This window comes from Variovorax sp. P4_B11, assembly GCF_056402355.1.
This window is the reverse complement of sequence record NZ_JBFUHO010000041.1, coordinates 1-55698: the sequence shown is the minus strand read 5'-3', so window position 1 is coordinate 55698 and position 55698 is coordinate 1. Positions and strand designations below refer to the sequence as shown.

Below are 55698 nucleotides of genomic sequence, written 5' to 3'. Positions count from 1 at the left end.
AGTCGCTTCGGCGCTGCGCGCGCGCGGCGTCGCGGTGACGGTGATCGAAGCGCAGCCGCATCTGCTGGCGCGCGCCTTCCCGCCGGCGATGTCGGCCTTCGTCGAGAACGCGCACCGGCGCCGCGGCGTCGAACTGCTGACCGGCCGCGGCGTGCGTGCGCTGCACGGCGAACAGGGCCGCGTGGCCGCGGTCGAGCTCGACGGCGGCCAGCGCATCGATTGCGACCTGGTGGTGCTCGGCATCGGCGTGCTCCCCAATGCCGAGCTGGCGCAGCAGGCCGGCATCGCGGTCGACAACGGCATCGTGGTCGACATGCTGGGCCGCAGCTCGGCGCCGCGCGTGCTGGCCGCGGGCGACGTCGCCAACATGGCGCTGCCGCCGGCACCCGGCGCACCGGCGCGCATGCGGCTCGAATCGATCCAGTCGGCCAACGACGGCGCCCGCGCGCTGGCCTCGCTGATCGTCGGACACGAACGGCCCTGCACTGCCGTGCCCTGGTTCTGGAGCGACCAGTTCGACCTCAAGTTCCAGATGACCGGCCTGGCCGCGCCGGGCGACGAGGTGGTGCTGCGCGGCGACATGGCGAGCGACCGCTTCAGCGTGTTCTACCTGCGCCACGGCACCCTCGTCGCCGCGCATTCGGTGAACAAGCCGGCCGAGCACATGCAGAGCCGCAAGCTGATCGGCGCCCGCGCCTGCGCCAGCGCCGACCAGCTCGCCGACGAATCCTTCGACCTCAAGACGCTGGCCCCGAAGACGCCGGAGGCCCTGGCCGCGTGAGATCCGGGGCCGCGCCGGCCCCGACCGCATTCCCTGATCACCCCTTGCCTGCCGGTTCGCCGGTTTCACTGAACGGAGCTTCCACGATGATGATGAACAAGAGAAATGTGCTTGCCACCCTGACCCTGGCCTGCCTCGGCGCCTTCGGTGCCATGGCCGGCGCGCACGCCGCCGGCGAGCCGCTGCGCATCGGCCTGATCGCGACCTACTCCGGCCCGTACGCCGACTACGGCCGCCAGTTCGATGCCGGCGTCGCGCTGTATCTCAAGGAGCACGGCGGCAAGATCGCCGGCCGCCCGGTCGAAGTCATCAAGAAGGACACCGCGGGCCCGGCGCCCGACGCCGCCAAGCGCATCGCGCAGGAGCTGGTGGTGCGCGACAAGGTGAGCATCCTCACCGGCCTCGACTTCAGCCCCAACGCCTACGCCGTCGCGGCCATCGCGACGCAGGCCAAGATCCCGACCCTCGTGATGAATGCGGCGTCCTCCGCCATCACGACCAGCTCGCCCTACGTGGCGCGGCTGTCGTTCACCGTGCAGCAGGTCACCGACCCGATGGCGCGCTGGATGGTCAAGCAGGGCATGAAGGAGGCCTACACCGTGGTCGCCGACTACGCCTCGGGCGTCGACGCCGAGACCGCGTTCAAGAAGGCCTTCGCGGCCGAAGGCGGCAAGGTGGTCGGCGAAGTCCGCACGCCGATGAACAACCCCGACTTCTCGGCCTACGTGCAGCGCATCAAGGACGCCAAGCCGCAGGCGGTGTTCTTCTTCTTTCCCTCGGGCGTGATGCCGCCGGCCTTCCTCAAGGTCTGGAAGGAGCGCGGCATGGAAGAAGCCGGCATCAAGCTCTACGCCACCGGCGAAGCGACCGACGACAGCTACCTCGACGCCACCGGAGAGGTGGCGCTGGGCCTGGTCACGAGCCATCATTATTCGTACGCGCATCCGTCGCCGAAGAACCAGAAGTTCGTCAAGGACTTCGCGGCCGAGTTCGGCACCAAGATGCGCCCGAGCTACTTCGCGGTCACCGCCTACGACACGATGGCGGCGATCGACCTGGCGCTGGCCAAGACCCGCGGCGAGGTCTCGGGCGACAAAGTCATGGAAGCACTCAAGGGCCTCGGCTTCGAGAGCCCGCGCGGCCCGATCGCGATCGACCCCGCCACGCGCGACATCGTGCAGACGGTCTACATCCGCAAGACCGAACGCAACAAGGGCGGCGAGCTCGTGAACGTCGAATTCGACAAGTTCGAGCGCGTCAAGGACCCGGCCAAGGAAAGCCAGTAGACCGCGGGGGCGGCGCGCCAGCGGCAACGGGACATCCATGGGAATCGTGATCTTCGACGGAGTGGCCTACGGCATGCTCCTGTTCCTCATCGGGGTGGGCCTGTCCATCACGATGGGCCTCATGAACTTCGTCAACCTCGCGCACGGCACGTTCGCGATGGTCGGCGGCTACGCCGCGAGCGTTCTGATGAACCACTTCGGCGTCGGCTTCTTCCCGTCGCTGGCGGCGGCTTTCGTCGCCGCGGCAGGGGTCGGCGCGGTGCTCGAGTTCTGCTTCTACCGGCGGCTCTATCGTGCGCATCCGCTCGACCAGGTGCTGCTGTCGATCGGCATCGTGTTCGTCTCGGTCGCCGTCTTCACCTACTTCTTCGGACCGACGATGCAGGCCTTCCAGCTGCCGCCGGTGCTGGACGGCCGCATCTCGCTGCTGGGCCTGGAGGTGGGCCGCTACCGCCTGTTCCTGATCCTCTGCGGCGTGACGGTGCTCGCCGGCCTGCTGGGGGTGCTCGGCAAGACGCGCTACGGCGCAATGGTGCGGGCCGCGGTGGACAACCAGCGCGTCGCCGGCGGCACCGGCATCCACGTTCAGCGGCTGTTCTTCTTGACCTTCTCGCTGGGCTGCGGCCTGGCCGGCCTGGGCGGCGCCTTGAGCCTCGGCATGCTCGGCCTCGAGCCCTCCTTCCCGCTCAAGTACCTCGTGTACTTCCTGATCGTCGTCTGCGTCGGCGGCGCCGGCACCATCACCGGCCCCTTCGTGGCCGCGCTGCTGGTCGGCATCGTCGACGTCGCGGGCAAGTACTTCCTGCCGCAAGCCGGCGCGTTTCTCATCTATGTCGTCATGATCATCATGTTGCTGATGCGCCCCAACGGCATCATCCCGCGCAAGGGGCTCGCATGAGACCCCGCACGGCCGTTCCGAAGGGAGCGCGCACCGCAGTGCGGAGCAAGGAGCTTGCCCAATGAAAGCCATCGTCGTTTCGCCGGCTCGCCTGCGCGCGGTCGAAGTCGCCTTCTGGCTTGCGCTGGGCGCCAGCTTCTTCCTGCTGCCGGACAAGCTCACGCTGATGAGCCAGATCATGATCTTCGGGCTGTTCGCGGTCTCGCTGGACATGGCGCTCGGCTATGCGGGCATCCTCACGGTGGGCCATGCGGCCTTCTTCGGCGCCGGCGCCTATGCCGCCGGGCTGCTGGCAAAGCATGGCTGGAGCGAACCCTTCAGCGGCCTCTTGTTCGCGCTCGTGGTGTGCGCCGCGCTGGGCTATCTGCTGAGCTACCTGATCGTGCGCGGGGCCGACCTCACGCGGCTGATGATCACCATCGGCGTCTGCGTGCTGCTGGCCGAAGGGGTCAACCGGCTGTCGCCCATCACCGGCGGCACCGACGGCCTGCAGGGCGTCGCGATCTCGCCGGTGCTCGGGCTGTTCGAGTTCGACCTGTTCGGCAAGACCGCCTTCGCCTATGCCTACGGCGTGGTGCTGCTGGTGTTCCTCGGCGTCCGGCGGGTGCTGCGTTCGCCCTTCGGCCTCACGCTGCGCGGCATCCACGACAACCGCAAGCGCATGCTCGCGATCGGCTCGCCGGTCGAGGCACGCCTGCGCCTGGCCTACGCGCTGTCGGCCGGCGTGGCCGGCATCGCCGGCGCGCTGCTGGCCCAGACCACGCAGTTCGTCGGCATCGAGTCGATCGGCTTCAACCGCTCGGCCGAAGTACTGATCATCCTGGTGCTCGGCGGCACCGGCCGGCTCTACGGCGGGATGATCGGCGCGATCGTCTACATGCTGGTGCACGAGGGGTTCGCCGATCTCAATCCCGAGTACTGGATGTTCTGGCTCGGCATCTTCCTGATCGCCGCCGTCATGCTGGGCCGTGGCGGGATCATGGGCGCGCTGTCGCGCCTGGTGAAGACCGGGAGGACGACTTCATGAGCCGCATCGCCGCACTTCGCACCCGCGGGCTCGGGATCTCCTTCGGCGCCTTCCGCGCGGTCGACGACGTCAACCTCACGCTCGAACCCGGCGCGCGGCAGGCCCTGATCGGCCCGAACGGCGCCGGCAAGACCACGCTGATCAACCTGCTGACGGGCGTCTTCAAGCCGACCCACGGAACGATCCACATGGGCGAGCGCGAGCTCACCTCGCTCAGCGCCGACAGGCGGGCCCGGCTGGGCCTGGCGCGCACCTTCCAGATCAACACGCTGTTTCCCAGCCTGACGCCGCTGCTGTCCGTGGTGCTCGCGATCAGCGAGCGCGAAGGCCTGGGTGCCGTCTGGTGGCGTCCGCTCAGGCGCAACAAGGCCGTGTTCGACGAGGCCCATGCGCTGCTCGGGCGCCTCAAGCTCGACGCGCTGGCCGAGCTGCCGGTGGCCGAGCTGGCCTACGGCAAGCAGCGGCTGCTCGAAATCGCGCTGGCGATGGCAGCCAAACCCCGCATCCTGCTGCTCGACGAGCCCGCCGCCGGCGTGCCCGAGGACGAGAGCGGCGAACTCTTCGAAGTCATCGCGGCGCTGCCGCAGGACATCAGCGTGCTGTTCATCGAACACGACATGAATCTCGTGTTTCGTTTTTCGCGCCGCATCTCGGTGCTGGTCGCCGGCCAGATCCTGACCGAGGGCACTCCCGCCGAGATCGGCCGCGACCCACGGGTGCGCGAGGTCTATCTCGGCCATTCGGGAGCAGCCCATGGTTAGGACGAAACACCCCCGAAGCGCCTGCGGCGCCTCCCCCTCAAGGGGGCGATACCAGCGGCCCGGCAAAGCCGGTTCCGCGGTATCCCTGGCATTTGGCTGCGCCTGTCTCATGCGTCGCGGGTCCCGCGAGCGCGTGGAGGAACACTGAGATGCTCTCCTTCGACCAAGTAGTCGCCGGCTACGGCAACGCCGTGGTGCTCGACCGCCTGAGCTTCGCGCTCGCGCAAGGCCAGAGCCTCGCGATCCTGGGACGCAACGGCGTCGGCAAGACCACGCTGCTCGAAACGCTGATGGGCAACACCCGCGTGATGCGCGGCGCGCTGCGCTGGTGCGGCCAGGACATCACGCGCTGGCCCGCTCACCGCCGGGTGCACGCCGGCCTCGGCTGGGTGCCGCAGGAGCGCGAGGTGTTCCCGTCGCTGACCGTCGAGGAGAACCTGACCGTGATCGCGCGGCGGGGCAAGTGGAACCTGCAGCGGGTCTACGCGTTCTTTCCGCGGCTGCGCGAGCGGCGCGGCAACTACGGCAACCAGTTGTCGGGCGGCGAGCAGCAGATGCTGGCCATCGGCCGCGCGCTGATGACCAACCCGAAGCTGCTGCTGCTCGACGAGCCGATGGAGGGCCTGGCGCCGATCATCGTCGAGGAGCTGGCCCGCTCGATCCGCCACCTGTGCGAGAGCGAGGGCCTGGCGTCGATCGTGGTCGAGCAGCATCCGGTGCTGGCCCTCGAGATGACGCACCAGGCGATCGTGCTCGAGCGCGGCACTGTGGTGCATGTCGGCCCGAGCGCGGCGCTGGCCGGCGATGCGGCCCTGCTCGAAGGCCTGCTCGGCGTGGGCATTGCCGTCGCGAAATAAGCCTGCCGGCAACACATACGCCGCAATGGCATCCCTCATCAACCTGCATAGGGCATAGATGCGCCAATGGATAGGTAGAGCGATAGCCGCACTGGTTCACTGAATGCTCCGCAAAAAGCCGACCCAGGGCCGACCAGGCGGAGGCCCGAAGTCATACCCCTGCACGCTCTCCCACTCCAAGACGCAGCAGAGCGGCGAGGAGCGTCCGAGCCGCGAATGCCTGCGCGCGATCACACGCCCTCGCCGAAGTCCAGCAGCACCTTGCAGCTGTAACGTGGATTGCGCTCAGCCAAGTCGAAGGCCCCGGCCACGTCACGGAAGTCAACCTTGTGGCTGATGATGCGGCCGGGGTCGACCAGCCCGCGCTGGATCCAGTCGATCACCGTCGGAAACATCGCGCAGTTCAGGCGCGAGGCGTACAGCGTCAGCTCCTTCTTGGTCAGCTCCTGCTGTGGAATCGCGGAGGGCGTCGCGGAAAAACCCAGCACCCCGATCCGGCCGGCAGGCGCCGCGATGCGCACTGCCTCCTCGATGATCGAGGGATGACACACGGCGTCATAGATCAAGGTCGGCCCGCCTTCGAGGCCCCGCTTGATCAGGGCTTCCGGAAGGTTTTCGCGCGACGTGTTGATGATCTCGTCCTCCGCCGCGCCGCAGTCGCGCGCCAGCGCCAGCCGCTCGTCGAAGTGATCGGTGATGAAGGCGCGAATGCCGTAGACGCGCTTGAGCACCTGCATCAGGTTGAGCCCGACCGGCCCGGCGCCGTAGATCAGCGCGACATCGCTCTGGAACACACCCGTGCGGTGCGTCACGTTCGCCGCCACCGCAAAGGGCTCGATCACCGATGCGCTGGCGTCGGCCAGGCCCTTGGGCACCACGTAGGCATTCCTTTCGGGCGCGCAGGCGTACTGGCTGAAGCCACCGTCGCGATGCACGCCGATCACCTGCAGGCGGCTGCACACGTTCTGCCGCCCGATCAGGCAGGCGTGGCACTGGCCGCAACTGATGACCGGGTCCACCACCACCGTCTCGCCGATGCGCGAAGCGCTGACGCCGGCGCCGACCGAATCGATGCGGCCGACGAACTCGTGGCCGATGACGCGCGGATATGAGACGAACGGGTTGTGCCCGTGAAAGATATGCAGATCGGAGCCGCAGATGCCCGCGTAGCGCACGCGCACGCGCACCTCGCCGGCTTGTGGGTCGGGCATGGGCCGTTCGCGCACGGCCATGCTGTTGGGTTGATCGACAACGACGCTCAACATGATGAAAGCTTCCTGTTGGTTTGAAATGCCTTGGGTGGCCTGAGTCACCAGTTCCACATCGAGCCGTCGGCAAGGCGCGCCACCGGCAAATAGGCGCGCTCGTACGGGTACTTCGCCGCCAGGTCCTCGTCGATGTCGACGCCCAGTCCGGGCACTTCGTCCATCACCAGATAGCCGTCTTCGAAGCGGTAGTTGTGCGGAAAGACTTCGTTTGTGAGCGGCGTGTGCGGCATCAGCTCCTGGATGCCGAAGTTGGGCACCCACAGCCCGAAGTTCACGGCTGCCGCCATGCACACCGGCGACAAGTCGGTCGCGCCGTGAAAGCCGGTGCGCACCTGGTACATCGCCGCGAAGTCGGCGATACGCCGCACGTGGGTGATGCCGCCGGCATGCGTGATGGTCGAGCGGATGTAGTCGATCAGCTGTTCGCTGATCAGATCCTTGCAGTCCCAGATCGAGTTGAAGACCTCGCCCACGGCCAGCGGTGTGGTGGTGTGCTGGCGGATCAGGCGAAAGGCTTCCTGGTTCTCGGCCGGCGTGGCGTCCTCGATCCAGAACAGGCTGTAGGGCTCGAGCTCCTTGCCGAGCCGGCCGGCCTCGATCGGCGTGAGGCGATGGTGTGCATCGTGCAGCAGGTGCGTTTCGAAACCGACAGCCTCGCGCACCTTGCGAAACAGCTCGGGCGTGTGGCGCAGGTACAGCGAGGTGTCCCACGGCTCTTCCGGCGGCAGGCCTTTTTCGGCCGGCTCGTAAAAGCCCTTGGTCTTGCCGACGCCATAGGTCTTGGCCAGACCCGGCACGCCCGACTGCACGCGTATCGCCTTGAAGCCCTCTTCGGCGTGCTTCTGCACGGCCTCGATCGCCTCGGCGTGGTCGCGGCCGTTGGCATGGCCGTACACCATCAGGCCGTCTCGGCTCTTGCCGCCGAGCAGTTGGTACACCGGCATGCCGGCGAGCTTGCCCTTGATGTCCCACAGCGCCATGTCGATGGCGGCGATGGCCGTCATCGTGACCGGCCCGCGCCGCCAGTAGGCACCGCGGTAGAGGTATTGCCAGATGTCCTCGATGTTGCGCGGGTCGCGGCCGATGAGGCACGGAAACACGTGTTCGTCGAGGTAGGACTTGACGGCCAGTTCGCGGCCGTTGAGCGTGGCGTCGCCCAGCCCGTGGACGCCTTCGTCCGTGACGATCTTCACCGTCACGAAGTTGCGGCCAGGGCAAGTGACGATCGTCTGGATGCGTTCGATCTTCAATTCAGTCTCCAGGAAGGAAGAATGGTGAGGCGCGCGCGCCTACAGGAACCCGACCGAGAACCAGGGCACGAACACCAGCAGCAGGAGCGCGATGAACAGCGCCGCCATGTGCGGCCAGACGCGCGGCATTGCGACGTCGGGCGATACCCGACCAATCGCACAGGCCGCATAGAAGCCAACGCCGAAGGGCGGCGCGAACAGCCCGAGGCCCATGGCGAAGATGACGACCATCGCGTAGTGCACCTCGTTGACGCCGACGAGCTTGGCGATCGGAAACAGCAGTGGCCCGAACAGCACGATCGCGGGGATCCCTTCGAGCAGACTGCCCAGCACCACGAACGCCAAAGCGGACACCAGCAGGAAGCCCATCTTGCCGCCTGGCACCGCCGTCATGATCTTGACCAGGTCCTGCGCAAAGCCCGACTGCGTCAGCGCCCACGCCATGGCGGTGGCGCAACCGACGATCAGCAGGATCGCACCCGACAGGGATGCCGTGTCGAGCAGCATCGGGTAGATGCGGCGCCAATCGAACTGACGGTAGATGAAGATGCCCGCCAGCAAGGTGTAGAAGATGCCGATGGTCGACACCTCGGTCGCGGTCGCCACGCCCTCGACCACCGCGGTGCGGATGATCACCGGCAGCGCAAGCGCAGGCAGCGCCACCAGCAGCAGCTTGCCGATCTGCTGGCGCGTCGCCTTGGTCACGCCGGTCATGTCTTCGCGGCGCGTCTGCCACCAGACAACCAGCGCCATCAGCACCAGGCCGACCACGGCCGGCATCAGGCCGCCGACGAACAGCGAGGTGATCGACACGCCCGTCACGGAGCCGACGGTGATCAGCACGATGCTCGGCGGGATGGTTTCCGACATGGCGCCCGAGGCCGAGAGCAGGCCGATCAGGTCGCCGTCCTTGCTGCCGCGCTTTTTCATCTCGGGAAACAGCGCCGGCGCAACCGCAGCCATGTCGGCCGCCTTGGCGCCGGAGATGCCCGACACGATGTACATCGCGCCCAGCAGCACGTATTGCAGGCCGCCGCGCACGTGGCCGATCAGGCTCACGAGGAAGTTGATCATCGCGCGGGCCAGGCCGGTCATCTCGATCAGCGAGCCCAGGAAGACGAAGAGCGGCACGGCCAGAAGGATCAGGTGAGACATGCCTTCCTGCATGCGGTTGGGCATGATCGACATCGGCGTGGTGGTCGAGAATGCCAGGTAGGACATGGTCGCCAGGCCAAAGGCGAACGCGATCGGCACGCCGATCACGATGCAGCCGACGAGCATGACCAGAAAGAAGACCACCAGGTTGATGTTTCCGAGGCTGACCAGCGCCGGCGACAGCAGCCACAGCGCCGCGCCGCCCAGCGCCACGGCGCCACCGGTGACCGCAATCTGCTTCCAGCTCGCCTGCTCGACCAGCCGCGCCACGGCAGTCACCAGCATCAGCACGGCGCCGGCGAACACGGCGCCTGCACGCCATCCCTCGCTGATGCCAAGCACCGGCGTCGAGACCTCGATCTCTTCGTGCCAATGCTCCCATGCCGGACCGGTCAACATGACCAGGAACGCGACCACCAGGGACATTCCCAGCGCGTCGAGCCAGGCGCGCCTTCCAGGCGGCAGGTCCTTGACGAAGGTCGTCAGGTGCATGTGGGCGGCACGCCGCAGTGCGATGCACGATCCGAGCATCGCCAGCCACAGGAACAGGATGCTGGCGAGTTCGTCGGTCCAGGTGATCGGCGCATGCAACGCATAGCGGGCGAAGGCGCCGCCTCCGAGGATGAGAACTTCGGCCACCACGATGGCGGCAGCGGGAATTTCGGTCACCCATGCCAGCAACCGGTCGAACCAGCGCGAGGTGGCAGGCGGGGCGAGATCGAGCGGGTCGACGGTGGACTGCATGGCGCGTTCCTGATCGGTCGTGGCGGCTGGCAGGCGTCAGACGAGCTTGCCTGCGTATTTCTCGAGCTTGGCCCAGGCCTCGTCGCCGTACTTGCCCTTCCACTCGGTATAGAAGCCCGCGCTCTTGAGCATCTCGCGAAACGGCGCCTGATCGGGCTTGTTGAAGGTCACGCCCAGCTTGGTCAGTTGATCCTGCGCGTCGGCGTTGAGCCTGGCGATGTCCTCGCGCTGCTTGAGTGCGGCGGCGTTGAGATGCTTCGCCAGCGACTCCTGGACTTCCTTTGGCAGGGCCTGCAGCTTCTTCGCGTTGCCGAAGATGAAGTGGCCATCCCAGGTATGCGCCGTCAGCGAGCAGTACTTCTGCACTTCGTAGAGCTTGGCACTCTGGATCAGCGCGAGCGGGTTCTCCTGCCCGTCGACCACCTTGGTCTGCAACGACGAGTAGAGCTCGCCGAACGGAATCGCGGTGGGAGATGCGCCCAGCGCCTTGAACATCGAGATCCAGAGCGGAATGCCCGGCACACGGATCTTGAAACCCTTCAGGTCGGCCGGCGTGACGATGGCCTTGCTGGCCGAGGTGATATTGCGATAGCCGTTGTCGAGGCATTTGTCATAGGCATACAGGTTGACCTTGGACAGTGCGGCTCGCACGTAGGCGCCCAGATCGCCGTCCATCGCGGCCCACACCGCGTCATAGTCCTTGAACGCGAATGCCACGCCGTTGATGCCGGCGGTCGGCACCAGCGTTTGCAGATTGGTGCCGGCGGTGGACATGATGTCGATGGCACCGGCGCGCGTCTGCGAAATCATGTCCGGCTCGCTGCCGAGTTGGCTGGTCGGGTAGACCTGCAGGTCGACCTTGCCACCGGTGTCCTTGCGGATCGCTTCGGCCGCTTCCTTGATGCGCAAGGTGCCAGGGTGATCGGCCGGAAAGGCGGTGCCGTACTTGAGCTTGATCTCGCTTTGCGCAAAAGCGAAGCGGGTTGGCAGTGTGGCGGCCACGCCGGTGGCGGCGATGGCAGTGGCGAACTGGCGGCGAGTGGGCGCGAAAGTCATGGCAATGTCTCCGTGAGGTCTTGTGATGGTGAGTGGTGCGGATGCGCGATTCAGCTGGATAGCAACGCAGTCATGCCGCCACGGCGCAGGGTGGACAGGTGCTGGGCCAGACGGCCGGCGAACACCGGCGGCCAGGGCTGCGTGCCGAACACGGCGCTGTGCGCCAATGCGGCGCTCGCCGCGTCGGTGTCGTTGGCGGCCTGCCTCACGCGCGCAGCGAGCGCCGCGGCGCCCGGGTCGCTGATGACCAACGCTTCGCCGCTGTCGCTGCGCTCGGTGGCCAGGTAATACAGCCAGGCCGCCAGCGCGCGCTCGAGCTGCGGGCGTTCCACAGCCGCCGCGAGGCTCTCGCGCAAGGCGGGCAGCCAGCGCACCGGCACCTTCTGGGTGCCGTCCATGGCGATCTGCTGCGTGCGGTGGGCCAGCGTCGGGTTTTCGAAGCGCTTGAGCAATTGGTGGCAGTAGGCAAGCACGTCGTAACCCGGTGGGGCCGCCACCGTCGCGCGCAGATCCTCCAGCATCAGGCGGCGCGCGAAGCCGCCGACCAGCGGATTCGCCATGGCGTCGGACACGGTCTCCAGTCCGCACAGCTGGCCGGCGTAGGCGAGCGCCGAGTGCGTGCCATTGAGCAGGCGCAGCTTCATCGCCTGATACGGACGCACGTCGCCGGTCAGCAAGGCGCCTGCGTCCTCCCAGGCGGGTCGGATGCCGGCGAAGCGGTCTTCGATCACCCACTGGGTGAACGGCTCGCAGACGACGGCAGCCTCGTCACGCAGGCCGAGCCGCACGGCAGCCCATTCGAGCGAGGCGGGCGTTGCTGCCGGCACGATGCGGTCGACCATGCTGTTGGGGCAGCCGATCTCGGCTTCGATGCGGCGCGCCAGCTTGGCATCGAACAAGTCCGCGTACTGCACCAGCAGCTTGCGCAAGGTGTTGCCGTTGCTGGCCATGTTGTCGCAGCACACCAGCGTCAAGGGTGCGCCGGCGGGGCGGCGGCGGATGCCGGCGGCCAGCACGCCGAGCGTGGTTTGCGGCGTCTGCGGATTCGCGAGGTCGTGGCGGACGGCTGCGTCGTCGGTGTCGAGGTCGGTGCTCGCCGGGTTCTGACTGTAGCCCTTTTCAGTGACGGTGCTGGTCACGATGGCCGTCGCCGGATCGGCGATGACCGCGATGACCTGCTCGAGTTGCCTCGGCGCGCACAGGGCGCCGCGCAGCGCACCCACGACCCGCGTGTGCGCATCGTCGCCGTGGCGCTCGGTGACCGAATACAGGTGGTCTTGCGCCGCCAGCGCTTCGGAAACGCGCGGGTCGCGCAGGCTCACGCCGACGACGCCCCAGCGAAGGTCGCCCTGGGCGACGACGGCCTCGGTGTAGAGCGCCTGGTGGGCGCGGTGAAACGCGCCCAGTCCGACATGCACGATGCCGCGCGCCAGGCGCGTGCGGTCGTAGGTCGGCCGCGCGACGCCGTCAGCGAGGTATCGCAGGCTGCGCTGCGAAAGCCGCGAGTTCTGATCTGCTGCCGAAGGCATCTGCGTTGTCTCCGATGATTCACCACAGTACCATGGTGGCATGGCACGATCTGGCGAGTCTAAGGAGCGAAATGAGCTCAAAATAGCGGGGAAACCCTGATCTCTAGACCTTTGTTGCGTGCACTACCATGGTGTAGAGTGACCCATCCAAGCAGCAAGCGCCTTCCACATGTCCGCCCGAGCCCCCGCCAGCGACCACAAGACCGATCCGCAGCGCACCGAAGGTGCGTTGGTCACCGCGTTGACCGGCTTCAAGCTCGACCCCGCGCGCTCCTATACAGCGCAGGTGCACAACCAACTGAGGGAGGCCATCGTGCGCGGCGCTCTGCCCCCGCGCACGGCGCTTTCGGAAGCGACGATCTCCAAATTGATCGAAGTGAGCCGCACGCCGGTACGCGAAGCGCTGGCGCAGCTGGCTGATGAGCAGTTGGTGCTGATCTACCGCCAGGTCGGCACGATCGTGGCGCCGGTGCGCCTGTCGCTGCTCGAGGAAGGCCGCTTCGTGCGCAGCACGCTCGAATGCGCAAGCCATGTGCAGCTCGCGCAGACCATCACGCCGGCGCAACTGACCGAATTCGGCCAGATCGTCGAACGCCAGCGCAACGCTGTCATGAGCGGCGAGATCGACCGGTTTTCCGAGCTGGATGAGTTGATGCATCGGCGCCTGTTCGAATTCGCAGGTCGCGAACACATATGGACCATGCTGGAACCCATCAAGCGCCAGTTCGACCGCGTGCGCTGGCTGCTGCTGGGCCACGTGGCCGGACACGCCGAGCGCGCGCTGAAGGAACATGAACAGATGCTGGCGCAGATGGCATCGCGCGACGTGGCCGGCCTGGGCGCGAGCGTCGCCTCCCACATCAATCACATCACTGCACACCTCGCGGCGCTGCGCGAGCAGGCGCCCGCAAGTTATTTTGCCGACTGAACGACGAAAGTCGGCTCAAGCGCGCAGGATTGCTGCTGCTTGACGAGCCGATGGAAGGCCTGGCACCGATCATCGCCGAGGAACTGGCCCGATCGGAATCCCCGCACCGCCGAGCATCTCCACGGCGAACATGCCGGCCGCATCGACCGCGTCGATGGCCACGCAGCCCAGGCGCCGGCGCAACTGCGGCGCCAGGCCGATGGTCGAGAAGCCCGTGCACGAAAAGGCGACCACGCGGGCGCCCTCGCCCATCAGCCGCTCGACGCAGGCGATCGTGCTTTCCAGGCCCCGGGGCGTGAGCAGGTCCGTCGTCTGCCGCACGCCTTCGGGCTGTCCGTAGGGCACGCGCTCGCCCAGCATCGCGCGAAATGGCGCGGGCGCTTGCGCGCCGATACCGATCACCGCGACCGGCAGCGCCAAGTGCGCGGCGATGCGGGCCGCGGCACTGCCAGCGCTGATCACCGGCACCGGCACGGCGGCGCGCAAGACCGCCAGCCCCGGATCGGCCGCGCAGCTGAGGAACAAGGCGCTACAGCCTGCGTCGACGAACTCACGGCCCAATTGCACGATCTTCGGCACGGCCAGCGCCTCGCTCGCGTCGTCGAAGATCCCGTTGGGCTGGCCGGGAATGCAACGCGTGAAGGTCTCCAGGCCGTAGCGGGCTTCGAGGATGCGTCCGTGTTCGAGCAGCACCGCTTCGTCGGCCGTGGTGAGTACTCGGATGATGCCAAGGGTCGCGGACATTCGATTCCTCAGAGGCCGATCTGCGCCGGGGCGTCGATCGAACGGACGGGTTGGCCGGCCTCGAACAGCCTGGCGGGCCAGGGGCCCGCCAGTTGCACCTCCGCGCCGCGCACGCGCAGCCAGTTGCTTTCGGGCAGGCCGATCACCTTGGCAGCCGGGTTGGCCGCCAGGTACTCGGCCAGCCGCTGGTCGCGGGTCTCGCCCTGGTGGCCGGCGGGCAGCGCGTTGGTGTAGTGCGGGTTCAGCTGGAACGGCACCAGCCCGAGCGCGTCGAAGCCACCCGGGTCGACGATCGGCATGTCGTTGGTCGTGCAGATCGTCGGGCACGCCAGGTTGGCGCCGGCGCTCCAGCCGACGTAGGGCGCGCCGGCACGGACCTGGGCGGTGATGAGCGGCAGCAGGCCTGCATCGCGGCAGCACTTGAGCAGGTTGAAGGTGTTGCCACCGCCGACGACGATGATCTCGGCCTGTTCCACCAGCGCGCGCGGATTGCCGGCCCTGTGCGCGGAGGCCACCTCGATGCCCAGCGGCGCGAACACGTCGGCGACGCGCTGCGTGTAGTCGTCCCAGGTGATGGTGACGCCGGCATAGGGAATGAACACGGCGCGCCTGCGGCCGCCGGCGACCTCGGCGATGGCCTCGCCGGCATGGGTGAGGTAGCCGCCGTCAGGGCTGCGGGAATTGCTCAGCAACAGAAGGTTCATGGGGTGATTCTCGACAGCTCAGGACAGCAGCTCCGCCGTCAGGCGTGCGATCAGCGCATTGGACAGAATCACCGGCAGGCCCGAGGCACTCGCCGCCAGCTCGCGATGCGCTTCGACGAAGCCCATGCAGTCCATCACCAGCAGCTCTGCGCCCTGCGCCTGCAGGTCGCGCGCGGCCTGCGCCAGCGATTCGGTCTCGGCCGCATACGGCGACGCCACGGCGCAGATCGGTTCGCGTTTCAGCGCCCGCCACTTGTGGGCTTCCGAGGCGACCTGCGACTGCAGCGGCACCACGATGCCGACCTGCCGGTCGCCGGTCATCGCCGCCACGCTGGGCGAAACGATCAGGTCGGGCTCGATGAGCCAGGCACCGTCGCACACCAGGCCGTCGAAGGCGCCGGTGCACAGCAGCAGGATGAAGCCGCAGCCCTGCGCGCGCAGCGCGGCGATCTTGCGGTTCATCAGCCCCAGCACCTTGGGCTTGCTGACCACCACCGAAGTGCCGTCGAGCAGCCGCGTGATCAGGGTGGCCTGGGCGGGCTCGGGCGCGTAAAGGCGCTCGATGTCGGCGCGCGAGAGGCCGTCCAGCAAGCCGGCGTGGATGCATTGCGCATAGGGGGACAAGTGCTGCGCCAGGATCGGCGTGATGTCGGGCCGTGGCGCCTGGCCGATGGTCAGTGTGCCGAGGGTGGTGACGCGGGTCATGGCGATCGTCCGGATCAGGCCGGCTGGCGGCGTTGCAGATGGGCGAGCGATCCGTACAGCTTCTGCAGCAGCGCGTATTCGTCCGCGTCGAAGAAGCGGCAGGTGCCGCGCGTGAACTCCTTCGCCACTTCGACCGCGAACTTGACGGCCAGCGCGATGTCGGTCTCGTGGCTCGCGCCGGTGCCGCAGCCCGGCACCACGCTTTCGGTGGTGATGGCGACGCCCACCGTCGGCGCCGCAGTGGCGATCGACGGCTGCAGGATGCTGTTCAGGTGATACACGCCGTTGCCGTAGGGCGTGATGTCCTGGGTGGTGATCGGGAAAGTCACCGCCGGCCGGCCCGAGCTCATTTCCATGATGCGCAGCAGATCCTCGGACAGGCGCAGGATGTAGCCCTCCTTCACCGTGGGCGAGATCGCGCAGCCCTTGTGGTTGACGATGCGGTTGCCCTTGGTGGTGTCGATGGACAACACGGCGTCCATCTCGGCGCTGACTTCCTGCGCGTTCATGTCCTCGGTGTCGACCGGCGAATCCATGAAATCCACCGGCTCGTGCGGCCGCGTAGGCGCGTCGGGGCAGATGTGGGTCGCCACGACCACGTCGCCGGGCAGCATGTCGCCCTGGGTCTGCATGTGGGCCAGCTTCAGCGCCGCCGCGACCGCAGCCACCGCGCCATCGGCGTCCGACACCAGACCGATGCGCGTGGGCCGCGCGCCGACGCCGCCGAGGCGGCCGACGATGCCGAGCGTGGGTGCGGGGCCGCCGGCCAGCTTGCCGGCGCTGCCGGGGATCACGATGCGCACGAAATCGGTCGAACCTTTCTGGCCGCTGATCCGGGTGACCGTGACTCTCACGTTGTCGTAGGCGGCGAGCAGCTTCACGACGGTCCGGCCGCTGGCATGCGCCGTGTCGAGGGCTTCGAAGACCTGCAATGTCTGAGCGAGGCTCATGGGTGTGTTTCCTTTTTTGGGGGGGTTATTTCTTGCCGAACCTGGCGGTGAGGGTGGCGTTGAAGAAGCTGAACAGCGCATCGCCCGCGATCACGCCGCCGGCGAACACTTCCATGTAGCCGCGGACCTTTGCGCCGCCGAATTTCTCGAGCAGCACACGCAGTGCGATGCCCACCGCCACGGCCCAGCCGGCCATCGGGTTGGCGATCAGCAGGCCGGTGGACAGCAGCACGCCGAGCTGGCGCTTCGGTCCGCCGATCAGCTGGATCAGCGCGCCGGGGATGGCCCAAAGGAACAGCGACTGCGCGATGCCCGGCACCGCGCCGGCGTTGATGGTGGCCACATACACCTTGGCCACCGGCGGCACCAGGCCCTGGGCGAAGTAGATGCCGTGCGCGATGTAGACCACCGGAATGGCGATCACGAAGGCCAGCATCGCGGCGATCAGCTGCTGCTTGCGGCCTTCGAGTTCGAACGCCGGGTCGGCGCCGTGGCCGCGCAGGATGAAGCCGGCCTTGAGGTCGTAGCCCATGTCGGCGAAGGCCGGGCCGGTGGCCACCGAGAAGCCGCACAGCACCGCCAGCGCCGTGACCGGAAAGCCCACCAGCAGGCCCAGCAGCAAGGTGATCAGCGCCACGGCGAAGGCAGGGAACCAGCCCGAGTGCATGGCGGCGATGCCGACGATCAGCTCGTGCACGAAGGCCGCGAACGCGGCATAGAGGATGAAGGCGATCAGCATGCCGGTCGACATGTCGGCGTACAGGCCTCCGAGCAGCGAGACGCCGGCCGCGAGCAGGATGTACGCGAGGCCGCCCAGGCGCAGGGTCTGGCCGACGCTGCGGCTGGCGAGGTTTTCTTCCGTCGCCTCGGCTTCGGCCTTGGCCGTCTTCTTCATCAGCACCATGCCGACCTGGAACAGCGCCACCAGGCCGGCACCGATCATCATGCCGTGCGGGATGTAGGCCTTGTTGATGTCGTAGCCGAACAGCGGCTGCGCATAGCCGCGCAGCAGCAGGCCCACGCCGAACATGCTCAGCGCCCAGATGTTGCCGATGAAGGCCGTGCCGAAAGCGGACATCGGTATCTTGAACCACGAGCCCACCGCGCCGACCAGCATCCCCGCGCCGAGCAGCGCCGCCTGCCTGCCGCCCTTGTCGCCGGCCTTGATGGCCTCGGCCGCAGCCACGCCCGGAGGCCAGGCGCCCGAGGCCGGGAAGATCTTGGTGTTGAACATGCGATACAGCAGGTAGCCGTCGAGCAGCATGGCCGCCGAAACGCCGAGGAACATCGGCAGCACCAGGTCGGGCCGGCCCATGAGGAAGGGAATGGCGATCGGCAGCAGCAGGCTGTTGGCCGCGCCGAAGGTGGCCGCGGAGATCGCGCTCTGCGCGAGGTTCTGGAAATGCACCGATCGGTATCCGCTCATCATCTGCAGCGGAATGCGCGCCAGGATCATCGCCACCAGCGCGCCGATGATGGAGGTGTTGGGCGTCACACCGAGCGTCACCAGCAACTGGATGCCGATGACCGCGCCGAAGACGCTGAGCAGCGCCAGCAGCACCAGGTTGGCGCCGGACAGCGCATGCGGATGGGACTGCGGCGTGAAGCGTGCCGCCGGGCTGGCGGCGCTGAACGGAACGCTGGATGGGGACGGCGTGGACATGGGAACCTCTTACCGGTGGTTGGAATGCCGAGCCCATGACGGGTCCCCGACGAGGCGACCGATGGCGGCGGCCTCGGTCATGAGATCCAGCGCCAGCGCCTGGATGCTGGCGGCATCGGCGTCGGCGCTGGGAAACGAAAGGCAGAACGCGAGCCGTTCGCGGGTGGTGGAGTCGCTCACCGCGCAGCTCACCGAACCGACGCCCGGAATGGATTCGTTGAGCGCATCGGCGTAGTGCCGGATGCGCACCTCGGCCAGGCGGGCGATCAGCGCGTCCACGTCGGCCGGCGCATTGTGGGAGACCGCGGGCAATGCACCCTGGAAACGTTGGCGCACCGCATCGTCCGTTTCCAACGCCAGCAGCGCGCGCCCGGTGGAGGTGGCCCAGGCTGGCGCTCGGTGGCCGGGGTAGGTCATGAGTTGCAGCGGATGGGTGCCCGACTGCACGAACAGCACCAGCACCTCGGTGCCGTCGAGCACCGAGAGGTAGCCCGTGTGGCCGCTGCGCAGGCACAGGCCCTGCAGCGCCTTCTGCAGCAGCGGGAACAGCTGGGTGGTCGAGCGCACCAGGCGCGACAGCTCCAGGATCATCAGCGCCGGGCCGAAAGCGCGGGTCAGCGGATCGCGCTCCAGGAAACCTTCGTCGGCCATCTGCCGCAGCAGGCGCGACGCCGAACTCTTGGGCATCGCCAGGTGATCGACGAGGTCGGTCACGGTGACCTGGCGCTTCAGCTTGTTGATCAGCCGGAGGATGACGCCGGCGCTTTCGAGTGATGCCATGAACGAGTTCCAAAAAATGGAACCTTGTGCCATAATATGACTCAATAGTGCATGATCTGTGCCATGGCGCGCAAGTTCTAGATTTTTTGCCTGCCGTAGGGCGGCACGTAGCCGCATGAAGGCGCCGGCAGGCCTTGCGCCGTCACCAGGCTCTCGCTCCAAATGGTGCCAATGCACCGGAACGGCGCATCAAGAACGGGTGCAGCCGCCGTCCCGGCGGCAGCACGTGCTGGCGGCTCCGGCGGCAAGCGCCTTTGCAGCCAAAAAAAAGCCTCCCGAAGGAGGCATGAACCGTTCGGCTGCGTGGAGCCGAGGGAGTCGAGTTCTTTCAGCGCGAGCCGCTCAGCAGCGTCGGCGTGCAGTAGCCGTTGCGATAGATGCTTTCAATGCTCCCCGCGACCCGGTCGGTGGTGCGCGCGGTCACGAACTTCGCCTGCGGCGTGCGATAGACGACGATCGTGCACGACAGGTGCTTGCTCAGCGTTCGGGCAACGCCAGTGGCCTGGCTGACGGTCGGGTACGTGTTCATGCGCTTCTTGTCCTTGGTGATCCGATGCATGAATAGTAGTACCAAGGTACTTAGAAAGTACATTTTGTAACCTCTAAGTACTACCATCTAGCGTGACAAAGTTCACAAGTCGCGATAAAGCCTTGCCAAGGCCGGYCGGATCCCGGCGCGGGGACCCGGCCGTCCCCGGTGACCGGCTCGCCGTCGAACCAGCCTGTCGTGCGCGACGGTGTGCTGAAGCTTCAAGCCACTTGATCTGCATGGTGTCGCCTGGCCGTTCATGCGTAGTCCAGCGGCAACGCGGTCGTGTACTTGATCTGCTCCATCGCGAAGCTCGAACTCACATCCGACAGCTCGATCTCGCGGATCATCCGCTTGTAGACCGCGTCGTAGGCCTTGATGTCCGGCACCACCACCCGCAGCAGGTAGTCGGTGTCGCCGCTCATGCGATAGAACTCGACGATTTGCGGAATGGCCGCCACCACGCTGCTGAAGCGCTTGAACCACTTCTCGTTGTGATTGCTGGTGCGGATGGCCACGAACACGGTCACGCCCACGTTGAGCTTGTCGGGGTCGAGCAGCGCCACCCGCTGGCGGATGTAACCCTCGCGCTCGAGCCGCTGGATGCGGCGCCAGCAGGGCGTGGCCGACAGACTCACCTGTTCGCTGACCTCCTGCAGGGAGGCACTCGCGTTGACCTGCAGCAGTTCGAGGATCGCCTTGTCGATTCTGTCCATCGGGGTATCCAAATCCAATATTGAATGGTGATTGAGTAATATTTTGCTTGCATATGGATCGAAGAGGCAAATTTCAGCAAAAGAAACCACTGCTTCCTTTCTAGACTGGAGCATCGCCTTCGCTTCCCTCCTGAAAGACCGGTCCGTTGACTTCCTTTGATTCCGAAACCCATCTGGTACGCGCCGGCCGCGATCCGTCCAGCCACGGCGGCATGGTGAACACGCCGGTGTTCCGCGGCTCGACCATCCTGTCGAATTCCCTCACCGAATGGGAATCGCGCAAGCTGCCGGGCAACCCCTACGCGTCCTATGGGCGCTTCGGCACGCCGACCACCCGCGCACTCGAAACCGCGCTCGCCGAACTCGAAGGCGGGTATCGCTCGATCGTCTTTCCCTCCGGCCTGGCCGCCTGCACGCACAGCCTGCTGGCACTGCTCAAGCCCGGCGACCACGCGCTGATCAGCGACAGCGTCTACGGCCCGACGCGCAGCTTCGCGACCCACGTGCTCACGAACTTCGGCATCGCGGTGGAGTTCTTCGACCCGCTCGCGGGCGCCGAGATCCGCCACCAGATCCGGCCGAACACGCGCGTGGTGTTCGTCGAATCGCCGGGCTCGGCCACCTTCGAGGTGCAGGACATCCCCGCCATCGCGCACGAAGCCCACAAGGTCGATGCCTTCGTGGTCCTGGACAACACCTGGGCCAGCCCGCTCTTTTTCAAGCCCTTCGCGCACGGCGTGGACATCTCGGTCCAGGCCGCGACCAAGTACATCGTCGGGCACTCCGACGCGCTGCTCGGCGCCGCGACCGCCAACGAGCGCGCCTGGGCGCTGCTTCAGCGCAGCGCGCACGACTTCGGCCAGACCGCCGGCCCGGACGATCTCTACCTCGCGCTGCGTGGCCTGCGCAGCCTGTCGGTGCGCCTGCACCGCCACTGGGAAAACGGCGTGCTGCTGGCCGAAAGCATGGCCCGCCACCCGATGGTGGCGAAGGTGCTGCACCCGGCCCTGCCGGGCGACGCCGGCCATGCGCTGTGGCGCCGCGACTTCAAGGGCGCGAGCGGACTCTTCGGGGTGGCGCTGCAGCCCGTCGGCCGCGCAGCGCTGGGTGTCTTCTTCGACAGCCTGGAACTGTTCGGCATCGGGCTGTCGTGGGGCGGCTACGAAAGCCTTGCGCTGCCGGTCGACGCACCCACGCGCGCCGTTCGCCCCTGGACGCTCGAAGGACCGCTGCTGCGCATCCATGCAGGGCTGGAATCCTGCAACGACCTGGTGCGCGACATGCAGTCGGCGCTCGACCGGATGCAGCACCACCTCTGACGCCCCGGCAGCCGAGGCGAACGGGTCCGGAGAATTATCTGTCGCAGCAGCTGTAGGAACTCTTTGAACTTTTCAGTCAATCGCCCTAAGCTTCAGTCAAATTTCAGTAGCCGGCCGTCCGGCCGCCGGTCGTCACGCACACGCTTTGCCAATCGACGGTCGTCACGAAGACGGTGCGCAGGTCGTCGGTTCATCCGCCGTACCAGCCTGCATCCACGTAGTATTCGCGCCCTGAGCATCGGGCTGCATCGTCCGACGCGAGAAAGAGCGCCATCGCTGCAACATGCACAGGGTCGATTCGCTGCTGCAGACACTGCGCCGCCACGACCTTCGCCTCACTTTCGGGCGATTGCCACAGCTTCATCTGACGGGGTGTGCGCACGGCGCCTGGAACAATGCAGTTGACGCGGACGTTGAATCCGCCCAGATCGCGTGCCAATCCCTTGGTCAGTCCCTCGATGCCCGCCTTGGCGGTCATGTAGATCGACAAATTGGCCAGCGCGAGGTGCCAGGAGATGGAGCCGAGATTCAGGATCACTCCTCCACCCGCTGCACGCATTCCGCTCGAGACGGCTTGTGCGCAGAAGAACTGGTGCCGCAAGTTGACGGCGATCCGTTGGTCCCAGTAGTCCATCGTGACGGCGCCAATCTCGTGCCGGTCGTCATTTGCCGCATTGTTGATGAGGACGTTGACCGGCCCAGCCGATGCCTCGATCGCCGCGAATGTCGCCTCGACGTCCTGGATTTCGGTCAGATCGCACCGGTGAAAGACAGGCGGGTGCGTGGCGTCGCCGAGTTTCGATTGCAGCGCACGGCCGTCCGAGTCGGCAATGTCTAGGAAGAACACCTTGGCGCCTTGCCGAGCGAAGGCCTCGACCATGACCGCGCCGATGCCGGAGGCGCCGCCGGTGATGACGACTCGCTTGCCGGCGAGACTCGGATAGATGGCAGACATGGATGGGTCCTTTTATTGATCTTGTCGCGCCTCAGGAGACGGCAATGCCGCGGGAGGACAGGTTCCGGTAGAGCGCCCGGACCCCGAAGGTCCAGGGCGCGATGGCGTCGGAGCGTTGCACATGATTGATCAACGCGCCCAGCGACGGCGTGGAGATCGTCACGCGGTCCCCGAGGCGGTGGGTGAAACCTTTGCCTTCGACCCCCCGGTCCTGGATGGGGGAGAACATCGTGCCGAGGAACAGGAGAAAGCCGTCCGGATACTGATGGTGCCGACCGCATGTCTGCTGCACCAGATCTGCGGGGTCGCGACTGATCTCGGCCATGCGGCTGGATCCTTCCAGCCTGAAGTCGTCCTCCTGCCCTTCAATGATCAGGCTCACGGTGGCCGTGCGGATCGTGTCCAGCGTGAAGTTCTCGTCGAACAGACGCAGGAACGGTCCGATGGCGCAGGAGCCGTTGTTGTCCTTGGCCTTGCCCAGCAACAGGGCACTGCGGCCTTCAATGTCCCGAAGATTGACATCGTTGCCCAGCGTCGCGCCAACGATCTGCGAGCGGCTGTTGACCGCCAGCACAATCTCGGGCTCGGGGTTGTTCCACGACGAGCTCGGGTGCAATCCGACGTCCGCGCCGAATCCGGCCGCCGACATGGGTTGCGCCTTCGAGAACACTTCGGCGTCCGGGCCGATGCCAACCTCCATGTACTGCGACCAGTTGCCCTGGCGCATGAGTTCACGCTTGAGCGCCTCGGCTTCGGGCGAGCCGGGTCGCATGGCCGACAGGTCCGACCCGATGGTGCGCTGCATGTCGGCCCGAATCTGCGCGGCTCTGGCGGCATCGCCACCGGCCTGCTCCTCGATGACGCGCTCCAGCAGGCTCACGGCAAAGGTGACGCCACATGCCTTGATGGCCTGCAGGTCGCACGGGGCCAGGACTCTCTCGGCGCCCGCTTCCTTCGCGGCACCCATCGACTTGTCCAACCAACCGGCGGCATCGCCCAGGGGATCACCCGGACAGGTGCGAACGAAATCAAGAAGGTCTTCGCGCTCGAGCAGATCCGACAGCGTGGGCGCCGAAGCGGTGATGTCAAGGGCCTGCCCCGCGCGAACGACGACGACACAGGGACCATTGATCTTGGCTGCACGCCAGACGCGTCCGACCAGCAAGGCGCTGGAAGCGTCAACGGGAAGAAGCGAGGAAGTGAAAGTCGATTGCATTCGAAGATCCGTGGTGTCAGCGCGCCGCCCAGAGCATGCCGCGCTCGAGGATCGTGCGCATCTGCGGCACCTCGAACTCCTTGGCGACATGGCCGAGCGCGCTATAGAACACCCGCCCCTGCCCGTGCCGGCGCTTCCACACCACCGGCATCACCACGCCTTCGATCCATGGCGCATGCTCGCCGGTGAAGGTCGTCGTGGCCAGCACCTCGTTCGACGGGTCGACGTGCATGTAGTACTGCTCCGAGTGGTAGTCGAAGTCGCCAATGCCCTTCGTCACCGGATCGTCCGGCTTGACGATGTTCACGCGGAAGTCGATGACGTTGCCGGGATGGGCCACCCATTGGCCTCCCGTCATGAACTGGTAGTCGACCGCCTCGCGAAAGGCATCGCCCATGCCGCCATGAAAGCCGGCGAGGCCGACGCCTTCGCGGACGGCTCGGGTCAGGTTGGCGAGTTCGTCCTTTTCGATCTTGGCCATCGTGATGATCGGAACGATCAGGCTCAGGTCCGCGATGGCCGGGTCCGCAAACGCCGTCGTCGAGGTCTCGACACGGACCTTGAAGCCGTGCCCTGTCAACATGTCCGAGACGATCTTCGCGCCCTGGTCCGGCTCGTGCCCACTCCAGCCGCCCCACACAATCATGGCTTCACGCATTTGAGCTACCTTTTCAATTCACTGATGAGTTCAGCCGAGGCCGCCGGCCGAGAACGCAGTCGGCAATATGTCCGGCCGCTCGGGCCGGGTCTCGATGCTCACATGGCGACCGAGTCGCGATGAGGTCTCGAACGCCTCCATCACTTCAAGAACATGAAGAGCCAGTTCGCCCGACGCACGATGCGGACGATTGGCGCGGATGGCATGCGCCATGTCGGCGACTCCGATGCTTCGGTAGTTCCCGTCTCCGTAAGCGTGTCCGATGGGCTGGTCGGCCCACTCCTGCCCGGCCTGGGCGAGCTGGATCGTGCCGCCGAAGTAATTCGGATCCGGCACGATCATGCTGGCCTCGGTGCCGTAGAGCTCGATGGGCACATGCCGGTGCTTCGGCACGTCGAAGCTGGTCGCGATCGAAACGATGGCACCTGAAGCGAATTCCATCGTGCCCGCGACATGGGTGGCTACTTCGACGTCGATCTTGATGCCCTTGAGCGGTTCGCTGGTGATGAGGCGCTCGCTGCGCACACGCGAGGTCGAACCTGAAACGCGCGCGACGGGTCCGATCAGGTTGACCAGCGCCGTGATGTAGTACGGCCCCATGTCGAGCATCGGCCCGCCGCCCTCGGCGTAGTAGAAGGCAGGGTTCGGATGCCAACGCTCGTGACCCGGACACATGAAAGTCGCCGTGCCCGCCACCGGCTTGCCGATGGCGCCTTCGTCGACGAGCTTGCGGCAGGTCTGGTGCGCGCCACCGAGGAAGGTGTCGGGCGCACAGCCGACGCGAAGGCCGCGTCTGTCGGCGGCTTCGAGCAGCGTTCGTGCGTGGGCTGTCGTAAGGCCCAATGGCTTCTCGGAATGGACGTGCTTTCCGGCGGCGATCGCCATGAGGCCGACTTCGACGTGTGCCGCCGGGATCGTCAGGTTGACGATGATCTCGACCGCAGGGTCGCGCAAAAGCGCATCGACCGAAACAGCCTTGAGACCGAACTGCGAGGCACGCGCTTGTGCCGCCTCCGGCTTCAGGTCGGCGACGCCCCGGATATCGAGCATGGGGAACTTCGTTGCGGCCTTCAGGTAGGCCTCGCTGATGTTTCCGCAGCCGATGAAGCCGATACCAACCTTGTCCATCAGCGATCCTGCACCGCGAAGGCGGAATACTTCTTCACGATGCCGGCGAGCTCGTTGTTCACCTTGCACCGCTTCAGAGAAAACGAAGAGAGGACCCGATCGATCTGCGATTCGGACAAGTCCTTGAACAGGCGGGCGTAGGTCTGCTGCATCAGGGCGCTGGTGTAGAAGCAGAGCACCGCCGAGCTGAAGCACTTGCGGTTGTAGTTCCTGGTGATGTTGTCGTCGCCGATGACGTCGTAGATCTGCTGCGCCAGTTTTCCGGTTTCCTGCTTGACCGGCGTCTGGGGCATCCACACCATCCAGTCGTCGGCGCCCAATTGCTCCTTCTTCCGGATGAAGTCGCCGACCCGCTGCCGGTACTCCGACTCGGGGTCGAGGGTCACCAGCCCCATCACGCCGACGTCCTTGTAAGTCCAGGTGGTCCAGTGCGCGCCATGGCGCTCGAAAATGCCGATCTGGTCGTCCATGGCACGCAGGCGGTCGGGCACCGATTCCAGGCCGCCGTTGTAGACCGATCCGAACTCGCCGACCCACAAGGGAGTGCCGTGCTTCTTCGTGAACACGGTGCCTTCGTGGTTCGTGAACTCCGTCTCTTGCCTCGCCAGGTCCCAGTGCTCGGGGCCATAGCTTCGGGACTGTCCCGCATCGATCGTTCCGGGATACTGGCCCGGGCCGAAGCCCGCGATGGTGTAGTTGTGGCTGCTGTAGACGAGGTTGTCCGCGAAGGGGGCCTCCAGGCCATCGAAGAGGTAGGAGTAGCGATCGCCCTCGAGAAAGATGATGTGCCTGGAATCGATCTCCCGCACCGCGTCGACGGCCCTCCGATAGACGGCGTTCATCAAGTCCCAGTCCGGACGGTAGTTCTTGTGGATGTTCCAGGGCAGGTCGCCGAACTGGTTGTTCACGCAGGGCTCGTTCATCAGGTTGAATCCCGCGACGACGGCCTCGTCCTTGTAGCGCCTGGCAATCTCCTTCCACAGGGCGATGAACCGGTCCTGGTAGTGCGCGTGGTTCCAGAACAGGCTGTGCCTGTTGGCATTGTCCGAATGCCAATGCACGTTCTGCCAGCCCTGGACGGCGTGCAGGTCGAGGATGGCGTAGAGGCCGTGCTTCTCGCACCACCGGAGCACCTGCGTCAGCCGCTGGAAGCCGGCTTCCTTGTAGACGAAGGGCTTGTTGTCGTCCTCGAAGTGCCTGTAGTTCAGCGGGAGCCTGACCACGGTGGTGCCAAGGCTCTTGAGGTACTCGATGTCTGACTCATTGAAGAAGTGGTCGTGGAATCGCTCGAAGAAGAATTCGGCCTTCGACTTCCCCAGGACCTCCGCCATCTCGAAGCGCAGCGTGTGCTCCGCGCCGGCGAACCCGTTGATGAAGTCCTCCATGTTCATCCAGCCGCCGACACAGGTGCCCCGGAGGCGCACGCTCTTGCCTCGGGCATCGACGATCTGGTTGGCCTTTACGCTCAGAAAATCCATTTGTCCTGCTCCTGTTGCATCAGTTGATTCGTTGTTCGGTCGCCGCATCGAACAGATGCGCGTGTTCTTTCCGTGCGGCAATGCGGATGATTTCGCCGGGCCCGGCGGTGATGCGCTCGCGGAACACAGCGCAGATCGCCTGTCCACCGATCTGCGCCATCACCTGGGTTTCGGATCCGGTCGGCTCGACCACCTCCACCGTGATCGGGAAGCCCGCGTCGTCGAGCACGAAGTGCTCGGGCCGGATGCCATAGACCGCCGGCAGTCCCGGCGTCGCTGTCGGCGCGTTCGAGAAGGGCAAGGTCAGGCCACCGGATCCATCGACCACGAAGCCCTCTCGCTCCACCTTCCCCTTGAGGAGGTTCATCGCGGGACTGCCGATGAAGCCGGCAACGAACAGGTTGCTCGGACGGTCGTACAGGTCGAGAGGGGCGCCCACCTGCTCGACGACGCCGTCATGCAGCACCACGATCTTGTCGGCCATCGTCATGGCCTCGACCTGGTCGTGCGTCACGTAGACGATGGTGGTTCCCAGGCGCTGATGCAGCGCCTTGATCTCGGTGCGCATCTGCACCCGAAGCTTGGCGTCGAGGTTGGACAGCGGCTCGTCGAACAGGAACACCTTGGGGTCGCGAACGATCGCCCGGCCCATCGCGACGCGCTGACGCTGGCCACCGGAGAGTTCCTTCGGCAGGCGACCCAGAAGCGGCTCGAGACTGAGGATCTTCGCCGCACGCGCGACTTTCGGGTCGATCTCGCTCTTCTTGGCGCCACCCATCTTGAGCGAGAAAGCCATGTTCTGCTCGACCGTCATGTGCGGATAGAGCGCGTAGCTCTGGAACACCATCGCGATGTCGCGCTCCTTGGGCGCGAGGTCGTTGACGACCCGCTCGCCGATGCGGATCTCGCCGCCCGAAATATCCTCCAGCCCGGCGATCATCCGCAGCAGCGTCGACTTGCCGCAGCCGGAGGGGCCGACGAGGATCACGAACTCGCCGTCGTCGATCTCGACATCGACGCCGCGAATGACGGGCACCGGGCCATAGTCCTTCTGGACTTTCCTGATACTCACCGAAGACATGGATCGATCCTTCTCAGCCTTTTACAGAGCCGGAGGTCAGGCCGGCGACGATGTGCTTCTGGGCGGCAAAGAACATGACCACGGCCGGAAGGATCGTGAGCGTGATGAATGCCAGCACCAGGTTCCAGTCGGTCGAGAACTCGCCCTGGTACGCCATGATTCCCAGAGGCCAGGTGTAGAGCGTCTCGCGGTTGAAGACCACCAAGGGCAGCAGGTAGGAATTCCAGCTGTGCACGAAGACGATCACCGACACCGTCGCCAGGATGGGTCTCGACAGAGGCAGCACGATGTGCCAGAAGAACCTGAAGTAGCCGCAGCCGTCGATCAATGCCGCCTCGAACAACTCCGCCGGAAGTTGCTTGAAGTAATTGCGGAACAGCAGGATGCTCGACGCCAGGCCGAAGGCCACTTGGGGCAGCACGACGCCCCAGTAGTTGTCGAGCAGGCCCAGGTCCCGGATCTGGATGAACAACGGCAGGATCGCGGTCGCCGCGGGGAACATCAATCCGAGAAGAAGGTAGTTGATGAGGAAGGTCGAGCCGAAGAACTGAACGTGCACGAACACGAATGCGGCCATCGCCGAGACCATCACCGTCAGCACGACCGTCAGCAACGCGATCACCGCGGAATTCCCCATCAATTGCCAGTAGCGGCTCCCGCCCAGGATGTCCCAGTAGTTTCGCCACTCCCATTGCGCCGGAATCCCGAAGGGATTGACGCGCAGGTCTCCGAGGGTCTTGAATCCGCCCAGGATGGTAGCGACCAGTGGGATCAGCACCAGGCCGGCAACGAAGAATAGCGCTGCGTAGCGAACGACCGGCGACATGGACGCCGACTTCGGCGCGGATGTATCGTGACTAGTCATGGCGCATCAGAACCCGCTTGTAGCCAAAGGCGAAGACCACGCAGATCAGGAACAGGACAACGCCGACTGCACTGCCGAATCCGATCTCCATGCGGGTGACACCGTAGTTGTAGAGGAAGGTCACCATGGTCTGCGTGCTGTCGGACGGACCGCCCTTGGTCAGCGGCATGATGAGATCGAACAGCTGGATCGACCCCAGGATCGCGAAGAACACCGACAGCCTGATCGTCGAGCCGAGCAACGGAACCGTGATCCGGCTGAAGATCTGCCAGCGGGACGCGCCGTCGATGCGAGCGGCCTCGTACAGGCTGCGATCGATCTGCTGCAATCCGGCGATGTACAGGATCATGTGGAAGCCGAAGTACTTCCAGATCACGACCACCAGGATGGCGTACATGGCGATCTCGGGTTCGGACAGCACATAAGGCGCCGTCGCTCCGAACGATTCCCAGATCTTGGCCAGCAAGCCGTAGTCGCCGTCGTAGACAAAGCGCCAGATCAGGCCGGCCGCGATCTCCGCCAGGATGTACGGCAGAAAGAAGATCAACCTGAACGTGGTCGTGCCGATCACCCGGTCGGCAAGCAATACCGCCATTGCCAGCGCCAATGGCAACTGCACGGCCAGCGACCCCACGATGATCAGCAGGTTGTTGCCGAGGGCCGTGTGGAACGCAGGATTGCGGAAGAGGTCCACGAAATTTCGCAAGCCGACGAAATTCGTGGGCACGCCATAGCCGTTCCAGTTGAAGAAGCTGTACCAACCGGCGGCCCCCATCGGCAAGGCGACGAACAGGGTGAACAACAAGATCGCCGGCGGAAGAAAGAACAGCACCACGGCCGTTGTTCCGCCGATTCGCTTGGATGGCTTGCGACGCCAGGCCCGCGACCTGCCCGTTAGGGCGGGCGCCACGGCACCTGCACTGTGATCGATCGTCGTCACGATGGCTCCTTCCCTGTCTACGCGCATCGAATGCCGGCGCCTGAGTCGGGGTCGCGTGGGTCGTTCAGTTGGTGCTGTTGGCGCGCTGCCAGGCGGCTTGTACCGCAGCCGCTGCATCCGCCGGCTTCATCTTCCCCGTGGCGAGTTCGACCGACACGTCGTTGACCACCGCACCAACCGACGGGCCAAGCATCTGGTCGTAATAGATCTGGTGGTAGGGGGACTTCGAAACGTTGCCTGCCAATTGGCGAAGAATGGGGTTGGCGATGGCATCCTGCGTTCCAATCACCACGGGGATGTAGGAGCCGCGTTCAGCGGGCACCCGTTGATTCTTTGCCTCCGAGAAGAAGCGCAGGAATTCGACGGCCTCCTTCGGAGAGCCCTTGGTGACGAGCCAGCCATTCATTCCGCCCAAGGTGTCGCTCGGGTCGCCCTTGCCCCCCGCGACGACCGGGAACGGAAACCATCCCAGCTTGTCCTCGGGAATGCCGAGCTTGTTCGCGGAGTTCGCCTTCATCGAGCCGAGCATCGCGTTCAGCTGGAGCACCATGGCGCCCTTGCCGTCGCCGAACTGGCCCGACGACTGGGGAAACGTGGCGCCGAGGTAGCCCGGCTGGAAGGGCTTCAGGTCGGTCAGCTGCTGGAACAAGGTGCCCGCCTGGACGAAGGTGTCGCTCGCAAAGCCCTTACCCTCGCCTTGCATGGCAGCGTCGAAGGCAGCCTTGCCTCCGAGTCGCAATGCCAGATGCGACCAGTAGAAGTGCAGCGGCCACTTGTCCCCGCCGCCGACGATGATCGGCGTGCTTCCCGAGTCCTTGATCTTCTTCACGGCGCCGAGCAGGTCGTCCCAGGTCTTGATCGACCCGGCGTCCACGCCGGCCTTGGCAAAGAGGTCCTTGTTGTAGAAGAACCCGACCTGGCCCAGCTGCAGCGGCACCCCGTAGACCTTGCCGTTGACGGTAAAGGCCTGCAGCGCAGCCGGCATGAAGCTCTCGCGCCACTTCGCGTCCATCGGCGCCGAGAGGTCCTCGACCACCCCGGCCTTGATCTGGTCGCGCATGGTTCCGCCACCCCAGCTGTACAGGATGTTGGGCCGGTCGGGTGATTGCAGCAGCGTGGTCAGCTTCTTCTTGTACGACTCGTTCTCGAGGTACTGGATCTCGACCTTGACACCGGGGTGCGTCGATTCGAAGCGGCGTGCGACGTCGTTGTAGAAGGCGCCGGTCTCGGGGTTCTGGTCCACGTGGAGCAGACGAACGGTCATGTCGGCGGCCAGGACACCGGCAGAGGACAGGCACATCCCCGCGGCGAGCACCGCAGAAGAAACCAACTTGATGCTTCTCATCGTGTCTCCTATTTGTTTGATGGCCAAACAAATGTGCCATCCGCCGCTGATGACGTCACTAGGGAATACGCCGATGGTGCAGATTTTCGAAGTCGACGCCACGCTTTCGGCTTGGCTCGCCGCGCCATCGGCTCCAAGGATCGCCATGACACATCTGGAAAATCGAAATGTGAGACCATTAGTTCGACCAGCAGCCATAAAACGAACGAGCGCGCCGAAGGAGCCAATGCACACGCCAACGCCAGTCACGGGAGATCAGGCTCTCGTCAAGAACATCAATCGCATTGCCATGCTTCGCCTGCTGCGCGAACACGCCGGCATCTCGCGCGCCGGCCTGTCCGAGCGCAGCGGCTTGACGCGATCGACGGTCAGCCTGCTCATCAAGGAACTCATCGATGAAGGGTGGCTGGTCGAGGCGGATGCATTCGTGACCGGTACCGTCGGACGGCGGCCCACGCCTTTGAGGCTCGATGGCAAGAACATGGTCTTGCTCGGCGTCGACCTTGGACCCGACGTCGTCCGGGTCGTGGCGACCTCGATCCATGGGGAAATACTCGAGTCGAGCCAGGCAGCGTTGCGATCCAAGGATCCGGATCAAGCCTGCCACCAACTCGTCGAGATGGCCACCGCGCTCTCCGCGAAGATGACACGCGCAGGCGCGCGCCTCCTGGGCATCGGCGTCGGACTGCACGGGCCGGTAGACAAGCGTTCCGGCATGCTGGAATTTGCGCCGAACATCGGCTGGCGCCATGTCGAGATTGGCCGTCGCTTTGGCGCGGAACTCACACGGGCAGGCCTGGCGGACGTGCCGGTCTACTATCACAACGAAGCCGACCTGGCCGCGGTCGGTGAGATCGAGTTTTGCGAGAGACCGGTCGACGATCCCCTGGTCTACGTCAGTTGTGGCGTTGGCGTCGGCGCAGGCATCATCCTCAACCACGCGCTGTTCACGGGCGCCAGCGGTTCAGCAGGCGAAATCGGCCATACGACCCTTGTGATCGACGGGCTGCCCTGCTCGTGCGGTCGCCTCGGTTGCGCAGAGGCGTACATCGGGCTCAAGGCGATCGCAGCCGCAGCGGGTTGCTTTCAGGACGGCGCGATCGACCGGCGCGCGCTGAGAGCGCGCATGAGCGCTCGCGATCCAGCGGCCCGGAGCGCTTTCGCGCGAGCGGGCGCCATGCTGGGCGTGCTGCTGCAGAACGCCTGGACCACCTTCAACCCGCAGGTGATCGTACTGGGCGGGGAGACGGTGACCCTCGGCGGTGACACCCTTCTCGATGCGGCAACCGAGGTACTTGCCCGGTACGCAGAGAGGGCCGGCCTGACGGCGCCCATGGTGAGAACAGCGCGCTACTCCGACCTGGCCACCGCCGTTGGCGGGGCCGCTTATGTCCTGCACGCGATGCTCAATCCCCACCAGCCTGCCCTCCACTCGCAATACGTTCCGACCCCGTCGTCTGCCCAGGGCGCGTAGGGGTCTCGGTCAGGGTTAAACCCTAATTGGTTCGATCGGCGAATTAATTGAAGATTTGCCGATCTCATGAACCCTGCCCGCCCTCATCCACCCTTGCGCATCGGCATCCTGGGTTGCGCCAACATCGCCAGGCAGTTCTCGCGTGACGTGGCGCCGAGCCAGCAGGCGCGCGTCGTCGCCGTGGCGAGTCGCAACGCGGATACCGCAGCGGCCTTCGCATTGGCCCAAGGCATTGACCGACACCACGACAGCTACGAGGCCTTGCTGTCCGACCCCGAGATCGACACGGTGTACGTGCCGCTGCCAAACAGCCTGCATGCCGAATGGGCCATCAAGGCCGCAGAGGCCGGCAAGCACGCGTTGTGCGAGAAGCCCCTGGCGCTGAATCGCGACGAAGCACGGGCCATGTTCGATGCCGCAAAGCGGCACGGCGTCATGCTGCTTGAGGCGTATCCCTACTACTTTCAGCCGCAGACCGGCGCACTGCTCGACTTGCTGCGCGCGGGCGCGATCGGCACGGTGCGCTCGATCCAGGCGAGCTTCGGATTCAGTCTGGCGAATCCGCAAGGCAACATCCGGATGAATGCGGAACTCGGCGGCGGTGCATTGCTCGACGCCGGCTGCTATCCGCTGAGCCTGATCCGACTGGTCATGGGTTGCGCGCCGCAGCGCGTGCAAGCCGATGCCGAATGGGCCGGGACTGGCGTCGACATGGGCCTGACGGCCACCCTGTACTACGCCGATGGCGGTCGCGCCCAGCTTTCCTGTGCGATGGATACGGCGAGTCACCGACTGGCCCACATCGTCGGCACGCAAGGCGTCATCACCACCGAATTCCTGAACCATACGGGCTCGCCGTCCGGTGCTCCGCCTTTTGGCTATCTTTCCAGCCCACTGCGCATCCGTCGCGGGACGGCTCAGACGATTCCGTTCGAAGACATCGGGGCTGGCGTCGGGAGCGGCTTTCGCTTCGCCGCGGAGGCATTCGCAAAGGTCATCGCGGAGCGCGACTTCGACGCCGTCGCCCGAGCGGCCGAGGCCAGCCTGGACAACGCGGCGACGCTGGAAGCCCTCGCAAGAAGTGCAAGGGAAAGGCAGATCGTTGAACTGAGGCCTTAAGGCACCAGGTACGCAACCTGGGATGTACTTGTCATGCGCCAGTCGCGCGGCACCGTGCGCGCTGCGCCGGTGACCTCGACGCTGCCGCGCAGGCGGATGTCGGCGCTCGACGCGCCGACCGCGCAGTCGAACCACCCCGGCTCGACGACCCGTTCGCCGTCCGGCCCGGTGAAACTCAGCATGTCCACGGGCACCCGCCATGTCACGCGTGCCGCTGCACCCGGCACGAGGTCGATGCGCGCAAACGCCTTGAGCTCCAGCAGCGGCCGTACCACGCTCGCATGGCGATCGCGCACGTAGAGTTGCGGCACCTCGATGCCGCGGCGTGCGCCGGTGTTGATGACTTCGAAAGCGAGGACGACTTCTCCCGTGCTTTCCACGCTGGCGGTGAGCTCGAGCCCGCGGTACTCGAAGCTGGTCAATGCGCGCCCGTGCCCGAAGGGATAGCGGCTGCCGAAGTGAAAGGCGATCGGCGTTCCGGCGCTTTTCAACTTGTGGTTGTAGAAGTACGGCATCGCGCCCGCGCTCTTCGGCACCGAGACCGTGAGCCGTCCCGAGGGGGGAACGCGGCCCGCCAGCACGTCGGCCAGTGCCGTGCCGCCCTGCTGGCCGCCGGCGAAGGCCATCACGTAGGCGGCGAGTTTCGCCTCCATTCCGCCGAGGTCGTACGGACGTCCGCTCATCAGCACCGCAATCGTCGGCGTGCCGGTGGCCACCACCGCTTCGAGCAGCTGTTGCTGGACTCCCGGCAGCGCCAAGGTGTCCGTATCGCAGCCCTCGCCCACGGTCCCGGTCTGGAACATGCCCGCCAGGTCGCCGACGCACACGATGGCCACCTCGGCGCCGCGGGCCGCCTCGGCCGCCGCGGCGATATCGTCCGTGCGCTGCGACACGGGTGACTGCTGCAGCTCCCGCCCACTACCCAGGTCGCCCGGGAACATCGGCGCGCCTGCGCGGCGCTGCTCGATGATGCTGCAGCCGCGCTCATGGACGACGCGATCGGCGCCATAGAGGGCTTCGAGCGCGGCGCGCGGGGTCACGATATGGGCTGTACTTTCCTGCCCGTCATGCATCACGACATGGGCCGGGTAGCTGTACGCGGACAGCAGGGCGAGCGGATCATCGGCGGTGGGGCCAATGAGCGCGATGCGCGGCGCACGTGCGGGGTCCACGGGCAGGATGCCGGCGCGATCCTCGAGCACGACGATGGCCTGCCGCGCGGCTTCGAGCGCGACTTCGACAGCGGCAGGCGCGCGCAGAGCGGGGGCCTCGACCGGGTCGTCGAAGCTGCGCTCGAACAGGCCGAGTCGAAACTTGTGTTCGAGCACACGCGACACCACGGTGTCCAGCTGCGCGGCGCTGAAGATGCCGCGCCCGATCGCGGTCGTCACCTGCTGCGCGCAGTCGTCGCCGGGCAATTCCATGTCGAGACCCGCCCCGAAGGCCATGGCAGCAGCCTCCGCGGCGTCCCGGGCCACCGCGTGGTGCTGGTACAGGAGGCTCACGCCACCATAGTCGGCGACCACCAGGCCGTCGAATCCCCAGCGGTCGCGCAGCACCTCGGTGAGCAGATGCCGCGAGGCGTGGCACGGCTCGCCATCGATGTCGTGATAAGCGGGCATCACCGAGCCGGCGCCGGCAAGCCTCACGGCCATCTCGAACGGGAGCAGGAAGACGTCGTTCAACGTGCGCCAGCCGACGTTGACCGGCGCGTGGTTGCGCGCGCCCTCGCTGAAGGAATGGCCGACATAGTGCTTCAGCGTCGCCAGCACGCCGCGGTCGGGCCCTTGCAGGCCGCGCACGTAGGCGGCTCCCATGAGGCCCACCAGGTACGGGTCTTCGCCGAAGGTTTCCTCCGTGCGCCCCCAGCGCACGTCCCGCGACACGTCCAGCACCGGGGCCAACCCCTGCTGGCAGCCGACCGCCCGACATTCGGCACCCGTGGCTGCGGCGACCGCTTCGACGAGTTCCGGATTCCAGGTCGCGGACAGCGCTAGCGCCGAAGGGAACAGCGTGCCGTCGCGGGTCATCAGGCCGACCAGGCACTCTTCGTGCGAGATGGCGGGGATGCCGAGCCGCGTTTCGTTCCTAAGGTGCCGCTGCAGCGCATTGAGCGCCCGCAGGCCGGTGATCGGGTCGACACTGCGCGTTCCGAGCGGCCGGGTGATCTGGCCGACGCCGAGTGCGAGGCGGTGCTTTAGCGTCGCTTCATCGCTGGAGCCGAGAAACGCGGGGCCGGGCCGCACGCGGTGCTCTCCGTGCTCGTCGAGGAACAGCCAGTAGCCGTGCAGCTGCGCGACCTTTTCGGCCACGGTCATGCGCGCGATGAGGTCGGCCACACGAGTCGCCACGGACAAGGCGGCGTTCTTGTAGGGCGCGTCTGCGGAAATGGTGGACGGGGTCACGTCAGACCGAGCCGGATCGGCTGATCGTCGGGAGCCTCAATCGTTTCCAGGGCCGCGCTCAACTTGCGTGCGTACTCGACTTCCAGCTCGGTACCGGCGAGGTCGTTCAGCTCGCCCGGGTCATCGTTGACGTTCCACAAGATCTTCATCGGCGTATTTTGACCCGGATCGTTAACGTTGGCTCCCCTGAGGGAGCACTGAAATGTTCAGCCGTTTCCGACAGCATTGCGACCCGGTAAGGCAAAGCTTGTTCGCGCACGGACAGGCACCCCGACCTGCTCAGAATATCTTTCCTCGGTATCCGCATATGGCGAAAACTTATATTTATAGATCTCCGTCCATCCGCCCATAAATTACTACTTGGCATAGACATTGCCTCGACAAGTCATCTCCTTCCGCCAAGGATCGCATGTCCTCTTCATTGATTTCCCGCCGCGCCGGCGCGGCCCTTCTTTCGGCTGCCCTGTCGCTCGCCATCCACGCCGCGCCTGCCGCAGCGGAAGAATGGCCCGCCAAGCCGATCACCATGATCATGGGCTTCCCCGCGGGCTCCGGTGTCGACGTGGTGGCGCGCGCCATCCAGGAGCCGCTGGCCAGGCAACTGGGCCAGCCGATCATCATCGACTACAAGTCGGGCGCCGCCGGCAACATCGCCAGCGAGTACGTGGCGCGCGCCAAGGCCGACGGCTACACGCTGGCCTTCGGCACGGCGGCCACCCACGGCAGCAACGCGGCGCTCTACAAGAAGCTGCCCTTCGACGTCGAGAGCGACTTCGTCGCCGTGGCGCCGGTGCTGGATGTGTCGAACGTGCTCACGATCAATCCGGACGTGATCAACGTGACGACCCTGAAGGAGTTCGTCGCGCTCGTGAAGGCCAACCCCGGCAAGTACAACTACGCCTCCACGGGCAACGGCGCCGGCACGCACATGGCCTTCGCGGAATTCAACTCGCGCCTCGGGCTGCAGATGACGCACGTGCCGTACAAGGGCGGCCCGGAGGCGATCAGCTCGGTGGTCAAGGGCGAGACCTGCTGCATCATGAACCAGGTCCAGACGGTGCTGCCGCAGTACAAGGCCGGCAAGGTCCGCCTGCTCGGCGTGACGACGGCGACGCCGGTCGCCGCCGTCAAGGAAGTGCCGACCATCGCTTCGAGCGGCCTGCCCGGCACCCAGGGATTCGACAGCTCGATCTGGTTCGCCGTGTTCGCGCCCAAGGGCACCGACCCGAAGATCGTCGACAAGCTCAGCGCGGCCGTGAAGTCCGTGCTCGAGCAGCCCGAACTGCGAGAGAAGTTCGAGGCACAGGGCAACACGGTCCGGATCGAAACGCCGGCACAGTTCAAGAAGACGGTGCACGAGAACCGGGTGAAATGGGCCGAGGTCGCGAAGGCCGCCAACATCAGCCTGGACTGAACGCAAGTACGCCCATGTCCCCGGAAACCCGCCACAACCCCGAGGCCGTCCCAGGCGGATTGGCCGCACTCGAGCAGCGCCTGGCCAAGGACCTCGAATGCCTTGGATGGCCGGCACGCGACTGGATGCCGCAGCAAGGCGCCGAGCACGGCGTGCCGGTCCTCGACGTCGCCATCGTCGGCGCCGGCCAGGCCGGCCTTGCAGCGGCCGCCGCGCTGGCCCAGCACGGCATCCACGCGCTCGTGTTCGACCGCGCGCCGCTCGACTTCGAAGGCCCCTGGGCCACCACCGCGCGCATGGAGACCTTGCGCTCGCCGAAGGAGCTGACCGGCCCGGCGCTGGGCCTGCCGGCGCTGACCTTCCGCGCCTGGTTCGAGGCGCAGTTCGGCGCCGATGAATGGGCCCGGCTCGACGGCTGCGTGTACTGCACCTCGGTCCATGCGCAGCGCTTCGAGCAGTTGGCCAAGCGCAGCGACCTGATCGAACAGGTCTTCGAAGACCCCGCCACGGCCGGCACCAGCGAGCGCGAGAAGGCCATCGTCAAGTTCTCGGCCGAACTCACGCTGCGGCCCGATGCGCTGGGCGCCGAGGTGGTGGCCGGCGGCGAGCAGCAAATGCTCTGCATCGCCCGGGCGCTCATGAGCCGGCCGAAGCTGCTGCCGATGGACGAGCCGTCAATGGGCGCCGCCTACCTCGGGGGTCATGCGAACGCCTAGGTTTGCGCCACGTCAAGACGCCGTGCTTGCGCATTCCGATACTGACGGCATCCATCCCAAGGAGCATTTCATGTATCAGCGAATTCTTGTTCCCGTCGACGGCAGTGCGACCTCGCAGCGCGGGCTGGACGAGGCCATCGCCCTCGCGAAGATCACCCAGGGCCGGCTGCGGCTGTTCCACGTCATCGATGAACTCTCCTTCGCGCTGGCCATGGATGCCTACGCGGGCTTCGCCGGCGACTGGCTCGACGAGCTTCGCAAGGCCGGCCGCCGCCTGCTCGACGAGGGCCAGGCCGCCGCGAAGGCCGCCGGCGTCGAAGCCGACACGGTGTTGTGCGACAAGTTCTCCGGCACCGTCCACGAGCAGGTCACGGCCGAAGCCGCCAGCTGGCCCGCCGACCTGATCGTGCTGGGCACGCACGGCCGCCGCGGCGTCGGCCGCCTGGTGATGGGCAGCAGCGCCGAGAACGTGCTGCGCTATGCGACGGTTCCGGTGTTGCTGGTGCGCGCTGTCGAGGCCCCGACGACGGCGAAGCCCGAGCCGGCGCAGGCGGAGAACGTGAGCCTGCCCTCGGCCGCCCTGTCCTTCGAGTAGCCCCGTGGCCCGCCCGCGTCGCGGGTCTCATCGGCTGCGGGCGAGCCATCGGGCCCGCAGCGCCGCAGCGTCCAGCGTCGCTTCGGTGTCGACATCCAGCGTGATGGCGCGTTCGTCGCCGTCCAGGGGCTCGTGGCTGGCGAGCTGACGCTCCAGCACCGCCAGATCCGCCTCCGAGGCGTCGCTGCGGCCGGCGCCGCGAGCCGCCACGCGGCGCCGTAGTTGGGCGTCGGCGGCCTGGCAATGGAGAATCGAGAAAGGCACGCGCAGTTCGGCGGCCAGCGCCCGGAAGGCCATCCGCTCGTCGCGTCGCAGAAAGGCGGCATCGACGATCACCGGATAGCCCGACTGCAGCGCCGTGCGCGCGCACGCAGCCAGCCGGTCGAAGGTGCGCCGCGTCGCCTCCGGGGTGTAGATGTCCACCGACTGCTCGGCCGATCGCTGCAGGGGCGCCAGTCCGAACAGCCGCTTGCGTTCGACGTCGGATCGAATGCGGACCGCGCCTGCGAGCGCAAGCAGTTCCCGGGCAACGGTGGACTTTCCCGATCCGGACAGTCCGTGCGTGATCAGCAGGCGAGGCGCCGGCGCGGCATTCGGCGCGGCGAGCGCCTCGGCACAGCCGAGATAGTCGGGCCCGGAGGGTTGCAAGCCGTCGCCCAGCGCCTGCGCCCGCAGCACGCCGACCCGGGCCCGGACCAGGGCCCGATACACCTCGTAGGCACGCAGCACCGCCAGGCCGGCATAGTCGCCGCCCTGCTGCAGATAGGCGTCGAGGAAGCGATACGCCAGGTCGGCGCGCCCGTGGGCCTTCAGGTCCATGGTCAAGAAGGCGACGTCGTTCATGACATCGATCCAGCGCAGCGCGGGGTCGAACTCGATGCAGTCGAAGGCGATCAACTGGTCTTCGACGAGCACCACGTTGGCCAGGTGAAGATCGCCATGGCATTCGCGTACCGCCCGCTGGCGCTGGCGTTCGAGCCATGCGGTGCGCAGCGACTCGGAACGCTCGGCGATCCAGGCCAGCAGCGACTGGAGCCGCTCGGCGCCGCATTCAGCGGGCAGTCCCGCCAGCGCTTCGCGCATCGGGCGCACCACCTGTTCCGGCGCGCCGAACTCGGAGAACAGCGGGGCGACCTCGGCTTGCGCGTGGAATGCGGCGAGCCGGTCGGCAAAACGCGACAGCTGCGGCGCCTGCAGCTTCCCGGTGAGCAACAGGTTGCGCAGCAGGCAGTCTTCCGGAAAGCGCCGCATGCGCACGGCGTACTCGATCGGTTCGCCGCCGCCGTCGAGGCGCGGCGCATCGGGACTGCCGCGCACCGCGACGACGTCGAGGTAGAGCGCGGGAGCGAGGCGCCGGTTGAGCCGGAGCTCCTCGTCGCAGAAATGCTTGCGCGCCGCCAGCGTGCTGAAATCGACGAAGGACAACTGCACGGGCTTCTTCAGCTTGTAGGCCAGGCGCTCGGTCAGCAGCACCCAGGAGATGTGGGTCTCGACCAGCGAGACCGGCTGGCCGGTCTCGGCCTGCAGTTGTTCGCGCAGCGCCGTCACGAGGGAGCGGCCTGCCGTGAGCGCATCGGGAGTTTCAGGCTTCATGTCGGCGACGAGCGTACGGGGCTGGGGTCGGGCATCGATCGGAGTCGTCCCTTTTTACCGGCCGCAGAGACGAATTCCTTGCGCTGGCGCAAACCCGTCCCTGCCGGCGCGGAAGATGCTTCAAGGGCTCGTTCACTCGGGAGAGTTTCCATGAAAGCCAGGATTGTGCTCGCCCTGCTGGCGGTGGCCCTGAACACGGCGGCACTCTCCGCCGACGACACCGCACCCGGCCAGTTGAGCCCGGCATCGACGCCGAGCCAGAAGGCGAAGGACGCCGCCGGCAAGGCGGCGCGCGAAGCCCAGATCGCAGGGCAGAAGGCGGCCGACGCAGCCAAGGCGGCCCTCGATCAAAGCAGCGCGAGCGCCGGCAAGATCTCCAAGGCCCTGGCCGAAGCGATCCGGCAAGCGGCCCGGAAGGCGGCCGATGCGGCGCGCCGCTTCGAGGAAAAATCCTCGGCCTCGGCCGACATGGCGCTCGACTTCGGCAAGGATGCGGCACACGCGACCCGGGAACAAAGCAGGAAGGCGGCCGCAGCGAGCAAGGAGGCGCTCGAGAAGGCCGAGGAGGCCGTCCGGCGGGCGGCGGCGGCGAGCCAGGAAGAAGCGGAGCAGGCCGCGCGGGCCACCCGCGAGGCGCTGCAACGGGCCGAGGATGCGACGCGCAGCGCCGCGCTGGCCGCCAAGGACGCCGCCTCGCGAGCGCTCGAGGCCGCCAGGTCGTCCAGGCCTTAGGGCGAACGAGATCCCTAGACCCGGCGCACGCACTTGTCGTAGAGGTGCGGCGCGCGGCCGCCCGGGTCGTAGCGGGCCTTCAAGGCCTCGTAGGCGGCCATTCCGTAGGCCGCGTCGAACGCCTCCCGCGTGAAGAAGCAATCCGAATAGAGCGACTTGATGCCCCCCAGCCGCTGCACCTCGTGCTCGACCCGCCGATTGAAGTGGCCGGCCTCGTGCGGCACCTCGGCCAGGATCACGTCCCAGAAGCCGAAGTTCACGTAGAGCGTGCCGCGCTTGAGCGGGTACAGCGTGAAGTCGAGCTGCGGCTCGGGCGCGCGGACCGGGCAGATCCAGATCGGCAGGATGCCGATGTCGCGCAGCAGGAAATCCAGGAACTCGCCGGCGCGCGCGATCGGCAGGTCGACGTCCTGGATCACCGACTCGGGATACCGGCCTCGCAGCCGCGAGAGCTTCGTGCTCAGGCCCCAGCGGGCGTTCCATCGCATCAGCGCCGCGTAGGTGCGCGAGTTCAGGCGGGAACGGCCGTACAGGCGGCGCAGCAAGGGATTCTGGGCACCGAAGTTCCGCGAACACCAGAACCAGTCGGTGTCCCAGCGCCACAGGTAGTCGATCGTGCGCAGGTCGTCGACCGGCGTCTCGCGCAGCGAGCGATAGTAGATCCGCTCGAAGCTGTAGTCGCTCGGCGACTCGGCCTGGCCGACGAAACGCGCCACGTTGAGCACCAGGGAATCGCTGCCGAACGCCACGCCGTCGATGAAATCGGCGGCGCCGCCGCAGAGCTGCGCCAGCTCCGCGAAAAAGGCGTCGGGCCGCGTGAACTGCAGGTGCCGGACCTGCACCCAGGGCTTCACCGGCAGCGTCCTCAGCACCAGCCGCAGCGCGTAGCCGAGCGAGCCATAGGAATTCGGGAAGCCGAGAAACAGGTCGCGATGCGCGTTCTGCTGCGTGCAGGTGACGATCCGCCCGTCCGGCAGCAGCACGTCGAACTCGACCAGCGTGTGGTGCACCAGGCCGTGCCGGAACGAGGTGGCCTCGATGCCGACGCCGGCCACCGCGCCGCCGACCGTGATGGTCTTGAGCTGCGGCACCACGGCCGGCATCACGCCGTGCGGCAGCGTCTCCCGGACCAGCGCCTCATAGCTGGCCAGGCCCTCGACCTCGACCGTGGAAGCCGCCGTGTCGACGCCGAGGACGTGGTCGAACTCGCCGAGGTCCAGGCGCCGCTTGGCGATCGGCCGGCGGTCGCGGAACAGGTTCGAGGTGCTCTTGGCCAAGCCGAGCGGCGCGTCCTGCTGCGCCGCCGCGCTCGCCTCGAAGGCGGCGAGCAGCCGGCGCCGGCGGGCGGCATGCGCGTCGGCATCAGTCGGCATACAGGTGGGCGCGGGTCATCGGGTAGCTGTCGCGCGTGATGTGGCCCTTGCTGAAGACGATCTGGAACAGGTGCGTGTAGCCGGCCGGCGAGCGGAACATCTCGGCGCAGCCGGTCAGGTAGGTGCGCCAGATGCGCCGGAAGCGCTCGTCGAAACGGGTCGGGTCGAGCGCCCGGATGGCCTGCCAGCGCGACTCGAAGCGGGCCGCCCATGCCTCCAGCGTCGGCGCATAGTGGCGCCGCAGGTTCTCGACATCGACCACCTCCAGGCCGCTGCGCTCCATGCAGACGATGACGTCGGCAAGGCTCGGGATCCATCCCCCCGGGAACACATGCTTGCGGATGAAGAGCTCGGTCTCGTAGCGGCCCACGTGGCCGATGAAATGGAGCACGCCGAGCCCGCCGGGTTTCAGGAAGTCCGCATGCGCCTGGATCACTTCGCCGAGCTGGTCGCGCCCCGCATGCTCGAGGACCCCGATCGAGACCACCTTGTCGTAGGGGGCGTCGACATCGCGGAAATCGGCCTCGCGCACGCGCAGGCGCCCGGCCATCCCGCGGCGCTCGATCTCGCCGCGCAGCCACTCGGCCTGTTCGGTCGTGATGTTCACGCCGGTGCCCGACGCGCCGCGGGTTTCCGCAGCGCGGAACATGAAGCCGCCGAAGCCGCAGCCGATGTCGACGAAGCGTTCGCCCGGCGCCAGCCTGATCTTGCGGCAGACGTGGTCGATCTTGTTGCGCTGCGCCTGCTCCAGGCTGTGCGTGTCGGCGTCCCAGTAGCCGCAGGTGTACATCATCAGCGGCTCGTCGAGCCATTGGCGATAGAAGTCGGTGCCCAGGCCGTAGTGGAAGCGGGCATTCGCCTTGGCCGTGGCCGGATCCCGGTTCGAGTGCCTCAGCTCGTGCAATCCGTTCTCGATGTTGTTGAGCGCGCCGGGCTGCTGGTCGAAGCCGGAGGCCATGCCGGTGGCGAGCGCCGCGGCGAAGTCGCCGTCGACGTCGACCTCCTGGTCGAAGTACGCCTCCATCAGGCCGATATGGCCGCGCGTGGCGATGCCGAACAGGGCCGCATCGGTGTGGATGCACAGCGTGAACGCGGGGGCGTCCGCACCCACGGCCACCCGCGTGCCGTCCGGCAGCTGTACCGCGAAGGAAGCGCCGGAGCGTGTGCTGATGCCTTCGAGCATGCCGCGCAGCGGAAGTGAAAGCACCATCGATGGCTCCTTCGCCGTGTTCGGGCGGCACAACGGTCCCTGAGCGAATTGCGCTCCATCGTAGTCAATGGACCCGGGCCATGGTTGACATGGATCAAGCATCGCGAACTAGGATGAAACACCCCCCGAAGCGCCTGCGGCGCCTCCCCCCTCAAGGGGGGCGACACCGGCGGCCCGGCAAAGCCGGTTCCGCGGTATCCCTGGTATCGGACCGCGCCGGTTTCATGCGTCGTGGGTCGCGCCAGGCGCGGCGGAGCCACTGCGATGGAGGAATGGGCGCGCCGGGGCTGCGGCGGAGCTGCATTGATTCAGCGCAAGACAGCGTTGGCAGGATGCCTCTAAATTGAAGCTTGGCCCACGATGCGGAGATGGCAATGAGCAAGGTTCTGGTGGTCTTCTACTCCTACACGGGCACCTGCAAGCGCGCGGCGCAACTGCTGAGCAGCCAGCAGGGCTGGCCGATGGCCGAGATCGTGGAGGTCCGGCCGCGCAGCGGCGTGACCGGCACCTTGCGCTGCGTCCTCGAGTCTCTGTTCCGGCTGCAGCCGGCCATCCGCTATGACGGACCGATGCCGAGGGATTTCGACGCAGTGGTCCTGATATCGCCCATCTGGGCGCTGCGGCTGGCGGGCCCAATGCGCAGCTTCGTGGCACGGCGGCGCGACCACCTGCCTGATGTCGCCATGGTCTCCCTCATGGGCGGCAGCGGGGCGCCCGAAGCCGCTGCCGAGGTCACCCGCCTGATCGGGCGCCCTCCGATCCTGAGCACCGCGCTCACCATGCGCGAGGTCGACGACGGCAGCTGCGCGGCGCGGCTGCAGGCCTTCGGGACGGCGGTCGCCAGCGCGGAGGACTCGAAAGCCGTGGTTCGCCCGGTCACGCTGTCGCCGCAGGCGGTTTGACGTGAGGATGCCGCGGCCGCAGGGGCGGCAGCTGCACGCCGCCTTCGTCACCATTCGAGCGCTGGCCGCTCTCGGGGTGGTCGGGCTGGTCGGCGCCTGCGCGTCCGTGCCCGACCAGCCTGCCGCCCCGGGCCCTGTCGCCGAGCGCGCCGCGCCGGCCATGCCGGCCATGCTGGCGCCGCCGGCCGCGCCCGCCTTCTCCTCGCTGGTCGCCAGCCGCAGTGCCAGCGTGGTCGACATCAGTACCTTGCGGATCGGCCGCGACGAACGGGCCGAGGGCCTGGAACTGGAGTTCGCGCCCGAGAACGATTTTGCGGACAGGCTGGCCTGGCCGCTGCCGGCCGACGTCCGGATCAGCCAGATCCGCGACCTGGCGTCCGGCGTGGTCCTCGGCAGCAATGGCTTGATCCTCACCAGCGCCCACGTGCTCGCCGGCATCGACGAAGCGCAGGTCCGCCTGGGCGACGGCCGCCGCTTCCCCGGGCGGGTGGTCGGCATCGACGGGCGCACCGACGTCGGCTTGCTGAAGATCGATGCCACCGGCCTCGCCATCGCGCCCATCGGCGACTCCTCGCAGCTGGCGCCGGGCGACTGGGTCGCGGCGATCGGGGCCCCGTTCGGATTCCATGGCAGCGTCACCGCGGGCGTGGTGAGCGCGGTCGACCGCTATATCGGAGGCGCCGGGGAAGTCCCCTTCATCCAGACCGACGTGGCGATCAATCCCGGCAGTTCGGGCAGTCCCCTGTTCAACAGCCGCGGCGAGGTGGTCGCGATCAACTCGATGATCTACAGCGGCACCGGCGGCTACATGGGCCTGTCCTTTGCCGTGCCGATCAACCTGGCGATGAAGGTGGCGGCCCAGCTGAAGGAATCGGGGCGGGTACGCCGCGCCCACCTCGGCGCCGAATTCCAGGAAATGACGCCCCCGCTGGCCCAGTCCTTCGCCCTCAAGGAGTCCGCCGGCGCCCTGGTGGTGCGGGTGGACCCCGAGGGCCCTGCGCATGCAGCGGGACTGCTTCGGGGCGACATCGTCACCGCGTTCAACGGCGTTCCGATCTCGCACTTCACGGAACTGCTGCGGCAGGTCTCCAACAGCCCGGCCGGCCGCCGAAGCCCGGTCGAGCTGTGGCGGCACGGAACCCAGCGGACGCTCTGGGTGACGCTGTCGGAAGACGCCGGGCCACGGGCCGTCCCGCGGGCCAATCCGAGCTCCGAATGGGGCGACGGCCTCGGCTTGAAGCTCGGCGAGCTCTCGCCGACGCAGAAGCTCCAGTTCGGCAGCGACGGTGGCCTGGTGGTCCGCGACGCCGCCGGCCCGGCGCGCACCGAGGGCGTTCGCACGGGCGACATCGTCGTCGCCGTGAACGACAGCCGGCTCGACCGCGTCGAGGACTTCAGGCGCAAGCTCGCCGGGATCCCGCCGGGGCGGATGGTGGCGCTGCTGGTGATGCGCGATCGGCGCCTGGCCTATGTGCCCGTCGTCAATGCGCCATGAGGACGGGAAGCTTCATGCCCGCGAGGATCTCGCGCGTGACGCCGCCCAGAACCAATTCCAGCATGCGGGTGTGCCCGTAGCCGCCCATCACCAGCAGGTCGCTGTCCATCCGGGCGGCACTGTCCAGCAAGGCCTGCGCGAAGTCCGTGCTGACGACCTGCCGTTCGGCCTTCGCATGGAGGCCGTGGCGTTGCAGCCATTCGAGCGTCTGCGGAATCAGCAGCCGGCCTTCGTCCAGGGTCTCGCCGGCCCGCTGCAGGGAAACCAGCGACACGGATGACGCCGGGGCGATCAGCGGCAGCGCGTCGCGCAAGGCCATCGCCGCTTCCCGCGAGCCGTCCCAAGCGACCAGCACCTTGTCGCCAGGCTGCCGTACCGACCCGGCGCGAGGCACCACCAGGACGGGCCGGCCGACGTGCAGCATGACCTGCTCGGCCAGCTTGCGGGCGGTCATGTCGTCGGTCTCATCGTCGTCCTGCCCCACGATGACCAGGTCGCTGGCACGGCCATGCCGGATGACGGCGTCGACCGAGGGTTCGTCCACCACGCGAACCTCGCTGGAGAGCGGCCCGGGTCCGCGCAACTGGTCCTTGAACACGTGGGCGACGGCCTCCGCGCGAACGCGCAGGTAGTCGGCGGACGCGGCGGCGAAGCTGGCGTCGCCCCTCGACATTGCATCGGCGGGAATGCGGCCGTCGTACAGGCCGGTGGGAATGAGCGCGACCAGGTGGCTGCCATGGACCCTCGCCAGCGAAGCGGCGAGTCCGACGCGCGACGCGCACGCGGCCGAATGGTCCAGGTGCACCAGGATGGTTCCGAGGTTCATGGTGGGTCTTTCGCCTTCGATGGAGACGGGCTGATGTTCACGCGACGGCCATGCGCCTCCCTTGACGCCGATCAAGGCCGCGCCCGGACGCTGGGCCAGACTCCATGACCGAGCCAGGAGATCCTGCTGCAACAGGCGGGCCCGCTCCGATCCATCACCGAAAGGAATGCCATGAAATCCGATGCCATGCTGCGAAGCGACATCGTCGCCGAGCTGAACTTCGACCCTGCGATCACCGCCACCGACGTCGGGGTCATCGTCCGGGATGGCGTGGTGACGCTGACCGGACACCCCTCGAGCCACGCCGAGAAGCACGCCATCGAACGCGCAGCGCAGCGCGTCAAGGGCGTGAAGGCCCTGGCCGTCGAGATGGCGGTCAAGCTGCCGGCCGGCAGCGAACGCACCGACGCCGACATCGCCAGGGCGGCCGAGAACGCGCTCGAGTGGAACGTGCTGGTGCCCGACGACGCCATCCATCCGATGGTCGAGAACGGCTGGATCACGCTCAACGGGCATGTCGAATGGGAATACCAGCGCCGGGCCGCCGAGGTCGCCGTGCGCAACCTGCTGGGCGTCAAGGGCGTCACCGACCTGGTCGAGGTGAAAGCCCGCTTCAGCCCGGCCGACGTCGAGCGCAAGATCCGGGAGGCCTTGCAACGGCAGGCCGACCGGGATGCGCTGCATATCGAGGTGCTGGTCGAAGGCGCCCAGGTCACGCTGCGCGGACATGTCCGCTCCTGGGCCGAGCGCCGGGCCGCGCAGGGTGCCGCCTGGTCGGCGCCCGGCGTCGGGAGTGTCGTCAACAACCTGCTGGTCGAGGAATGACGCCATGAAACATCTCACTGCGGCCGACCGCGAAGCCCTGGCGCTTCAACTCGGCGTCCTGAAGCGCCAGGTTCTCGATGAACTGCACGACGCCGCACCGCACCCGAGTAGCGATGCGCGCGCCGGCGAGCACGACGTCCACAGCCATGCCGACGATGCCGAGATCGAACAGCTCGACGACGTGCGCTTCGCCCAGATCGAGGTCGACCGCACCCGGCTGAGGGAGATCGAACAGGCGCAGCAGCGGATGGCCGAAGGCCGGTACGGGATCTGCATCGACTGCGGCGAGGAGATCCCGCGCGAACGGCTGCTGGCCCAGGCCATGGCCATTCGCTGCGCCGCCTGCCAGGACATCGTCGAGAGTCGACGGCAGCGCTGAAGAGTCCCGCACCGACATGCCGCCATTCGCAGGAGCCGTCCCATGATGTCGCCTCTCAAATCCCTCCTCGTCCACCTGGACGGCACGGCACGCGCGGAGACACGGCTGCGGCTCGCGCTGCAGCTGGCGGCCGACTGCGATGCGCGGGTGAGCGCGTTGTTCGCCGTCGCACCACTCTACCCGCCGGTGCTGCCCATGCCGGGCGGCGCTGCCCTGCCGCTGGCGGGCAAGATCGATCTCGACCACCGGATCAAGGCCATGGGCGCCTTCGAGCGGGCACGCGGCAGCAGCAAGCAGGCCTGCGAGTGGCTGGAGCTCGCCGGCGAGCCGGTGACCGCGACCTTCGCGCGCCGGGCGCTGAGCGCCGATCTGCTGTTCCTCGGCCAGCGCGACCCCGGCGATGCGCAGGGCTTCGACGTCCCGGCGGATTTCGTCGAGTCGGTGCTCATCGACGGCGGACGCCCGGCCATCGTGATCCCCTATGCCGGCGCGGCGACCGTCGCGCCCAAGACCGTCCTGGTCGCCTGGAAGGCGACTCGCGAGGCCGCCCATGCGGTCACGGCGGCGGTGCATTTCCTGCGCGGCGCCAAGCAGGTGCACCTGGTCGACCACGACGACGACGAAACCCAGGCAGCGCCGGTGCAGGTCCGGGAATACCTCCGGCGGCACGGTATCGCGCAGGTGCACGAGCAGGCCCGGCTGTCCGAACGCCATGCCGGCGAGGACCTGCTCTCCATGGCGGCCGATTGCGGCGCCGAAATGATCGTGATGGGCTGCTACGGACACAGCCGGGCCCGCGAACTGGTGCTCGGCGGCGCCACGCGGACCCTCCTGCAGTCGATGACGGTGCCCGTTCTGATGGCGCACTGACCGGCTGCGATCGGGGGTCGCCGCCCTTCTCATCCGGGCCGGATGGGCGGACACTTGCGCCCGATGACGTCCGACCCGCCACCCATGCCCACCTCCTCCCCTCCCGTGGCCGCGCTGCCGGCCGGCATTGACGAGCGCGGCGTGTTCCGCTCGCTGTTCCTGGCCTATCCCGACTCGCTGCTGGTGGTCGACGCCAGCGGCACGATCGTGATGTGCAATCCGCCGGCGGCCCGGCTGCTGGGCTACACGGTCGAAGAGCTGATCGGCAGTCCCGTCGATGCGCTGGTCCCCGATGCGATCCGGCCCCGTCATGCGCAGTTTCGCGAAAGCTACGGGCGCGCCCCCCGGGCCCGCCCGATGGGAACGCACACGGAACTGGTGGCGCGCCGCAAGGACGGCAGCGAGGTGATGGTCGAGATCGCCCTCAGCCCCCTGCAGGCGCACGGGCTGCCGCTCGTCATCGCCGCGATCCGCGACATCGGCGCCTACCCGCGGGTGCAGCAGGCCCTGCAGCGGGGGCGCTACAACGCCCAACTGGCGGAGTTCGGCCGCCTGGTGGTCGATGCCCGCGATCCGCACACCCTGCTGGGCCACGTCCCGGTCATTGCGGCGGAGGCCCTGGAGGTGGACGTCGCGATGGTCTTCCTGCTCGACAAGGACCGCCAGGGGCTGCGCGTGGCGAGCGGCGTCGGCACGGTGCCGGGCGAGGAGATCGGCACGGTCCTGCCCTATCGCCCGGACGCCACGCCCGGTCTGGTGCTGTCCCAGGAGCGGCCGCTGCGGGTCGACGATTATGGCCGGGAAGACCGTTTCGTCGTTCCCCCGGCCTACCTGGAGGCCGGCCTGACCAGTGGCCTGGCAGTGCCGATATCGGACCGGGGCAACACCATCGGGGCCTTGTCGGTGCGTTCCAGGGCCCGGCGAGACTTCGGCGAGGACGAGACGCGCTTCCTGCTGGCACTCGCGAGCCTGCTGGGCGCCAGCCTCCAGCGGGTCGAGTCGGAGGATGCGCTCAAGCACGCGCAGCGGCTGGAAAGCGTCGGCCAGCTGACCGGCGGCATCGCCCACGACTTCAACAACCTGCTGACGATCATCCAGGGCAACCTGCAAGTGCTGCAGGAATACCCGCCGATCGCCGGCGACAGCCATGCACAGCAACTCGTCGGTGCCGCCATGCGGGCCACGCAGCGCGGCGCCGACCTCACGGGCAAGCTGCTGGCATTCTCGCGCCGCCAGGTGCTGGTGCCCAGCCCGGTGAACATCGAACTCACCCTCAAGGCGCTGGCCGACATGCTGCGCCGGACGCTCGACCAGCACATCCACATCGAGGTCGACGCGCACGCGCCTTGCCCGCCGGTTCGGGTCGACCCGGTCCAGCTGGAGTCGGCCTTGCTCAATATCGCCATCAACGCCCGGGATGCGATGCCGGCCGGCGGCGTGCTGCGCTTCGGGTGCCGGGTCTGTTCCGCCTTGCCGCCCGGCTTGCACGTCGACGCCGAACCGGACGGTCCGCGGCGGCCACGGTACGTGGCGATCTCGATTTCCGACACCGGAACGGGCATGTCGCCCGACGTGAAGGAGCGGGCGCTCGAACCCTTCTTCACGACCAAGGAAGCCGGGCGCGGAACGGGACTCGGTTTGAGCACCGTCTATGGATTCGTGAGCCAGTCGCGCGGCGCCCTGACGATCGACAGTGAACCCGGCTCGGGCACCACCGTGACGCTGTACATCCCGCAGTCCCTCGCGGGCGAGCAGGGTGACAGCAGCGAGGAAGGCGCCGCCAAGCCCATTCCGCCGGGACTCAAGGTCCTGCTGGTGGAAGACGACATCGACCTGCGCAGCGTCGTCGCAACCTTCCTGCACGCGATGGGCCTCCAGGTGTCGATGGCGGCCAACGCCGAACAGGCGCTGCTGATGCTGGACACCGAGCCGCCCTTCGACCTGCTGCTGACCGACATCGCGCTGGGCCCGGGCCTGCGCGGCACCGAACTCGCAGCCCGGACCCAGCAGCGCTTCCCATCGATGCCGGTCCTCCTGATGTCGGGCTTCTCGCCCGAGCTGCTGGGTGCCGACCGCGATTCGCCGTTGCGCTGGGAGTTGCTGCGCAAGCCCTGCACGCGGCAGGACCTGGCGAACGCCATTGCCAAGGTCCTGGCGGCTTCCTCCCGCACGGAATGACGCCGGGCAAGGCCGCCGTCGAGCGCGCTTGATCGGGGTCAAGGCGGGCGCCAGGGCCTGCGATAGGCTGGGTTGTTCACGTGCAACCTACCGCCCATGCAGCCCCGCCCGCCCGCCCACGCTGCCAGTTCGAAGCCCATCGATGCGTCCTGGCCCACCGATGCCGCCACGCTCGTCGAGCGAGCCCGGCAGCTCGCGCATGCCCGTGACGGCGATCCGCTGCGATCGGCGTTGCGCGGCAAGATCCTGGCCCTGCTGTGCGAGCGCGTCGACGACGACGCTGCGCAACTGTTCCGACGTGCGGTGACAGAACTGGGCGGCCGCATCGCCCATGTCCGGCCCAAGCTCGACGACCGAAGCAGCGCCCAGGACATCCGGCACACGGCCCATGTGCTGGGCCGGCTCTACGATGCGATCGAGTGCCATGGGATGGACCCCCGCCTGGTGGCGCAGATCCGGTCCGGTTCGGGGGTCCCGGTCTATGGCGGGATCGCCTTGAGCAGCCATCCAAGCGCCAGGCTGGCTGCGCGGCTGGACCGCCAATCGCCACTCGCGGACCGGCGCTGCCGGATCGTCCAGGCCATCCTGCTCGGCGGCGGCGCCTGACACCGACCGTTGCCGATTGATGGACCGGACCGGCGCGACTACGATGCGCGGGTGAGCACCTCCATCCATCTCGCAGTCCTGGACGACGAACCGGACATCACCCAGCTGCTGGCCAACTACCTCGCCGGCCATGGCTTTCGGGTCAGCCAGCTGCATTCCGGCAAGGCGCTGATCGAACTCATGGCGCGCGATGCGCCGGCGCTGGTGCTGCTCGACCTGGGACTGCCCGGGGAAGACGGCTTCGCGATCGCGCGCCAGCTGCGGGAACACTGGTCTTGCGGGCTGGTCATCGTGACCGGACGCGGCGATGCCGTCGACAAGGTGGTCGGACTCGAGGTGGGTGCCGACGACTACGTCACCAAGCCCTTCGACCTGCGCGAACTGGTGGCCCGCATCAAGGCGGTGCTTCGCCGCCTGGCCTCGCCCGCGCCGGCCGCGCCCCAGGCCGCGACGGCCGTTGCGGCGGGGCCCGCGACGCGGCTGCGCTTCGACCGTTGGGAGCTCGACACCGCCGCGCGACGCCTGATCGATTCGCGCAACAACGAAGTGGCCCTGACGAGCGGCGAATTCGAACTGCTGTCCACGCTGGCCAATCACCCGGGTCGGGTCCTGTCGCGCGACTTCCTGCTCGAACACACGCGGGGCCGCGAAGGCGGTCCCTTCGACCGCACGATCGATGTCCAAGTCGGGCGCCTGCGGCGCAAGATCGAACTCGACCCCGAGAATCCCCAGATCATCAAGTCGGTCCGGGGCGCGGGCTACATCCTCGTGCCCAGGGTCGAGGCGGCCTGAACCGCCGCGCCCCCTGGCCCCGCTCAATGAAAGGCGGCGGCCGCCGGTGCCACGCTGCCCTGGATGAAGGCCGTGAGCGCTTCCACCTGCGGGATGTGGATGTCGCGCCGGCCCTTCTCGGTGAAGCGGATCACGTCGCCGCGCGCCAGCCGCGACAACGCCCGGCTCACCGTTTCCAGCGTCATGCCGAGGTAGTTGCCGATTTCCGCCCGCGTCATGCGCAGCGTGATCTGGTCGGTGCGAAGGCCGCGCTGGGCGAGCGCATCGGCCCAGTAGCGCAGGAAGCCGGCGACGCGGGCGTCGGCGGGCAGCGTGCACAGCGCCAGCATGGAGTCGTGATCGCGCGTCAGTTCGCGGCTCATGGCCTCGTGCAGCAGGGTCAGCAGTGCCGGCGCGCGGACGGCCGCCTGGATCAGGGCGTCGTAGCGGATGGCCCAGATCTCTCCGGTGTCCATCGCGACGGCATCGCAGTTGTACTGTCCCGCCGCAATGCCGTCCAGGCCGAGCCAGTCACCCTTGAAGTACAGCCCGACCACCTGTTCGCGCCCTTCGCCGGACAGGTTGACCAGCTTGAAGTAGCCCGAATTGACGATGTAGAGGCTGCCGAACTCCTGGCCCATCTGGTACACCGAGTCGCCCGCATGGACCACTCGCCGATGAATCGGGAAGCTGTCCTCGAGCAATTGCAGCATGTCGGCGATGCGCCGAATGGCAGACCCCGTGCAGCTGGATACGCTGGCTTCAATCATTTCCTGGCTCCTTGCAAATCGATGGACACAGCTTAGGAATCGCGTGCAACAGGCGCATCAATGCGATGACGGCCTCGGTAACAGTGCGTCAACCTTCGGTGTCGGTTCGGTATCAGTTGCCGATTTGCGCGACCGCTCGATGGATTTGATGGGGGTCAAGGTCTTTTTTGCCGCAGGCCCTACCTTCACGGGTGTGAGCACCGCCCCTTCGATCCCCTTTCACCGGCCCTGGTGGAACGAGCCGCTGGATGCGGCTCGCGTTCTCGCCGTCTTCGCCACCGCCAGGCGCCTGCGGGCGGATGGTCGCAACGGCGCCCTCAGCAAGTCGCTGCGCGGCAAGAACCTGGCATTGCTGCTCGGCGCGCCTGCGGGGCGGCAGGCGTCGACCCTCCATCGCGCGGCGCTGGACCTCGGGGCCCGGGTGGCCGAGATCCGGTTCGTCGAACCCGAAGCCGGGACGCCGCACGACATCGGGACGCTGGCGCGCCTGCTGGGACGCATGTACGACGCCATCGACTGCGGCGCGCTCGCGCCCGCCACGGTCGACCGGATCGAACAGGAAGCGGGCGTCCCGGTCTATGCCGGGCTGGGCCTCGACGAGCACCCGGCCAGGATGCTGGCGGACCTGATGACGCTGTGCGACTACCGATCGCCGCCGCCACCGGAGCCGACGATCCTGTTCCGTGGCGAGCCGCAGGCAGGCCGCGACCGCGCTTTCCTGTCGGCGGCCCAGGACCTGGGCTTCGCGGTCCGGGTGGCCGGCCATCCGGACGCGGCATCGGAAGCGGGGGCCCTCGCCGTCGATGCCACGCATCCTCCTCACTGGTCCCTGCATGGGCCGGGCGGCCCCATCGACGAGGCCCGTCGTGCGGAGAACCATCGCTGCCTGCTGCAGGCCGTGCTGCTGGACACCATGGGCGGTGCCTGATGTCGGCCGGGCGGCCGTGGCTACGGCGCCTGCAAGCGCTGCAGCACGGCTGCGCTGGGATAGCCGTCGGCGGGCAGACCGACGCTGCGCTGGTATTGGCGGATCCCTTCGCGGGTGGCCGGCCCCATCATGCCGTCGGGCGTCCCGCTGGCGAAGCCGCGCTGGTTCAGCGCGGTCTGGAGTTCCAGCAGCTGGCTGCGGCTGAGCGCCGCCAGGTCCCGGGGCCAGGGCGCCTGCACGCCGGGCCCGTCCGCCAGGCGTTGCGCCAGAAGCCCGACCGCGAGCGCATAGCTGGTCGAGTTGTTGTAGCGCAGGATGGCGCGGAAATTCGGCCCCACCAGGAAAGCCGGTCCGCGCGCACCCGCGGGCAGCAGCACCATGCCGTCGGCAAATTCCGGCAGCGGCCGACCGTCCATGCTGCGCAATCCCTCGGCGGCCCATTGCGCACTGGATTGGCGCACGCCGGTGTCGGCGCGGCCAAAGTCGAAGCTCGGCGGCAGTTGCACCTCGACACCCCAGGGCTGGCCCGGCTTCCAGCCCGAACGCGCGAGGAAGTTCGCGGTCGAGGCCATGACGTCGGCCATGCTGCCCCAGATGTCGCGCCGGCCGTCGGCGTCGGCATCCACGGCGTAGGCCAGGAAGTTCGACGGCAGGAACTGCGTCTGGCCCATGGCACCCGCCCAGGAGCCGATCATGTGCGCGCGATCGATGTCGCCCTTGTCGAGGATCTTCAGCGCCGCGAGCAGTTCGCGACGCGCCCATTCCTCTCGCCGGCCCTCGAAGCCCAGCGTGGCCAGGGCGTCGATGGTCGGCGTGCTGCCGTAGTTGCCGCCGAAGTTGCTCTCCATGCCCCAGATGGCAACGACGATGGCGGGCGGAACGCCGTAGCGCGCGGCCGCCGCATCGGCATCGGCGCGAACCTGCAGCATCTTGTCCTTGCCGAGCGCCACGCGCTGGGGCGTCACGGTGTTGTCGAGGTAGTCCCAGACCGTGCGCGTGAACTCGGGCTGGGCGCGGTCCAGCTCGACGACGCGCGGCAGGTACTGCACGTCGGCGAAGGCCGCTTGCAACGTCGCCTCGCTGACGCCGGCTTCACGCGCCTTGCCGCGGAAATCCGCGACCCAGCGCGCGAAGCCCTGCTGGAGCGCCGCGTCGTCGGCGCCCGCGGGCATCGGCGGCGACGCCGCAGCCGGCCGCGCGG

53 protein-coding genes and 1 pseudogene (1 of these 54 only partly in view) are annotated in these 55698 nt (G+C 67.2%); 24 read left to right on the top strand and 30 right to left on the bottom strand.

What is annotated here, in order from left to right:
- The 6 genes from AC1DYD_RS28455 to AC1DYD_RS28430 form a co-directional block, all read left to right on the top strand.
- Positions 1-781 carry the 3' portion of an NAD(P)/FAD-dependent oxidoreductase gene (locus tag AC1DYD_RS28455; protein WP_478176102.1) on the top strand. 479 nt of this gene lie to the left of the window's left edge, so the window shows 781 of its 1260 coding nt (coding positions 480-1260); the start codon falls outside the window, past its left edge; its stop codon occupies positions 779-781.
- An 86-nt stretch (positions 782-867) separates the two neighbouring features.
- Positions 868-2067 (top strand): ABC transporter substrate-binding protein, encoded by a 1200-nt coding sequence (locus AC1DYD_RS28450; RefSeq protein ID WP_478176101.1) that lies wholly within the window; start codon positions 868-870, stop codon positions 2065-2067.
- Positions 2068-2104: 37 nt separating this feature from the next.
- Positions 2105-2965, top strand: coding sequence for a branched-chain amino acid ABC transporter permease (locus AC1DYD_RS28445; protein WP_478176100.1), 861 nt, complete (start codon positions 2105-2107; stop codon positions 2963-2965).
- A gap of 61 nt (positions 2966-3026) precedes the next feature.
- Entirely contained in the window at positions 3027-3992 is a 966-nt protein-coding gene (locus tag AC1DYD_RS28440; RefSeq protein ID WP_478176099.1) for a branched-chain amino acid ABC transporter permease, read from the top strand.
- Complete coding sequence (locus AC1DYD_RS28435) at positions 3989-4753, top strand: ABC transporter ATP-binding protein (RefSeq protein ID WP_478176098.1); 765 nt, start codon at positions 3989-3991, stop codon at positions 4751-4753. Before AC1DYD_RS28440 ends, AC1DYD_RS28435 begins: the two co-directional genes overlap by 4 nt.
- Before the next feature lie 149 nt (positions 4754-4902).
- The gene (locus AC1DYD_RS28430) at positions 4903-5610 is read left to right on the top strand and encodes an ABC transporter ATP-binding protein (RefSeq protein WP_478176097.1); all 708 of its coding nucleotides are present in this window, start codon (positions 4903-4905) and stop codon (positions 5608-5610) included.
- Positions 5611-5840: 230 nt separating this feature from the next.
- Here the strand turns inward: AC1DYD_RS28430 and AC1DYD_RS28425 are convergent, their stop codons facing one another.
- Genes AC1DYD_RS28425 through AC1DYD_RS28405 form a run of 5 tightly spaced genes read right to left on the bottom strand, consistent with a single transcriptional unit; the run spans position 5841 to position 12612 of the window.
- Positions 5841-6875, bottom strand: coding sequence for a Zn-dependent oxidoreductase (locus AC1DYD_RS28425; RefSeq protein WP_478176096.1), 1035 nt, complete (start codon positions 6873-6875; stop codon positions 5841-5843).
- Positions 6876-6919: 44 nt separating this feature from the next.
- On the bottom strand, positions 6920-8128 hold the full coding sequence (gene manD, locus AC1DYD_RS28420; protein WP_478176095.1) for a D-mannonate dehydratase ManD: 1209 nt from the start codon (positions 8126-8128) through the stop codon (positions 6920-6922).
- Between the two features lie 39 nt (positions 8129-8167).
- Entirely contained in the window at positions 8168-10027 is a 1860-nt protein-coding gene (locus AC1DYD_RS28415) for a TRAP transporter large permease (protein ID WP_478176094.1), read from the bottom strand.
- Between the two features lie 36 nt (positions 10028-10063).
- Positions 10064-11083: a TRAP transporter substrate-binding protein gene (locus AC1DYD_RS28410; protein WP_478176093.1), complete on the bottom strand. Its 1020-nt coding sequence runs from the start codon at positions 11081-11083 to the stop codon at positions 10064-10066.
- Positions 11084-11133: 50 nt separating this feature from the next.
- Complete coding sequence (locus AC1DYD_RS28405) at positions 11134-12612, bottom strand: mannitol dehydrogenase family protein (RefSeq protein WP_478176092.1); 1479 nt, start codon at positions 12610-12612, stop codon at positions 11134-11136.
- 169 nt (positions 12613-12781) lie between these two features.
- Between AC1DYD_RS28405 and AC1DYD_RS28400 the strand changes: the two genes are divergently transcribed.
- Positions 12782-13540, top strand: coding sequence for a GntR family transcriptional regulator (locus AC1DYD_RS28400; protein ID WP_478176091.1), 759 nt, complete (start codon positions 12782-12784; stop codon positions 13538-13540).
- Positions 13541-13609: 69 nt separating this feature from the next.
- On the opposite strand, the gene AC1DYD_RS28395 is transcribed toward AC1DYD_RS28400, so the two are convergent.
- The 8 genes from AC1DYD_RS28395 to AC1DYD_RS28360 form a co-directional block, all read right to left on the bottom strand.
- Positions 13610-14284 carry an aspartate/glutamate racemase family protein gene (locus AC1DYD_RS28395; protein WP_478176090.1) on the bottom strand — a complete coding sequence of 225 codons (675 nt, stop codon included), beginning with the start codon at positions 14282-14284 and terminating at the stop codon, positions 13610-13612.
- An 8-nt stretch (positions 14285-14292) separates the two neighbouring features.
- Positions 14293-14988, bottom strand: coding sequence for a dipeptidase PepE (pepE, locus tag AC1DYD_RS28390; RefSeq protein WP_478176089.1), 696 nt, complete (start codon positions 14986-14988; stop codon positions 14293-14295).
- 18 nt (positions 14989-15006) lie between these two features.
- Positions 15007-15693: an AroM family protein gene (locus tag AC1DYD_RS28385; protein WP_478176088.1), complete on the bottom strand. Its 687-nt coding sequence runs from the start codon at positions 15691-15693 to the stop codon at positions 15007-15009.
- Positions 15694-15707: 14 nt separating this feature from the next.
- Positions 15708-16643 (bottom strand): DUF1177 domain-containing protein, encoded by a 936-nt coding sequence (locus tag AC1DYD_RS28380; RefSeq protein WP_478176087.1) that lies wholly within the window; start codon positions 16641-16643, stop codon positions 15708-15710.
- A 25-nt stretch (positions 16644-16668) separates the two neighbouring features.
- Positions 16669-18306, bottom strand: a complete 1638-nt coding sequence (locus AC1DYD_RS28375) for an OPT/YSL family transporter (protein ID WP_478176086.1) — start codon at positions 18304-18306, stop codon at positions 16669-16671.
- A 9-nt stretch (positions 18307-18315) separates the two neighbouring features.
- Positions 18316-19086, bottom strand: a complete 771-nt coding sequence (locus AC1DYD_RS28370; RefSeq protein ID WP_478176085.1) for an IclR family transcriptional regulator — start codon at positions 19084-19086, stop codon at positions 18316-18318.
- Positions 19087-19414: 328 nt separating this feature from the next.
- Positions 19415-19645, bottom strand: a complete 231-nt coding sequence (locus AC1DYD_RS28365; protein WP_478176084.1) for a hypothetical protein — start codon at positions 19643-19645, stop codon at positions 19415-19417.
- 227 nt (positions 19646-19872) lie between these two features.
- A complete protein-coding gene (locus AC1DYD_RS28360) occupies positions 19873-20331 on the bottom strand; it encodes an Lrp/AsnC family transcriptional regulator (RefSeq protein WP_478176083.1) in 459 nt (152 codons plus the stop codon).
- Between the two features lie 212 nt (positions 20332-20543).
- On the opposite strand from AC1DYD_RS28360, the gene metC reads away from it, so the two are divergent.
- On the top strand, positions 20544-21650 hold the full coding sequence (gene metC / locus AC1DYD_RS28355; RefSeq protein WP_478176119.1) for a cystathionine beta-lyase: 1107 nt from the start codon (positions 20544-20546) through the stop codon (positions 21648-21650).
- A 190-nt stretch (positions 21651-21840) separates the two neighbouring features.
- Here metC and xylB read toward each other — a convergent pair whose 3' ends face one another.
- The 9 genes from xylB to AC1DYD_RS28310 all read right to left on the bottom strand — a co-directional run bounded on the left by xylB (position 21841) and on the right by AC1DYD_RS28310 (position 31316).
- Positions 21841-22605, bottom strand: a complete 765-nt coding sequence (xylB, locus tag AC1DYD_RS28350) for a D-xylose 1-dehydrogenase (protein WP_478176082.1) — start codon at positions 22603-22605, stop codon at positions 21841-21843.
- Between the two features lie 31 nt (positions 22606-22636).
- Entirely contained in the window at positions 22637-23821 is a 1185-nt protein-coding gene (locus tag AC1DYD_RS28345) for a fumarylacetoacetate hydrolase family protein (protein WP_478176081.1), read from the bottom strand.
- 16 nt (positions 23822-23837) lie between these two features.
- Positions 23838-24479, bottom strand: a complete 642-nt coding sequence (locus AC1DYD_RS28340; RefSeq protein ID WP_478176080.1) for a ThuA domain-containing protein — start codon at positions 24477-24479, stop codon at positions 23838-23840.
- Positions 24480-24509: 30 nt separating this feature from the next.
- The gene (locus AC1DYD_RS28335) at positions 24510-25607 is read right to left on the bottom strand and encodes a Gfo/Idh/MocA family protein (protein ID WP_478176079.1); all 1098 of its coding nucleotides are present in this window, start codon (positions 25605-25607) and stop codon (positions 24510-24512) included.
- On the bottom strand, positions 25607-27085 hold the full coding sequence (locus AC1DYD_RS28330; protein WP_478176078.1) for a glycoside hydrolase family 5 protein: 1479 nt from the start codon (positions 27083-27085) through the stop codon (positions 25607-25609). Before AC1DYD_RS28330 ends, AC1DYD_RS28335 begins: the two co-directional genes overlap by 1 nt.
- A gap of 19 nt (positions 27086-27104) precedes the next feature.
- Entirely contained in the window at positions 27105-28166 is a 1062-nt protein-coding gene (locus AC1DYD_RS28325) for an ABC transporter ATP-binding protein (RefSeq protein ID WP_478176077.1), read from the bottom strand.
- A 13-nt stretch (positions 28167-28179) separates the two neighbouring features.
- Positions 28180-28992, bottom strand: a complete 813-nt coding sequence (locus AC1DYD_RS28320; RefSeq protein WP_478176076.1) for a carbohydrate ABC transporter permease — start codon at positions 28990-28992, stop codon at positions 28180-28182.
- 31 nt (positions 28993-29023) lie between these two features.
- A complete protein-coding gene (locus AC1DYD_RS28315; protein ID WP_478176075.1) occupies positions 29024-29971 on the bottom strand; it encodes a carbohydrate ABC transporter permease in 948 nt (315 codons plus the stop codon).
- 64 nt (positions 29972-30035) lie between these two features.
- A complete protein-coding gene (locus tag AC1DYD_RS28310) occupies positions 30036-31316 on the bottom strand; it encodes an ABC transporter substrate-binding protein (protein ID WP_478176074.1) in 1281 nt (426 codons plus the stop codon).
- On the opposite strand from AC1DYD_RS28310, the gene AC1DYD_RS28305 reads away from it, so the two are divergent.
- The gene (locus AC1DYD_RS28305; RefSeq protein WP_478176118.1) at positions 31306-32790 is read left to right on the top strand and encodes an ROK family protein; all 1485 of its coding nucleotides are present in this window, start codon (positions 31306-31308) and stop codon (positions 32788-32790) included. The two genes, AC1DYD_RS28310 and AC1DYD_RS28305, sit on opposite strands and share 11 nt — an antisense overlap.
- Positions 32791-32856: 66 nt before the next feature.
- A complete protein-coding gene (locus AC1DYD_RS28300) occupies positions 32857-33909 on the top strand; it encodes a Gfo/Idh/MocA family protein (protein ID WP_478176073.1) in 1053 nt (350 codons plus the stop codon).
- On the opposite strand, the gene AC1DYD_RS28295 is transcribed toward AC1DYD_RS28300, so the two are convergent.
- Both AC1DYD_RS28295 and AC1DYD_RS28290 read right to left on the bottom strand, forming a co-directional pair.
- Positions 33906-36314: a beta-glucosidase gene (locus AC1DYD_RS28295; protein WP_478176072.1), complete on the bottom strand. Its 2409-nt coding sequence runs from the start codon at positions 36312-36314 to the stop codon at positions 33906-33908. The genes AC1DYD_RS28300 and AC1DYD_RS28295 overlap by 4 nt on opposite strands.
- Positions 36311-36463, bottom strand: a complete 153-nt coding sequence (locus tag AC1DYD_RS28290; protein ID WP_478176071.1) for a hypothetical protein — start codon at positions 36461-36463, stop codon at positions 36311-36313. Before AC1DYD_RS28290 ends, AC1DYD_RS28295 begins: the two co-directional genes overlap by 4 nt.
- Positions 36464-36723: 260 nt before the next feature.
- Here AC1DYD_RS28290 and AC1DYD_RS28285 point away from each other — a divergent pair, with 260 nt between their 5' ends.
- The 4 genes and pseudogenes from AC1DYD_RS28285 to AC1DYD_RS28270 all read left to right on the top strand — a co-directional run bounded on the left by AC1DYD_RS28285 (position 36724) and on the right by AC1DYD_RS28270 (position 39039).
- On the top strand, positions 36724-37728 hold the full coding sequence (locus AC1DYD_RS28285) for a Bug family tripartite tricarboxylate transporter substrate binding protein (protein WP_478176070.1): 1005 nt from the start codon (positions 36724-36726) through the stop codon (positions 37726-37728).
- A gap of 14 nt (positions 37729-37742) precedes the next feature.
- A pseudogene (locus AC1DYD_RS28280) lies at positions 37743-38141 on the top strand (NAD(P)-binding protein); the annotation flags it as partial.
- 6 nt (positions 38142-38147) lie between these two features.
- Positions 38148-38444: an ATP-binding cassette domain-containing protein gene (locus AC1DYD_RS28275; protein WP_478176117.1), complete on the top strand. Its 297-nt coding sequence runs from the start codon at positions 38148-38150 to the stop codon at positions 38442-38444.
- A gap of 70 nt (positions 38445-38514) precedes the next feature.
- On the top strand, positions 38515-39039 hold the full coding sequence (locus AC1DYD_RS28270; protein ID WP_478176069.1) for a universal stress protein: 525 nt from the start codon (positions 38515-38517) through the stop codon (positions 39037-39039).
- Between the two features lie 27 nt (positions 39040-39066).
- Here the strand turns inward: AC1DYD_RS28270 and AC1DYD_RS28265 are convergent, their stop codons facing one another.
- Positions 39067-40632: a bifunctional aminoglycoside phosphotransferase/ATP-binding protein gene (locus tag AC1DYD_RS28265; RefSeq protein WP_478176068.1), complete on the bottom strand. Its 1566-nt coding sequence runs from the start codon at positions 40630-40632 to the stop codon at positions 39067-39069.
- Positions 40633-40782: 150 nt separating this feature from the next.
- Here AC1DYD_RS28265 and AC1DYD_RS28260 point away from each other — a divergent pair, with 150 nt between their 5' ends.
- Positions 40783-41364 (top strand): hypothetical protein, encoded by a 582-nt coding sequence (locus AC1DYD_RS28260; RefSeq protein WP_478176067.1) that lies wholly within the window; start codon positions 40783-40785, stop codon positions 41362-41364.
- A 14-nt stretch (positions 41365-41378) separates the two neighbouring features.
- Here the strand turns inward: AC1DYD_RS28260 and AC1DYD_RS28255 are convergent, their stop codons facing one another.
- Both AC1DYD_RS28255 and AC1DYD_RS28250 read right to left on the bottom strand, forming a co-directional pair.
- Positions 41379-42737, bottom strand: coding sequence for an FAD-binding oxidoreductase (locus tag AC1DYD_RS28255; protein ID WP_478176066.1), 1359 nt, complete (start codon positions 42735-42737; stop codon positions 41379-41381).
- Positions 42727-43947, bottom strand: a complete 1221-nt coding sequence (locus AC1DYD_RS28250) for a class I SAM-dependent methyltransferase (RefSeq protein WP_478176065.1) — start codon at positions 43945-43947, stop codon at positions 42727-42729. The genes AC1DYD_RS28255 and AC1DYD_RS28250 overlap by 11 nt, the downstream gene beginning before the upstream one ends.
- 374 nt (positions 43948-44321) lie before the next feature.
- Between AC1DYD_RS28250 and AC1DYD_RS28245 the strand changes: the two genes are divergently transcribed.
- Entirely contained in the window at positions 44322-44849 is a 528-nt protein-coding gene (locus tag AC1DYD_RS28245) for a flavodoxin family protein (RefSeq protein WP_478176064.1), read from the top strand.
- Positions 44850-44856: 7 nt separating this feature from the next.
- The gene (locus tag AC1DYD_RS28240) at positions 44857-46344 is read left to right on the top strand and encodes a trypsin-like peptidase domain-containing protein (RefSeq protein ID WP_478176116.1); all 1488 of its coding nucleotides are present in this window, start codon (positions 44857-44859) and stop codon (positions 46342-46344) included.
- Here the strand turns inward: AC1DYD_RS28240 and AC1DYD_RS28235 are convergent.
- Positions 46331-47170, bottom strand: a complete 840-nt coding sequence (locus tag AC1DYD_RS28235) for a universal stress protein (RefSeq protein ID WP_478176063.1) — start codon at positions 47168-47170, stop codon at positions 46331-46333. The two genes, AC1DYD_RS28240 and AC1DYD_RS28235, sit on opposite strands and share 14 nt — an antisense overlap.
- A gap of 171 nt (positions 47171-47341) precedes the next feature.
- Between AC1DYD_RS28235 and AC1DYD_RS28230 the strand changes: the two genes are divergently transcribed.
- From AC1DYD_RS28230 to AC1DYD_RS28205, 6 genes are all read left to right on the top strand, one after another.
- Positions 47342-47995, top strand: coding sequence for a BON domain-containing protein (locus AC1DYD_RS28230; protein ID WP_478176062.1), 654 nt, complete (start codon positions 47342-47344; stop codon positions 47993-47995).
- A 4-nt stretch (positions 47996-47999) separates the two neighbouring features.
- Entirely contained in the window at positions 48000-48374 is a 375-nt protein-coding gene (locus AC1DYD_RS28225) for a TraR/DksA family transcriptional regulator (RefSeq protein WP_478176061.1), read from the top strand.
- 42 nt (positions 48375-48416) lie between these two features.
- Positions 48417-49244, top strand: coding sequence for a universal stress protein (locus tag AC1DYD_RS28220; protein ID WP_478176060.1), 828 nt, complete (start codon positions 48417-48419; stop codon positions 49242-49244).
- Between the two features lie 84 nt (positions 49245-49328).
- The gene (locus AC1DYD_RS28215) at positions 49329-51422 is read left to right on the top strand and encodes a PAS domain S-box protein (protein ID WP_478176059.1); all 2094 of its coding nucleotides are present in this window, start codon (positions 49329-49331) and stop codon (positions 51420-51422) included.
- Between the two features lie 96 nt (positions 51423-51518).
- Positions 51519-52028: a Rossmann-fold NAD(P)-binding domain-containing protein gene (locus AC1DYD_RS28210; RefSeq protein WP_478176058.1), complete on the top strand. Its 510-nt coding sequence runs from the start codon at positions 51519-51521 to the stop codon at positions 52026-52028.
- A 51-nt stretch (positions 52029-52079) separates the two neighbouring features.
- Entirely contained in the window at positions 52080-52820 is a 741-nt protein-coding gene (locus AC1DYD_RS28205) for a response regulator (RefSeq protein ID WP_478176057.1), read from the top strand.
- A gap of 23 nt (positions 52821-52843) precedes the next feature.
- Here AC1DYD_RS28205 and AC1DYD_RS28200 read toward each other — a convergent pair whose 3' ends face one another.
- The gene (locus AC1DYD_RS28200) at positions 52844-53569 is read right to left on the bottom strand and encodes a Crp/Fnr family transcriptional regulator (RefSeq protein WP_478176056.1); all 726 of its coding nucleotides are present in this window, start codon (positions 53567-53569) and stop codon (positions 52844-52846) included.
- Between the two features lie 43 nt (positions 53570-53612).
- Between AC1DYD_RS28200 and AC1DYD_RS28195 the strand changes: the two genes are divergently transcribed.
- Complete coding sequence (locus tag AC1DYD_RS28195) at positions 53613-54497, top strand: Rossmann-fold NAD(P)-binding domain-containing protein (RefSeq protein WP_478176055.1); 885 nt, start codon at positions 53613-53615, stop codon at positions 54495-54497.
- 20 nt (positions 54498-54517) lie between these two features.
- Here AC1DYD_RS28195 and AC1DYD_RS28190 read toward each other — a convergent pair.
- Positions 54518-55698: lytic murein transglycosylase (locus AC1DYD_RS28190; RefSeq protein ID WP_478176054.1), on the bottom strand; the 1181-nt coding region annotated here is incomplete at its 5' end.

Excerpts from the sequence above, each read along its gene's own strand:
- AC1DYD_RS28435 (WP_478176098.1), top strand. The coding sequence starts at position 3,989 with ATGAGCCGCATCGCCGCACTTCGCACCCGCGGGCTCGGGATCTCCTTC.
- AC1DYD_RS28335 (WP_478176079.1), bottom strand. The coding sequence starts at position 25,607 with ATGGACAAGGTTGGTATCGGCTTCATCGGCTGCGGAAACATCAGCGAG.
- AC1DYD_RS28235 (WP_478176063.1), bottom strand. The coding sequence starts at position 47,170 with ATGAACCTCGGAACCATCCTGGTGCACCTGGACCATTCGGCCGCGTGC.
- AC1DYD_RS28255 (WP_478176066.1), bottom strand. The coding sequence starts at position 42,737 with ATGCCGACTGATGCCGACGCGCATGCCGCCCGCCGGCGCCGGCTGCTC.
- AC1DYD_RS28230 (WP_478176062.1), top strand. The coding sequence starts at position 47,342 with ATGAAATCCGATGCCATGCTGCGAAGCGACATCGTCGCCGAGCTGAAC.
- AC1DYD_RS28270 (WP_478176069.1), top strand. The coding sequence starts at position 38,515 with ATGTATCAGCGAATTCTTGTTCCCGTCGACGGCAGTGCGACCTCGCAG.
- AC1DYD_RS28450 (WP_478176101.1), top strand. The coding sequence starts at position 868 with ATGATGATGAACAAGAGAAATGTGCTTGCCACCCTGACCCTGGCCTGC.
- AC1DYD_RS28445 (WP_478176100.1), top strand. The coding sequence starts at position 2,105 with ATGGGAATCGTGATCTTCGACGGAGTGGCCTACGGCATGCTCCTGTTC.
- AC1DYD_RS28290 (WP_478176071.1), bottom strand. The coding sequence starts at position 36,463 with ATGAAGATCTTGTGGAACGTCAACGATGACCCGGGCGAGCTGAACGAC.
- AC1DYD_RS28325 (WP_478176077.1), bottom strand. The coding sequence starts at position 28,166 with ATGTCTTCGGTGAGTATCAGGAAAGTCCAGAAGGACTATGGCCCGGTG.
- AC1DYD_RS28210 (WP_478176058.1), top strand. The coding sequence starts at position 51,519 with ATGCAGCCCCGCCCGCCCGCCCACGCTGCCAGTTCGAAGCCCATCGAT.
- AC1DYD_RS28370 (WP_478176085.1), bottom strand. The coding sequence starts at position 19,086 with ATGGCATCACTCGAAAGCGCCGGCGTCATCCTCCGGCTGATCAACAAG.
- AC1DYD_RS28410 (WP_478176093.1), bottom strand. The coding sequence starts at position 11,083 with ATGACTTTCGCGCCCACTCGCCGCCAGTTCGCCACTGCCATCGCCGCC.
- AC1DYD_RS28260 (WP_478176067.1), top strand. The coding sequence starts at position 40,783 with ATGAAAGCCAGGATTGTGCTCGCCCTGCTGGCGGTGGCCCTGAACACG.
- AC1DYD_RS28245 (WP_478176064.1), top strand. The coding sequence starts at position 44,322 with ATGAGCAAGGTTCTGGTGGTCTTCTACTCCTACACGGGCACCTGCAAG.
- AC1DYD_RS28415 (WP_478176094.1), bottom strand. The coding sequence starts at position 10,027 with ATGCAGTCCACCGTCGACCCGCTCGATCTCGCCCCGCCTGCCACCTCG.
- AC1DYD_RS28405 (WP_478176092.1), bottom strand. The coding sequence starts at position 12,612 with ATGCCTTCGGCAGCAGATCAGAACTCGCGGCTTTCGCAGCGCAGCCTG.
- AC1DYD_RS28345 (WP_478176081.1), bottom strand. The coding sequence starts at position 23,821 with ATGCAATCGACTTTCACTTCCTCGCTTCTTCCCGTTGACGCTTCCAGC.
- AC1DYD_RS28440 (WP_478176099.1), top strand. The coding sequence starts at position 3,027 with ATGAAAGCCATCGTCGTTTCGCCGGCTCGCCTGCGCGCGGTCGAAGTC.
- pepE (WP_478176089.1), bottom strand. The coding sequence starts at position 14,988 with ATGAACCTTCTGTTGCTGAGCAATTCCCGCAGCCCTGACGGCGGCTAC.
- AC1DYD_RS28365 (WP_478176084.1), bottom strand. The coding sequence starts at position 19,645 with ATGCATCGGATCACCAAGGACAAGAAGCGCATGAACACGTACCCGACC.
- xylB (WP_478176082.1), bottom strand. The coding sequence starts at position 22,605 with ATGTCTGCCATCTATCCGAGTCTCGCCGGCAAGCGAGTCGTCATCACC.
- AC1DYD_RS28360 (WP_478176083.1), bottom strand. The coding sequence starts at position 20,331 with ATGGACAGAATCGACAAGGCGATCCTCGAACTGCTGCAGGTCAACGCG.
- AC1DYD_RS28400 (WP_478176091.1), top strand. The coding sequence starts at position 12,782 with ATGTCCGCCCGAGCCCCCGCCAGCGACCACAAGACCGATCCGCAGCGC.
- metC (WP_478176119.1), top strand. The coding sequence starts at position 20,544 with ATGGTGAACACGCCGGTGTTCCGCGGCTCGACCATCCTGTCGAATTCC.
- AC1DYD_RS28425 (WP_478176096.1), bottom strand. The coding sequence starts at position 6,875 with ATGTTGAGCGTCGTTGTCGATCAACCCAACAGCATGGCCGTGCGCGAA.
- AC1DYD_RS28385 (WP_478176088.1), bottom strand. The coding sequence starts at position 15,693 with ATGACCCGCGTCACCACCCTCGGCACACTGACCATCGGCCAGGCGCCA.
- AC1DYD_RS28310 (WP_478176074.1), bottom strand. The coding sequence starts at position 31,316 with ATGAGAAGCATCAAGTTGGTTTCTTCTGCGGTGCTCGCCGCGGGGATG.
- AC1DYD_RS28380 (WP_478176087.1), bottom strand. The coding sequence starts at position 16,643 with ATGAGCCTCGCTCAGACATTGCAGGTCTTCGAAGCCCTCGACACGGCG.
- AC1DYD_RS28430 (WP_478176097.1), top strand. The coding sequence starts at position 4,903 with ATGCTCTCCTTCGACCAAGTAGTCGCCGGCTACGGCAACGCCGTGGTG.
- AC1DYD_RS28305 (WP_478176118.1), top strand. The coding sequence starts at position 31,306 with ATGCTTCTCATCGTGTCTCCTATTTGTTTGATGGCCAAACAAATGTGC.
- AC1DYD_RS28225 (WP_478176061.1), top strand. The coding sequence starts at position 48,000 with ATGAAACATCTCACTGCGGCCGACCGCGAAGCCCTGGCGCTTCAACTC.
- AC1DYD_RS28300 (WP_478176073.1), top strand. The coding sequence starts at position 32,857 with ATGAACCCTGCCCGCCCTCATCCACCCTTGCGCATCGGCATCCTGGGT.
- AC1DYD_RS28215 (WP_478176059.1), top strand. The coding sequence starts at position 49,329 with ATGCCCACCTCCTCCCCTCCCGTGGCCGCGCTGCCGGCCGGCATTGAC.
- AC1DYD_RS28320 (WP_478176076.1), bottom strand. The coding sequence starts at position 28,992 with ATGTCGCCGGTCGTTCGCTACGCAGCGCTATTCTTCGTTGCCGGCCTG.
- AC1DYD_RS28200 (WP_478176056.1), bottom strand. The coding sequence starts at position 53,569 with ATGATTGAAGCCAGCGTATCCAGCTGCACGGGGTCTGCCATTCGGCGC.
- AC1DYD_RS28330 (WP_478176078.1), bottom strand. The coding sequence starts at position 27,085 with ATGGATTTTCTGAGCGTAAAGGCCAACCAGATCGTCGATGCCCGAGGC.
- AC1DYD_RS28395 (WP_478176090.1), bottom strand. The coding sequence starts at position 14,284 with ATGTCCGCGACCCTTGGCATCATCCGAGTACTCACCACGGCCGACGAA.
- AC1DYD_RS28240 (WP_478176116.1), top strand. The coding sequence starts at position 44,857 with ATGCCGCGGCCGCAGGGGCGGCAGCTGCACGCCGCCTTCGTCACCATT.
- AC1DYD_RS28265 (WP_478176068.1), bottom strand. The coding sequence starts at position 40,632 with ATGAAGCCTGAAACTCCCGATGCGCTCACGGCAGGCCGCTCCCTCGTG.
- AC1DYD_RS28285 (WP_478176070.1), top strand. The coding sequence starts at position 36,724 with ATGTCCTCTTCATTGATTTCCCGCCGCGCCGGCGCGGCCCTTCTTTCG.
- AC1DYD_RS28250 (WP_478176065.1), bottom strand. The coding sequence starts at position 43,947 with ATGGTGCTTTCACTTCCGCTGCGCGGCATGCTCGAAGGCATCAGCACA.
- AC1DYD_RS28220 (WP_478176060.1), top strand. The coding sequence starts at position 48,417 with ATGATGTCGCCTCTCAAATCCCTCCTCGTCCACCTGGACGGCACGGCA.
- AC1DYD_RS28375 (WP_478176086.1), bottom strand. The coding sequence starts at position 18,306 with ATGTCCACGCCGTCCCCATCCAGCGTTCCGTTCAGCGCCGCCAGCCCG.
- AC1DYD_RS28340 (WP_478176080.1), bottom strand. The coding sequence starts at position 24,479 with ATGCGTGAAGCCATGATTGTGTGGGGCGGCTGGAGTGGGCACGAGCCG.